Source organism: Levilactobacillus enshiensis (assembly GCF_007115095.1).
Taxonomy (GTDB): domain Bacteria; phylum Bacillota; class Bacilli; order Lactobacillales; family Lactobacillaceae; genus Levilactobacillus; species Levilactobacillus enshiensis.
Window position 1 is genome coordinate 1 of record NZ_SULH01000003.1, and the last position, 57,671, is coordinate 57,671.

The window sequence follows — 57,671 nt, forward strand, 5'->3', positions numbered from 1 at the left end:
AAGCGGCTTTACCGCGGTAGAATACCGTGGCAAAGCCGCTTAGACAGGACTCGAAAAATTATATTATTTTACCTGTCAACTTGACAGGGACTAGTACACAGAAGAATATTGGCTTCTGAAACAGCTGATTTCATTTTTTACCATTATCGTGTCGAAACGTGCGCCACCAGGCAGTTTGTTGCGCTTAACCCGAGCACAGAAATTATGCCAAGGCCAGGCATAATCCCTGTTCTCACGTTAATGCTCGCAAACTAACCGCCTGATGGCCCACTTCCCTTTTCCTATACCTGATTAATCGATCACAAACGTATTAAATGAATTTGGCGCCAAAGTTGCTGCGACGCTCTTGGAAGCATCCTCTGGGTCAGCAAACGTGAATGGTAAGGCGCGTTCCAGTGCATTTTGAACGACCACGACTAACTGCCCATCTGGGTTGCGGAAGGCCTTGCCCATCGAGTTGAAGTGGCCAGTCGTTTCTAAGACTTGGGCCCCTGGCTTAACGTAGTGCGCGTAATGCCGCATCACGTAATATTCAGGGTTACGCGTCACAGACTGGGTCTTAGAATCAATGGAGAACATTGAGTTTTGGTGCCAGCCCCACGTACTGATAGAATCCCCTAAAATGATGTTCCAGTACGTGTAAGCCGTAGCGCCAGCCGTCAAGTAATGGTTGACCAAGTGGAAAATATATTCCGCATAGGACCAACTGTTGTCACCATAACCACATTCCGATTCCGTTTGAACCAGCTCAATTTCTGGCCACGAGCTGTGCGTCCGCTCAATCGCATTTTGACCAGCCCACTGGTAACCAATCCCCTTGATGTACTTCCGAGCTTCATCGTCGAATAGGATGTTGTCAACGTAACGGTTATAGTTGTCCAACTTGATTCCCGAAGCGTTGAACGACATATCCTCGGGACCGTTCAGCGTTCCCAAGAAGATTTCCGTGTCGATGCCTTCCTTTTCAAAGGTTGGCCCCAGGTAGTCGCGAATGAAGACCTTTAAGTCATCACTGTTCCAGAGACAAGACGGGAACTTTTGATCCGCGAAAACTTCATTTTGTGGACAAACACGCGCGATGTGGATTCCCTGCTTTTCGTAAGCGCGAATGTACTTAACGAAGTAATTGGCGTAGGCCTGCAGGTTTTCTGGGGTCATCACGATGCGACCAAAATTATAGACCTTAGGAAACTTCATCCAGGTCGGTGGCGTCCAAGGGCTGGCAAATAATTGTAGATTGGGTTGATACTTCTTTGCATTATTGATGTATGGAATCAACGTTTGTTTGTCATGATCAACGGAGAAGTCCTTCAAGTCATAATCGCCGTCAGTCTCATCGTAGCTGTACCACGTTTCGGCAAAATCATTAGCGCCAATTGGTGTCCGGTTAAAGGTAAAGTTCAGTTCTTCCGGTGAGAATAAATCCTTGTAGATCTCTTGTTGCTGGTCATCGGCCAACTTACTTAATGGCAGGTAGCCCAACTCGTTAAAGCACCCACCGAAGCCGCGTAACTTCTGCAACCCCTTCCCGGTCAATTGTAAATCTGTGGAAGCCGTCACTTTAGTAGTGGTTGGTGTTTTTTCTTGTAAATAGTTATCTGGTGTACTTTCAATCCAGGTGGTCATCAGTCTTTTCCTCCTTAGAAATCAGTTCAAGTTATCTTTAATCTTTATTTTGTCGAACGAATCATTTGAATGAAGATGCAGGCGAGCAAGACGAAGACGATGGCAATTGGGAAGACCAGCTTGTAGCCCCCCATCACGACCACGATACTCGTCACGATAGGACCGACCGTTTGGCCTAAAGTCGTCGCAATGTTCAAAATCCCTAAATCCTTACCAGCCTCTTCTTTGTTTGGCAAAACGTCAATGTTCAGTGCCTGGTCAACGGCACCGTAAACAGCGTAGCCTAAGCCGGCAAACCCGGCAAATAGAATCATGGAGAATGGCGAGCGCATGACCCATGGTAACAAGTACCCAATTGCCAGCAATACGGCTGAAACAATGACGGGCAACTTCCGGCGACCAATGGCATCAGAAATCGCACCTGAAGCCAAGGAACCGACTAAGCCGACGATCATGGTCACCACGGACATGATTGAAATCGTTGCAGCGGCATCTGCCTTGCCTTGGCCAATATAACTTTCCAAAATATATAATTGATAATTCAAGATCATGTAATAACTGAAAATCAACAAGGTCCGGCCCAAGAAGGCTAACCAGAAATCACGTGCGCCCTTTAATGGCGGACGGAATGAAGCCAACAATTCGCCAAACCCACCTTCAACAGCGGGAAGATCTTTCGCTGACTTTTCACTAGGCCAAACGATAACGGTACAGATGCCGGCAATTCCCATAAGAATTCCGGCGATAATGAAGCCGGGAATTTGAATCGAGATGAATCGGGCACCAATCAAGGTCCCCACTGAAGTCCCAGTCGTCGTCCCCGCAGACATGAAGGCTGACATTGTCGCCCGCATATCATCGGAAACACGATCAGATAACGTCGCAATCACTGGCGCAATCATCATGTTCAACCCCACCATACTCAGGCAGTAGGCAATGCCAATAGCCCAAGCGTTGCTTAAGATACCGATTGAGAACAGTGATAAGCCCCCAACAATCCCACCGGCAACGACCCACGGTGTCCGCCGACCAAAGCGAGAACGCGTCCGGTCAGAAAGGTTCCCGAACAACAGGTTGGCCACTAATGACGTGATCGCCGTTGCCGCATTCAAAACACCGAAAATCGCAGTTGATGTACTAGGTCCAACCAAGTCTTTCAAATGTTGTGGCAGTAGCACGGCTGAAACAATCCCCAAACCACCCATCCATAATAACGCGAAGATAAAGAAACTAGCCGAGAAACGAATCTTATTCGATTTACTCATCGTGATCTTAACTTTTTCATTTTCCATGGTGTTTTCTCCTCAAATGTTTGCGCTTTCATTTATGACCCGAAGAAGCGGTTTATTCCCCTTCAACGATGGCAACGCCCCAAGGCGCAAGTTGCAGTGATCGTTGCGTTGGTTGGTTGCTGAGCAGTTCATTGCCAGCAACTGGCTGTTTAACTGTCTGTTCCGTGCCTGAATAATTGAAATAGTAAGTCAATGTCTTACCCAAGTCATTTTGTCCCTGCTTAACAATTACCGGGAAGTTCTCGGCAAAGGTACTCAGGTTAATTTCCCGCACGTAGTCACGAACCAAGTCCGTAATGACTTCAGCAGAGGGGTAGCAGCCCATGTAGATGACTGATCCCTTGCCAAATTGATTCTTCGTGATGGCAGCATAGTCAGACCAGTTCGGGTCGTCGTAAGTCGCCAGCACCTCAGCCGTATCTGGAATCAAGAGTTCCATCCAGTCCTTTAATTCGGTATCCTGAACGTGCTGTAAAGTTGGTGTCTGCCCAACTAATTGCGTGCCATCAGGATCAACGAACATTTCGTAATGAACGCCACTAGCTGCAGAAATGATGCCGGGCTGGCGGTCGGTACGGACCTTAACGTGTTCATCGGTAAAGCCGGATTTGAAGGTGTAGATGACGTGACCACCGCGTTTAACGTAATCGTTCAATGCCTGTAAGAACTCATCGCTGACACTGTAGAGCGCCGGCACAACGATCAACTTGTAGTCATCCAGGTTGATATGATGTTCATCGGTAATATCCGTTCGCACATTCAACCGGTAAAACTGATCGTACAGGGAGCGGAAAAGGTCGTTGTAGTTCCGCTCGTCGGAGAATGGAAAGGCATTGACGGCTGTCAAACTTTGATTGCTGACCAAGAAGGCAACTTCCGACTTAATCTTGAAGTTTACCAAATGGGCCGACAGTTTTTTCAATTCAGCACCGGTTTGCTTAACTTCGTTGTAGACCGGGTTGGGCTGGAAATCGTGACTCAAGATTCCCTTCCAGTAGGTTTCAGCTGAATTGTGAATGGAATGCCAGTGCCAGTACTCCACCATGTTGGCCCCAGACGCCAAGTGACTGTATGCTAGCTGGCGCAATTGTCCCGGATAGGGCACTTGTTGCTTAAAGGCTTGTGCTTGCGTTTCCATTACGAGATAATTATCATGTTTAAGGGTTCTCAATTCATCACCCGCAAAGGAAACTTCTGTCCCGGTGAGGTGCTTACGAGAAGGATGATAAATGTCGCCCCCGGCGTAATCTAAGGGCTCGCTCGCATCGAAATGGTTCACATCTGGCTGAATTCCGTATGAATAGCCACGCCATTCGAAGTCAAAGTTGTGCGTGATAAACTGATCCGGTTGCCGATATTCCTTAACGAGATCAACTTGCCACTTGAGATAATCCGTAACGAGCTGTTGGCGGTACTTATCGAATTCCGCTTTCAAGCTCCCATTGATGGTGCCGTCCATGGAAGGAAAATCCTCCCAGGCGTTGATTCGATTGCTCCAGTAATCCAGACCAAATTCGTGATTAAAACGGTCCAAATCGTTATTAAATTCTTGCTTGATAAATTGAACGAACCCTTTTTGAACATTTTCACTGGACGTCCCATAGTGCTTCGTTTCGTTGTCTACCTGAAAGCCAATGACGGCTGGGTGGTTGGCAACGTGCGCCATCATTCTCCGAATAATTCTTTCTGAATATCGTAAGAATGTTGGGTTACTAATATCAAAAATCTGCCGGGCACCATAGGGTTGACGTTGCCCATTGCGTTGAACCATGACCTCTGGATACTTTTTAGCTAACCAGGTTGGAATCGCGTAAGTGGGAGTTCCAACGATTACTTTAATCCCAGCATCATGCATGGCATCAAGCACTTTGTCCAATGGCGAGAAGTCAAAAACGCCATCTTGCTTTTCGTAAGTCCCCCAGGTACTCTCCCCAATACGGACAACGTTGATGTTGGCTGCGGTCATCATTTCGATATCTTTATCGAGTCGGTCGACTGGTAAATATTCGTAATAGTAGGCTGTTCCGTATAAAATATTTTTCATTATTTATCCCTCATTTATTTCTTGTAAACGCTTACTGTGCTTATTATTACCGATTTAGTAAAGCTTGTACATGGCTATTTTCGGCCAAAAAAGACCCAAATCAAACCTTTTAGGAGGGAAAAATCCCATGGATATCCTTAAAAATGCCCACCGGCTCCCGGTTCTCGATTGGAACCTAAACTTCTTTGGCGGCCATTATCAAAAAGTAGCGAATAATTGGGAGGCCCCCTTAGACAAACACCAAGCCTTTGAGCTCATCTTTGTTATCGAAGGACAGGAAGGCCTCTCCATTGAACACGAATCCTATACCCTCAATCAGGGCGACTTCGTTTTGATTCCGCCAGGTTTTCGCCACGTTGCTCACGCAATTGACCACCTCACCTACTTCTGTTTTCACTTTGACTTGGACGAACCCAACTTCATCGTCCAGTTGATTCAGAATTCACCAATCTATTTTCCGAAAGGTGCGGAGCTGAATCGTGACATCTGCCCTATTTTGCGGGAATTGATTGCGCTGGTCTCCTTATCTGCCGACTACTCCTTCAAGGACAAGATGCAGATTCAAATTTACCTGTCACAGATTCTGATGATCTTTAGCACGCTTATTCCGGAAAAATCGGCTGCGACCAATGCTAATCAATCCCGTTACGCCAAAATCATTGCGGAATCGTTGAAGTCCACGCTAAACGAAATGATTCTGCACCCCGTTGACGGCGATACCGAACAGATTTCAATTGCCGACCTCATGGCCTCAATTGGTATCAGTGAGGGGTACGGCAACCGCGTCTTTAAGGAGGCTTATGGCTTTTCACCACAGAAATACCTGTCTGAATTGAAATTGAAATGGGCGAAGAAGATGCTCCTGAAGCCGCAATTCAGTGTTGCTGAGATTGCCACCACTCTGGGGTACCAGAATGCCTCACACTTCAGCCGGCAATTCAAACGGTGGACGAAAATGTCACCAAAGACTTATCGGCAGATTGTGGCGAAGACTTAACTTTTCTAAATTCAGGTTCAACCCTAATTTTCTTTAAAGTAGGAAGGCTAACTGATGATCCGGCTTTGGCAACTTGCGGATGATGGCGATATTGTGCAATTTAAATTCCAAGTGGAATCCGATGAGAAAACAGGGACTGTCCTATACAGTCGTCAACGACAAGCAACAAAATTTGAAACGCTACTCATTGACAACTATCCTGAAAACTATAGACAACATATCAGAAGAACCTTGTTCAATATGGGAGCTATCAATAAATTCTCTAAACAGTATACAATCGCTTGGTACTAAGCGATTATTCATCTTACTAAATATGCCATTTAGACCGAGACGCCATGTATTTTAGTAATCCAGTATCCTCAAAATAGTATTTATTCAGAGTGAACGCTATAATCCAAGCGGAGGCGAGATAGATGAACAAGCGACAGGAATTACAAACGGAACGCGTCAGTACTCGTATCAGTAAGTCAGTTAAGGTAAAGGCTCAAGCAAACCTCGAGAAAAGGGGCCTCACAATTGCCGAATATATGAGAATTGTCCTTTCTAGCGTCGCCGAAAACGGGCTACCAACCAATTTTGGCCAACCGAATCAAGAGGTGCTCGATTCTATCCATGAAATGATTGACGCCAAAGCAAATGATAACCTACTACCAGGTGGGACTGTTGAAGAATTCGAGCGAAAACTCAACTCGTAACCCATTCCATTTACGACACAGGTAACCCGACAAAAGCCCACAATGGTGCGAACATATCCTGGAATTATGCTTTGATGGTTACCATAACAGAAGTTTCTAAAAACCCTCTCTAGCCTTTTAACATCAAGGTTAGAGAGGGTTTCTTATGGATCAACAATAAGTAGAGCGTATCCCTTTCATCACAGAGAACATGGAAAGATAGTTCGCTCTGATAAATGTCGCAAAGGATTACTCCCATATGAACTTTTATTTTTTATTTATATTTAACAATCAATTTTTTCTAGTAATTGAACGAACACTACACTCAAAATTGCTACGATAACATAAAGAATCGTTATTTTTCTTTCTCTGCTCATTTCACACCTCCCGCATCGGTTGACACAATTATACATGAAGTAACCCCCGTATGCACGAGAAACACCCTAAACAATTCTTAATATAACATTGTTTTTAATTTAATAAACGTTCTAATTTCTCTAAATTATCTTCTAATACACACATCAGTGACTAGCGGTTAACAATGTGATTGCTCGCCAATTATTTTCCCCGTTTAGGTCAGCTTTGGGTCTTTTCAGGTCTGATTAACCGCTTTCATTCGGTTGGTTGTCCTGTTAAACTAGTAGCGAAAGCGTTTCACTACATAACTGAAAAGGAGCTTTTTTATGACATCACCAATTAGCAATGATTTCATTCAACAGTTGACGCTGACCGAAAAAGCCAGTCTCGTTTCAGGTAAAGACTTCTGGTTCACTGCCGGCATCGACCGGTTGAACCTTGAAAAGATTATGATGACCGATGGCCCGTCCGGTTTACGGAAACAGGCCAACAGTGCCGACGCCTTGGGCTTGAACCAAAGTGTTAAGGCGATTACCTTCCCTGCCTCAGCTTTGACGGCCGCTTCATTTGACCGGAAGGCCCTGACCACGTTGGGTGAAAATCTAGGTGAAGCTGCCAAGAATGAAGGCGTTAGTGTTCTTCTCGGCCCCGGCGTCAACATGAAGCGCAGTCCGCTCGCCGGCCGGAACTTCGAGTACTTCTCCGAAGATCCCCTCGTCGCTGGTGAACTCGGTGCCGCTTACGTTAACGGTGTCCAGAGCCAAGGCGTTGGTGTTAGTGTGAAGCACTTTGCCGCCAACAACCGTGAAAACCAACGCTTCACGTCTTCATCCAACATGAGTGAACGTGCATTGCGTGAAATTTACTTGGCCGCCTTCGAACGGATCGTGGTCAACGCCCACCCCGCAACGTTGATGTGTTCCTACAACGCCATCAACGGCACGTTAAACTCACAAAACTTTAAGCTGCTCACCAAGATTCTCCGTGACGAATGGGGCTTCGATGGTGTCGTCATGTCCGACTGGGGTGCCGTCGCCGACCACGTGGCCGCACTACGGGCTGGATTGGATTTGGAAATGCCTGGTAAGGGCCCACAATCAACTACGGAAATCGTTGATGCCGTTCAACATGGTGACTTGACCGAAGCCACACTGGATATTGCGGTTAAACGCGTGCTCAAAATGGTCCACGATTGGCACGTTGACAGTCAGCCTAAAGCCTACGACAAAGACGCACAACACGAATTTGCCCGTCAATTAGCCGCCAACAGCATGGTTCTGTTGAAGAATGACAACCACACTTTGCCACTAGCTAACGCCAAGGACGTGGCCATTCTCGGTGAACTCGCCGACAAACCACGGTACCAGGGGGGCGGAAGTTCTCACGTGAACGCCTACCGTATCACGACCCCACTGGAAGTTGCCGAAGCCGCTGGCAACACTAACTACCAGGCCGCTTACAGCTTAGACGCAACGAAACTGGACGCCAATCAAATCGCCGAGGCCGTTGCCGCCGCTAAACAAGCCGACCGGGTCGTTATTTTCGCCGGTGTCCCCGAAGCCTTAGAATCTGAAGGCTTTGACAAGACGTCGATGGCCTTGCCTGACAACCAAAACGAACTGATCAAACAAGTTGCTGCCGTTAACGCCCACACCATCGTGGTCCTGCAAAACGGGTCCGCCGTTGAAATGCCATGGGCCGATGACGTTGTTGCCATCCTCGAAACCTATTTGGCTGGTGAAGCTGTGGGTGAAGCCACTTGGGACGTCTTGACCGGCGCCGTTAATCCTAGTGGAAAATTGGCCGAAACCTTCCCCCTGAAGCTCGCTGACAATCCTACTTTTGGGACCTTTAACGCCAGTCCACTGACCGAAACCTACCATGACGATATTTTTGTCGGCTACCGGTACTACGATCTGAAGCAACGTGCCGTTCGTTTCCCATTTGGCTACGGATTAAGCTACACACACTTCAGTTACCATGACCTCACCGTTACGGATCAGGACCAAAGCGTTGAAATCAGCTATCAAATCACCAACGATGGTGCCGTAGCTGGTCAGGAAACGTCACAGATTTACGTGGCCAATCACGCTAGCCTAGTCGAAATGCCAGTCAAGGAACTTCGCGACTTTGCCAAGACCGAACTAGCCGCTGGCGAAACCAAGACGATTACCCGAACGTTGCCACGACGGGCCTTCAGTTGGTACAACGCCGAGACCAGCAACTGGCAAATGGATGACGGTGACTACACGATCTTTGTGGGTCGGTCATCCCGCGACCTGGACTTACACCAGGACATCACGTTAGCTTGGAACCCACAAACTGGTGAACCCGTAACGCCTAACACTTACATTGGGGCTATCATGGCCCGTGCCGACCTCCGTCCCGCATTGGAAGAAACCGACATTGCCAAGAGTTTTGACGCCTTAGCCGGCAATGACACCAACAGTGAAATGATGAAGAACATGCCACTCCGTTCCGCCATCATGGTTGGAGTCAGTGTTGATCAGTTGAATGCCTTTTTGAAGCTTGCTAATCAACCGAAATAAACGTTAAGTATGAGCTAAACAACAATGCCAAAATAGACTAATTCCGTTTACTAATCACAAACAGGCTTACCTTGATTAGATTATCTTCAAGGTAAGCCTGTTTTTTTTAGCCAAACTTAGGCAACCAAAAAGCCCAGCCGCTCCCTGGAATCGGGGGAACAGCTAGGCTCATGTTACCTAATTTAAGTGTGAACACAATACTACTTGGTCACCACCGCATCAAAGTTAAACGCCTTCAATGCCGTATATCCCGCCTGCGTTAACAGGGGTTGCACATTAGCAATGGCTTGGTCGACCGACATTGGTGTGACCGTTGACGAGAGCACTAGATCAACGCCCGCGTTGTACACGGCTTGAATATTGTCACCAATGCTCCCGGCAATCAAGATGACCGGCAACTGATGTTTCTTCGCTAACCGGGCGATACCGATTGGTGCTTTGCCCATTAGAGACTGACCATCGATTTGGCCTTCCCCGGTAATGACCAGGTCTGCCTGTGCGATTCGGTCATCGAGTTTGGTCAACCGCATAATCTGTTCGATCCCGGGTTCGAGACGACCACCCAAGAAGCTTAGAATCCCAAATCCGGTCCCACCAGCAGCACCGGCTCCTGGTAGATCACCACAACTACGCTTTTGATAGTCCTTGAGCACTTGATTTAAGTGATCAAGGCCCTGATCAAGCGCCTGAATAGTCTCTTTAGTCGCACCCTTTTGTGGCCCAAAGACGGCTGAAGCGCCCTGCGGTCCGGTCAGTGGATTGGCCACATCTGTCAGTCCCACGATGGACACTGACTGTAGCCGCTGGTCAAGACCTGACAGATCAACGTGGTCCAATTGCAGCATCCCGTTGCCGCCATAAGCCAGTTCTTGGCCCTCAGCGTCATAGAAGTGGCCCCCTAGAGCCTGGGCCATCCCAATACCACCGTCGTTAGTGGCACTGCCACCAAGGCCAATGTAGATTTTTTTTGCACCCTGGTCGAGCGCGGCTTTGACCAGTTGGCCAACCCCGTACGTGGTGGTCAACATCGGATCCAGGTCGTTTTTGGCCAAGTTCAATCCAGCTGCTTCGGCAACTTCAATGATAGCTGTGGTGGCATCAATCATCCCCCACTGTGCCCGAACCGATTGGCCGAGGGGACCAACAACGGTCTCTTCGCGCATCTCGCCGCCAACCGCCGCGAGAACACTGGCTACGGTTCCTTCACCACCGTCCGCAATGGGAACGGTCGTCACCTGAATCGTTGGATCTGCTTGATGGGCCCCCGTCGCAATGTAGTTGGCGACTTCGACCGATGTTGCACTTCCTTTAAACGAGTCTGATGCAATTAGTACCCTTGTCATAGCAAAAACCTCAATTCGCGGCTTTAGTCCCCAACAACTTATCCATTTCCGTCTTCATTCCGGCCAAAACGTCACCACTGGAAGGTTGACTTGGTAAGATTGGCTTACCAACGTTCATCCCCAGCAAGTTCGCCATGTCCTTCGTGGCAACTGGGAAGCTAGCCTTGTTTTGAACCAGACGGGCCGGGTTAAAGGCGTATTGGGCCTCACGAGAACCCTTGTAATCGCCCGCTTCAAATTTATTGTAAATATCAACAACTTGTTCTGCTAACCCGTTGGCTGTAGAGCAAACGCTCCCATAAGAACCTGCACATAAGCCTAAGAAGATCAGCGTATCTTTGCCAGTAAACGGCCGAAATTCGATATCACTGGTCAGCCGCACAACCTCTTCAAAGTAGGTCAAGTCACCACTGGAATCCTTGACCCCGACAATGTTTTTGACATCGTGGGCCAGGTTGCTGACCAACTCCGCATTCAGCTTGTAACCAACCCGTGGGTTATTGTACAGCAACATTGGCAGGTCCGGAACCGTATCGGCAATCGTCTTAAAGTGATCGTACAATTCTTTATCAGTTGGCTTTAAGAACATGGGTTGCAGAACGGAAATACCGAAAGCACCTAAACGTTGCGCCATCTTGGCTAACTTAACACCGTGACTCGTCCGGATAGGTCCCATGCCGAAGAAGACAGGCACCCGATCAGCCGTTTCATCGACAATGATCTTAAAGATGGTTTCCATCTCATCATCAGTCAACATGTAGAATTCAGAGTTACTCCCAAAGGCTAGAATGCCTTGGACACCGCCGTCAATCACACGATCAACAACTTCACGTAGCTTCGGTTCATTAACAGTTTCATCATCATTTACAGGAATCAGTAATGGCACGATAATACCTTTGATCCGACTAATATCCATGAGTTATTTCGACCTTTCTTTAACGAACTAATGCGGGTTGCTTCGGGTTAAATTTCCAGTTTGGAACTAAGTACTGCATGGTCTTGGCATCATCACGCGCACCCAGGTTGTTTTCGATGTAAACGCGGTTAGCTGCCTTGATAGCATCGAGATCAATTTCAACGCCCAAGCCTTCATTAGAAGTAGGAACCGTCAATTGACCATCTTTGATTTGATAAGGGTTCTTGGTCAGGTTTTGACCATCTTGCCAGATCCAATGCGTATCAATTGCATAAATGTTACCAGGAGCGGCGGCCGCCGTATTGGCAACCATAGCTAAGGAAATGTCAAAGTGGTTGTTGGAATGGATCCCCCAGTTAAGACCAAATTCATGGCACATCTGCGCAACGCGAACGGAACCTTCCATCGTCCAGAAGTGTGGGTCAGCTAATGGAACGGAGACACTGTCCAAACGAACGGCGTGAGACATTTGACGCCAGTCGGTATCAACCATGTTCGTCGCAGTTGGCAGGAATGTTGCCTTTCGGAATTCAGCTAAAATTTCACGACCTGAGAAACCATCTTCAGCACCACAAGGATCTTCGGCGTAAGTCAAGATGCCTTTAAGTTCTTCGGCGTAGTGAATGGCATCCTTCAAGGACCAAGCACCGTTTGGATCTAAGTCTAATTTAGCTTCTGGGAAGGCTTCATGCAAGGCCTTGATAGCGGCAACTTCTTGTTCGCCATCAAATACCCCACCTTTCAACTTGAAGGTCTTGAAGCCATACCGCTTATAAGCGGCTTGTGCCTGCTTAACAATAGCTTCCGGTGTCAAAGCCGGTTCGCGACGAATGCGGCCCCAATCATCGGAATCATCATCGTCACTGATGTAATCAAGGTCGGTCTTGGTCTTGTCACCGACATAGAAGAGGTAACCTAAAACGTCGACCTTTTCGCGAACCTGACCATCGCCTAACAAAGCGGCAACTGGAACGTGAAGATGTTTCCCCAGCAAATCAAGGAAAGCCGTTTCCACGGCCGTTACGGCATGGATAGTCGTCCGTTGATCAAAGGTTTGTTGTCCCCGGCCACCAGCGTCTAAGTAGGAGAACTTATCACGCATGGTTTGCAGCACGCCTTTATACTCACCCAGTGTTTTGCCAACGACTAACTCTTTGGAATGAAGGAGAATATCTGTGATTTTTTCACCACCGGGGACTTCACCGACCCCAATTTGGTCATTATCAGCAGTTAAAATCACAATATTACGGGTAAAGTAAGGGCCATGTGCCCCACTTAAGTTCAGCAACATACTGTCTTTCCCGGCAACCGGGTAGACATCCATTTTCACAATTTTAGGAATCGTCATGTTTTGTTCATCCTTTCACTTTAAGGGTAAAAGAAAAAGGGATAGCAATTTAATCCCAATTTCTTTGAATTTCAACTCGACGCGTTAATCAATCGTTAAGTCGTTGATCTTTTCGTAGAACTTAGCAATAGCAGAGTGGTCATCACTACCGTTACCATCGTTCTTAACCACCTGCAAGATCTCCATGACTTCAGCGGTCAAAGGTAAGCCAACATGTAAAGCATGTGACGTATCCAGCGCATTTTGTAAGTCCTTGATGTGTAAGTCAACCCGGAATCCTGGCTTGAAGTTGCGGTCAATCATCATTGGTACCTTCGCATCCATAACGGTGCTACCAGCTAAACCAGTGTGAATGGCGTCAAAGACCATCTTAGGATCCAAACCAGCCTTCTTAGCTAAGGCGAACCCTTCACTAACCGCAGCGATGTTCAAAGCAACAATAACCTGGTTGGCTAACTTCGTCGTGTTCCCGGCACCAACGGCACCAACATAGGTCACAGAACCACCCATGATTTCAAGTAAGTCTTTGTTCTTTTCGTAAAGGTCCTTGTCACCACCAACCATGATGGCAATGGAACCATCGATAGCCTTAGGTTCACCACCAGAAACGGGGGCATCCAAGAAGCCAACGTTGAGTTTAGCCAAACGCTTAGCAAAGCCTTGACTAGCTAATGGGTTGATGGAACTCATATCGATCACTGTCTTACCGGCAGTCAATCCTTCAGCAACTCCGCCTTCGTTAAACAGTGCGGCTTCAACGTTTGGAGAATTAGGAACCATCGTGAAGATAACATCGGCGTTTTCAGCAACTTCTTTACCTGACTTGGCTTCAGTAGCGCCATCTGCAACTAATTCTTTAATAGCGTCTTCCTTAAAGTCAAAGACCGTTAAGTCGTGACCTGCTTTAACCAAGTTCTTTGCCATTGGTTTACCCATGATACCTAATCCAATAAATCCGAGTTTCATAATAAATGTGCCCCTTTCAATTTCTATCTTTCTACAGTTAAAAGTATAAGTGACTTACCACACAAAGTGTATGGCGCAACTCTCGAAGTTCTGCCACGTTATTTAGTCATTTGCACAAATTGGCAACGGTTACACTTTTTAACGGAATGCACCGGTAAGTAGCCCTAAGCCAATCCAGACAAGGCTCATGCCCCAAATCGGGATAAATGCGTATTTGACATATTGTGACAAATCAACTGCACCATGAGTTAAGTCGACACCAATGTAAATCTGTGGTTGGGCAATTGGTGTTAACAAAGCCCCCATGTTCATAAACAGTGTGATGATAACGATATCGGATGGTACACCGTAAGCCTTCATCAAGGAAACCACGATTGGCATCAAGACGTAGTACCAAGTATCGTTGGTGAAGATGAACATCAATGGCGTACTGAAGACAGCAATAATGATGTAAACCCAAGGTCCCATGGAACTTGGAATGATCTTAACCAAGGTATTAACCATGGCCTTCATCATGCCACTGTATTGCATAACCCCAACAACAACCCCAGACAACAGGATAGCTGGCATAATTGGTAACAATGAAGCGGCATATTTCTTCAGTAACTTGTTTTGTTGTTTCAAATCAGGGAAGTTGTAAGCCAACGCGATAACTAACCCAAAAGCAAAAACGTAGTATGAAGGTACGGAAGGCATTAAGCACAATGCCAAGATAACTAAAACCGTCAAGGCCACGTTGATCCAGAAGAACTTTGGCCGTGCCAACTCGGGATCATCGACGATATCACTAATGTCGACTTTTCCGGCGGTCATTTCAGTCGTTGCACATTCCTTCTTGATCCGCTTTTGTTCACGGAAACCTAAGAAGGCCGCCATCGCGAACAGAAGAACCGTGAAGATAATCTGTGTTGGGAACATCATGCTAAACAGGTGATTGGCACCACCAGGAACATTAGGAATCAGAGACGCACTCCGCAACATCCGCGCACTCCAAGGCACATCGAATGTATTGATAGCACCAACCGTGGTCAGGAAGACCAGAATGATTGGTTTCATGTGCAATTTCTGATAGAACGGTAACAGAAGTGGAATCGTAATTAAGTAAATAGACGTGATACTAACATCAAACCCAGTAATCATGGCAACCAGCAACGTTAAGCAGGTTAAGACCACTGGACTCAAATTAATATGTTTCAGGATTCTCCGGACAATGCCGTTGAAGAATCCCGTATCTGCCATGAGTAAGAAGTATGGCAGCGAGAATAACATGATCAAGGCAACGGGGGTCGTCATCCCCAACCCTTTTGTGAGGTAATCACCAATTTGTGTCGGTGACGCACCTACCAAGATTGCACCGATGATTGGAATTACCGTAAAGGCAAACATCGTACTGGTCTTTTGTTTCAACAAGACCCAGACAATGACGATCATCATAACGAAACCAATAATTGCCGGATAACTCATTCGAACTCGCCAACTTTCTCAAAACTATTTTTAAGTAAAATGTTATTTAGTGAGCAATGAAACGAAGTAAGCATGCCTTACGCTCTTTATACTATTCGGAATACCAGAACCGAACAACTGACATAATGCCCAAAATCCAGTTTGAATTTTTGTGATTTTGGTTGCGCTTCCTATATAGCGACAAAAGCAATTACGTGGGAGTTGAAAAAAAGAATTATCTGCGGTTAAATAGATGACAGACGCTTTCACTATTAGTCGAATGAGCCTTGTATCCACCGTGAAAATGTCTTGAAACGTCTTGATATCAACATCACAATCGGTTGCAAAGAACGCAAAAGTCGTGCTAATCATCAGTTATGATAGCGCTATCATTTCGTAATTTAGACGATGTTGCTCACTGAATTTCAATCAAATTTGATTGAATTTAGCCCAAGCTCATGGCTAATCTTTTTTCTAATGGGTTGGTCATTTGCCTAGATCTTAGATATGTAGTTTAAGTTTTACCCATTAACCCAAAACTGGTGTTAATTAGTTGCTGACTTATGCGCATTTAATACGTACACTTGCCTAAGGCGCCCCTTGTTCTGCCTCTCTACATAGTGCTTAACCTGGCACATTTTTTGTATTTTCTCTATATGACGGGATTCGCTCACAATTATTTTTTATTTCAGCATGGATTCGCTTCGCCTTTACCACGACTGATTATTATTGAGAAAGTAGGTAATTTACTTATGAAAATTGATCCCGTATTAGCACAATCCATCGTCAACAAAATGATGGCTCAGATTCCATACAACGTTAACATGATGGATGAACACGGTTACGTCATTGCTAGCGGTGACGAGACCCGCATCAATACCCTGCATGTCGGGGCTCTTGATGCAATCGAGCAAAAGAAAACGCTCCCAATGGCCAAATCCTTTGGGCAACATGGCCAACCGGGGATCAACATGCCCATCTTCTTTGATAAGGAGATTGTGGGTGTGATTGGTATCACGGGTGATCCCGAAAAGGTTACCCCACTCGCCTCCCTGCTCCGTGTTGCCACAGAACTCCTACTAAGCCAGAACCAGAACAACTTGCGCGAAAAGAAGAAGGAAACTGCGCTCAATCGTTTCCTTTACCAGTGGTCACAAGTCACTGACCATATTGAGAATAAAACGGACCTGTTGTTAGAGGCCAGTCAATTGGGAATCGATATTCTCAAAGAACGCACAGCGATTGCAGTACAATTAAAGACTCTGCCCATGAATCTACTGGATCCAACCGATTTCCAAATCTCCCTGTCCGCTAGCACGGTCATCGTTCTCACCCGCCAGGCCGTTACTATCGACCGTTTCACGAATTACTGTCAGAAAAAAAAGATTGGCTTAGGCATCGGTTTGCCCAATACCAACATTGGCCTCTCTGTCAACCAAGCGCTGCAAACGCTCCGCATCAGTAATGTTTTCAATCGACCAGATCAGATTAACTACAGTCAGGTCGCCTTTATTGACACGTTGCTCAGCAGTCACCTTTCACTAACTCCCATCGTCGAAAAGTTTCAAGACGCCAATGGTAGCGAATCCGGGAGTGACTTAATCCAAACGTTGGGCATGTACATTCGCCACAGTGGCAATATGGTTCAGACCGCCAAGGCCATGCACATTCACCGCAACACATTAGGCTACCGGCTCAGCAAAATTAAAGAAGACTTTGACCTCGATCCGCACAATACGATTGAGCTCTTCGAACTTTACTTGGGTTACCTGTACTTCAAAGATGCTAGTTACCATCATAACTTGAAGAAACCCGCTGCATCGGGCGTTAATTAATAATTCGACCAGGTTGCACAAGGAATAACTGTCAATCCTGTTAATTTGACTGATCATTCTTGATAATTAAGCGCTTACAATGGAATTAAACTTTGTGAGGAGCTGTTCAAAATGGTCGTTATTCCAAAAGTTACTGATGTCCAAGTCATTCCCGTCGCTGGTTACGATAGCATGTTGCTGACCCTTAGTGGCGCTCACTATCCTTATTTCACTAGAAATATCGTGATTATTACTGATGATTCTGGAAACCGTGGTATCGGTGAAATTCACGGTGGTGATGTCATTACCAAGTCTCTGAATTCGTTCAAATCAATTATCATTGGTCGACCAATTACGGAATACCGCGCCATTTTGAACGACATGAAGCGTCAGGTCGCTCATCCGGATGCCGACAAAGGGGCTGGTATTCAGCAACTAAATATCAGCAATCTCCAATATGTTGTGCACGCCGAAGCCGCCGTTGAGTGTGCGTTACTCGATCTGTACGGCAAGTTTGTCAATCTTCCCATGTGTGATGTCATCGGTTCCGGTCGTCAACGCGATGCGGTCGAAATGTTAGGGTATCTCTTCTACATTGGAGATTACACCCAGACAGACCTACCTTACATTCAAAATGACGACAACTCTGACGCTTGGGGCAAATTACGGCGTAAACCAACGCTAACTGTCGCGGGAATCGTTGAACAAGCCAAAGCCATGCAGGATCGTTATGGCTTCCGGTGTTTCAAACTCAAGGGTGGCGTCTTAGATGGTGCTGAAGAAATGAAGGCCGTCAAAGCCTTGCATGAAGCCTTTCCTGACGCACGAATCAACCTTGATCCAAACGGTGCTTGGACGCTTGATGAAGCCGTCAAACTCACTAAAGAGTACGGTGACGCCTTAACTTACGCCGAAGATCCTTGTGGGCCAGAAAACGGGTTCTCTGGTCGTGAAGTCCTTAGCTTTTATCAAAATGCGACCCATAAGCCAGTGGCCACTAACATGATTGCCACCGACTGGAAACAACTTTACCCAACGCTCCTCATGAAGTCTGTCGACATTGTCTTGGCCGACCCGCACTTCTGGGGCATCGAAGGTAGTCTCCGAGTTGCCAGCATCTTAAATGATTGGGGATTAACCTGGGGGTCTCATTCCAATAACCACTTCGATATTACGTTAGCGTTGTATGCACAGGTCGCCGCAGCTGCGCCTGGCAATATCACCCCAATTGACACCCACTTCGTTTGGCAAGATGGGCAACAATTGTGTGACAACGCCTTGAACATTAGAAACGGTGAAATTGCAATCCCTAAGCGTCCCGGCCTGGGTATCGACATCAATGATACGAAATTAGCCGCAGCTCATGAACTTTACGAACGACTCAGTTTCCATGGTCGTGATGACGCCAAGGCCATGCAGTACCTGATTCCACACTGGACCTTTGATCCAAAGACCCCAACGCTATTACACTAAGATTACACACAAAACCGTCTCAACTGCTTACATGTGGTTGGGACGGCTTTTTTAGTGCTGACTATTTCTCCGTAAACACGATTGGCGTCACCCATTAGTTTCTCCCATCTATTAGTCCTAATTAAAATCACCAGACACATCTCACCATAATTGCTCACGAGATTAGGTCGTTAATATTCTTATTTATCATATGATATAATCCAAAATTATATCGTGATTCATACCAAACTACCTGATTTCTTCGCCACCTGAATCCTTTGATGCTCGGCCCCAAAATACCGATCAACTAGTCACATCCACCTGCTCGTCACCCAATCAAGCACTTTAAAATAACCCGCAGCTTATCGTTTCATTCCTTGATTTCACAATTTCATCACATTCTTTTCGTTAAAATATCGAAATTTGTTAACATAACTAATTTATATGAAGTGTATATTGTAGCTGTTACATACTTTTGGGGCGTACTGGGACTTAGGACCAGTGCCCCCTTTTTTACTATTTTTGAAGGAGATGGCTCATTTGCAATTCAAACACCCCCGGTTGATTACGCTTGCCGTAGCCTTCCTCGCAATTCTGACGGTTGGACTCGCTGGTTGTTCCTCGAGTAAGGCGTCATCGTCAAGTTACAAGGTCAAGAACAACAAGGTCGCGCTCAGTACCGCCCAGATCAAGAAAAACCTGGACACCAAGATCATCACAACGCGGCAAGACACGCAGAAGAGTTTGACAGCCACCTATAAATCTGCCGCCCAAAACGACAGCTACACGCTGAGCAATCCCTACGTCAAGGTCAACCCATACAAGTCTTCCCCACTATCCGCATTAGTTATCTTCAAAACTAGTGAAGCGGTTAAAGTTACCTACACCGTCGTCGGCAAGACAGACAAGACGTCCATCACCAACACCGTCAACGGCGGCTACACCAAGACCCATCAAGTCCCCGTCGTTGGCTTGTACGCTGACTACAGCAATCAGGTCAAGATTACCGCCACCACCAAGAACGGCAAGACGACCACGCAGACGCTGACCCTAAAGACCAGTGCCCTGCCAAAATACATCAAGGACGCCACCATCACCACGAAAAATGTCAAGAAGTCTAAAATGAACATTGGCAAGAACAAATTAACCATCGTCAATCGGACCACGAAGCAGCCCTTTGCCATCGACGCTGACGGTGCCGTTCGTTGGTACGACACGAACTATTCCCAACACACCATCGAACAGTGGTCCAACGGGCACATCATGATTCTTTCTAAGAAAAATGTCGACTCCGACGTGTATAACGATTTAATTGAAACCGACTACCTCGGCCGCGTTTACCAAGAATACGGGTTCGCCAACAAGACCAGCAGTACCGATGGTGGGGTCGAGACCACCGTCATTCACCATGACCTGGTCGAACTTCCCAACCACAACCTGTTAGCAACCGTTTCTGACGGCTCGAAATACAAGGAAGACACGCTGATCGAAGTGTCTCATAAGACTGGAAAAATCGTCAAAGTCATCGACATGAAGAAGATTTTGCCAAAATCCATGTGGGCGAAATACCAAAAGGGATCCGATGGCAAGATCGACTGGCTGCATAACAATGCTGTGGATTATGACAAGAACGACAATTTCATCGTCCTTTCCAACCGCAACCAAGATTTAACGTTGAAGCTAGATTACAAGACCAACCACATCAAATGGCTCTACAGTGGCAAGAAGAAATCCAGCTGGCCTAAGGCTTACCGCAAGTACGTGCTGACGCCAACCAAGGGCACCATTACGACCGGTGGCCAACACGGGTTGTACCTCCTGAACAATGGTGGTCACAACACCGCCAGCAGCGAAGATTTCATTCTCTACGACAACAACATTGACGTGACCAACGGTGATAAAGCCACGTCTGGCAAGTATTCCCAAGCCGTTAAATACCACGTCAACACCAAGAACATGACCATCACCTCAACCTGGTCTTACGGCAAGACACTCGGCAAGGCCAACTTCACCAGTGTCATTGGTTACGCCGAGCAACAGAGTAATGGCAACGTGCTGATCGACTTTGGCTTCAAGGCCGGTGGCCAACAGAGTAACATCATTGAAGTCACGAAGAGCGGCGAACAGGTCTTCAACGCGACCATGAAAAACGCAGCGGCTAAAGCCTACGCTTACCGTGCATACCGGGTACCGTTCTACGCTTCTAGTTACGTCTTTGACGCGACGAAATAGGCCGCCTTACTGCTCACCAAGTTTGATCTAAAACATAACGCAATCGGCTTTTTCAGAATCTTAGCGGTTCTGGAAAAGCCGATTTTGTTTTTGTCGAAACTTGAGCCACCAAACAGTTTATTGCGCTTAACTCGAGAACAGAAATTATGCCAAGACCAGGCATCCCCCAGTTTTCACGTTAATGTTCGCAAACTAGCCACCTGCTGCCCCACTCTTTTGATATCCGATTGGTAAGCGCTGTCATTTTCAGGTAAACTGAAGCTAGTAAGTTGGCATCTTGGCCGCGTCTTCGTTGATATCCTGATCAATTATTGACTGGCTAAATGTCGACCCAATCCATTCCAGAGGAGTGTTTGACTTGAAAAAAATTATTTTAGACTGTGATCCTGGCCATGACGATGCCATCGCGTTGATGCTGGCGCTCGCCAATCCCGAAATCGACCTACTCGCGGTGACCACCTCGGCTGGGAACCAGACGCCGGAGAAGACGCTGAACAACGCGATGCGCCTCCTGACACTGATGCACCATCAGGAGATTCCAGTCGCCGGTGGGAACCGGACGCCACTGTTAAAGCCGCTCGAAACGGCTGGGAATGTTCATGGCAAGTCCGGCCTCGATGGTGCCGAGTTACCCGATCCCGATTTTGCCGTCCAGGATATGACTGCCATCGAACTCATCGCCAAGACCTTGCGGGAGAGCACCGACCCCGTCACACTGGTCGTCACTGGCCCCATGACCAACGCCGCCCTCTTTTTACGCGTGTATCCTGAACTCAAGACCAAGATCGACCGTATCGTCTACATGGGCGGTGCCATGGGCTTAGGCAACTGGACACCGTCCGTTGAGTTCAACATTTACGTCGACCCCGAGGCCGCGAAAATTGTAATGAACGCCGGCATTCCCCTCACGATGGCTCCGCTAAACGTGACGCACAAGGCCCAGATCCTCAAACCAGAGATCGAAGCCATCGGTCAGATTGACAATCCCGTCGCGCACGCCTTTTACGGTCTCCTGAACTTCTTTGAGCTCTACCATGAAAATCCCAAATGGGGCTTCAAAGGCGCACCACTTCACGATCCTTGTACGATTGCTTGGCTCCTGCATCCCGAGATGTTCAAGAGTGATCTGATGAACGTTGACGTGGAGACCCAAGGCGAGTTGGTTCGCGGTGAAACCGTCTGCGACTACTATGAACTCACCGGCAAACCCAAGAACACCGATGTCCTCCTCGATATCGACCGTCCCGCCTTTATTCAGTTGATCACGGATTCTTTAAAGACATTTAATTAACGCTAGAAACTGCGTCACCACTACGGTTAACCCCGTTCAGTGGTGGCGTTTTTTAGTAACGTGGTTTCCCGCAATATAAATTACGCTATACTAAATGGACAAAATATGTCGCCGAGGTGAACAAAATTGAGACAGCAAGCTTACCCCGCCCACGAACAACTTTTGTTCGGCAGCGGACTTACTATGGTGGCCGGTGCACTAGATGCCTACTCCTACTTGGAGCACGGTGAAGTCTTTGCCGGCCTGCAAACGGGGAACCTCATCCTCTTGGGAATCAACTTAGGAAAATTACAAGTGGCCGTCGTCGGTCGCTATCTGACGGCGATGATTGCCTTCATGGTGGGCACCATGATGATTCGTGGCCTGCAACATTTACTAGAAAAGAAAGTGGGCCATCTGCAGACTACGGTGCTCTGGATCGAGTTAGTCTTGCTGATCAGTGTTGCCATCACAACCAGCATCTTACCGGACATCGCCATAACGGCCCTCTTATCTTTAACGGCAGCCGCAGAACTCCAGGCCTTTCGTCAATTAAAGGGCACGCCCTTCACGCCACTCATGATGACGGGCAACTTCCGCACACTCGCCGAATCTCTGTTCGACGGCATCCGGTACCGCGACCGGGCCGCCCGCACCAAGGCGACCGATACGCTAACCGTTATGGGCAGCTTCGCGTTAGGCGCCGCCATCGTGGGTATGCTTTCCAAAACGTTACGCGGGTTCACCGTCATAATTCCAATTATTATTGTAATCGCCCTAATCGTTTGGCTCCGCCAGCAGACGCAACAGCGCCGGTGGAAACATTAAGAAATTAGTTTAAAATAGAGTGGTTAGTTTGCGAGCATTAACGTGAGAACCGGCGTTATGCCTGGTCTTGGCATAAGTTCTGTTTTCGGGTTAAGCGCAGCAAACTGCCTGGTGGCGCACGTTTCAACACGATAATGGTAAAAATAAAATCAGTTTTTTCAGAAGAAAATGGCGGCGTCTAGCCACTCTTCTGAAAAAGCTGATTTTTGAGTTATGTCACAGATTCTTCTTGTGTTCTTGGGCACTACTCCGCCTAGAATCGATTACCACCCTTTATCGCAATCGCTTTAACGGCAACAAAAAAGGAACGAGACCAGCTCGTTCCTTCCTGTAAACCTCTGATTGGGCTAGCTGGGTTCGAACCAGCGCATCACGGGATCAAAACCCGTTGCCTTACCACTTGGCTATAGCCCAAGAATTCGGTCATTACTGACCCAACAGGATATAATTTTAGCATTACCCTCTAGGTGAATGCAAGTCCTTTTTGGGCAATTTTTCGGAAAAATATTTTACGACTAGCGTTAATAGTTGACGTTACCCGTATAAAAACGCTACCATAAAATCTGTAAAACGTTTTAAAAAATTGTGAGGTGAGTCCCTTTGTCCCAAAAACCAACGATCAAAGACGTGGCAAAAGCAGCCGGCGTCTCGGAAGCAACCGTTTCAAGGGCACTGAGTCACAGTCCCCGCGTCAAACGTGCCACCCGCCAGAAAGTTCAGGCAGTCGCTGACCAATTGGACTACCGACCAAACAGTCTCGCTCGCGGCATCCGGGTCAAGCAGACCCACACGCTCGGGATGATTATTCCAGACATTCTCAACGATTATTTCACCCAGTTAACCCGGGAAATAGAGGACGCTGCGGCCCATTCCGGCTACGATGTCCTCATCATGAATACGGACGAAAGCCTCGCCAAGGAAGCCCACGCCCTGAATTTAATGCTTGAAAAACAGGTCGATGGCATCATCATCGCCAGTGCTGGCGGTCAAACCGATTACGCCAAAATTTTGGGCACTACGCCTGCGATCTTCGTTGACCGAATGCCCCCTGCTAACATTCGGACCCCCTATGATCGCGTCATCGTCGACAACGTCAAGGCCACCTGCCACATCGTTTCCCAGCTGTTAGCACAAGGGGCTACGCGTATCGGCATCATCAACAGTGCCGTCTCCTTTACCGCGACCGAACGGCTAGCTGGCTACCACCAAGCGCTGCACGACGGAGGGATCACCCCGGACAGCGCCATCGAGGTCGCCGCACGAACTGACAATAGCAACGTTCAACAGATGACCCGCCAGTTGGTGATCAATCAGAAATGTGATGGCCTCTTTGTTGGCGACAATACGATTATGCAAGAAGTCCTCCGAAAATTGACTGCACTCAATCTACCAACTCTCCAGCTGGGCGGCTTCGACGATCAATTGTGGTTCGATTTTTTGCCACACCCCATCGTCACGGCTCGACAACCGATCAAACAACTCGGCCAAACCGTGGTTACCCGTTTATTGGCGCACCTTGCTGACCCGCAACTCGCACCACAAGAGATTCGGCTGGACGCACAAATCATTACGCGACAGTAATCCCCAGAAACTGGCTGGCAAAGTAAGCCGCTTGCGTTTCGTTCAGCGTGCACCCCACCAAGTCAAATGTGGTGGCCCGCAACTCATCGAACTGACAGGTGCTCAGGTCAACCTTCTTCAAGCTGGTCTCAGAAAAATCGGCCTGGTTTAGCTGACACTGGCGAAAGACCAGTTTACTCAGTTGACTGGCCAGGCAGTTGAATTCCGTCAGGTCGCTCTGATCCACCATGATTTGGGTCAGTTTGGCCTCATTCATATTGGCTAGGGCCAAGCTGCAGTCCGTAAAAGTCACGTCCTTTAACGTGGCGTGGTCAAACGTACTCCCCATCAATTTGCAGTCGATAAAGTGAACCCGGTAGAGGCTTGCCGCCTCTAACTGACAATTGGCCAGGGTACAATTTTTTAGGATCACGTCGGTCATCTCCAACCGGTGAAAGTCAGCGTTTAAAAAGGTCATTCCCTCTAGCAAACACTGATCAAACGTGGGGTGTTCCAACTGATCATTTTCCACAACTTCCTGCTTCAACTGTCCCAACTGCAAGATATGGTCTTCCGCGGCGTAGATGTCAGCAAAGGCCACTGGCTGTAGCGTGGCTTCACTTAGTTTAGGGTCATTCATAAGGGGAACATCCTTTCGCTTTTTAGTAGGGCTAGTATAGCACGATTCCGGCGGTTGCTACAATCACTCGTGGTCAGCTTGCCGGCCCCGTCTATAACAGTGTGTGCTCAGAGACGTTTGGCGTTCTCGTGTACACACTGTTTATTTTGGCCCAAAATTCACCAACCAAATTAACCTCTAGCCCGCTAGATACGACTCTTCTGGGCATTTCAGCGTAGAACCCGTATACTCAGAGTTGGGGCGCAGTTCCCCCGTGCAACTGGTTTTAGTGACACCGATTGATTGACGATTTTCACTAGCAACTTAGAAGTCAAAATAACTTTTGAACGACTAGGAGGGCTTTCAATGGATCACAGTCAACTTTCTCACAAGCCACAACACCGCGCACACGCAACTCTGATGGTGACACCCCCACAGGGGACTATCCTGACGATGCCGGCCCTGACGCCCATTAGTCAGGTAGAAACCACCCTGGCCCGTCGCACGGAACCCCCTTGTGGTAGCTCCGGTCAGGCTGATTTGGCCCAAGTCCTGTGCGACATTCGCCAGTGTCTCTTACTGGAGGCCGCCTATGACTGAGACCATTGCGGCACTATTTGCAGAACAAACTGCGGCCAACTTTCTCACCACAACGCCCACTAATGGCGGCTTCATTGGCGCCGATATCGAACGCTTGCTTGCCGAGCGCGCCACCGTGATCTACCGCGATGTGGCCGATACCAGTTACTATGGCGCCTTGATTCAATTAAAACAGCAAAACTTTGCGATTCTTAATACGGCACCCCCTCTGCGACAACGTTATTACCACGCGGCGCATACCCTGTGGGATCTCGTTGCCACGAGTTACCAACAGAACGTGACCGCCAGCGATGCCTTCACTGCGGCCATCATGCTTCCCGCACGCCAGACAACGGTGACCTGGCAACGACTTCAGCGCAAAGCTGACTCGCCGGCATTCGCCCTGTTGCAATTAGCCGATCAAACTGCCATGCCTTACCACGTGGTCGCCCACCGCCTAGCCGACTTACAGCTGCTCGCGATTGACGACCTATTGTCCCGCACAGAAGCAGAGTGGTTGGCATGGCGAACCGCTCACCATCCTTTTCCCAGCGCACTCGACCGGCCGCTCCACATGGTTCATTTCGACCGGCTAACGACCGACGTCATGCGCTATCTGGACCACGACCAGTTGACGACTAGCGATGCGGCCCAACTGTTGCGTAACGCCAACCCAGACTTGGCGCAACGCTATTCGACGCATCGCTCACGCTCTAACTAAATTCGACATAGGTCTCACAAAAACCGCTAGAAATCCCAATTCGATTTCTAGCGGTTTTTTCAATATTTTTTAACAATTACTTAGCCAATTCATAGACTGCTCGTGGCCCACCGACATACTTCGGCCGGGACCGCAATGCCGTCACGTGGGCCCCACCCAATTCGCTGATGCTCGGTCGCACGGGAACTTGAACAAATTTGATGTGCATCCCGATCGCCGTATCACCAATGTCTAAACCAGCCTGGGCCACCACATGTTCCACTTCAACGGGATCCGTGAATTGCTGGAAAGCTGCCATGGAGCAAGCCCCGCCGGCATGCAGTGCTGGGACGACCGACACAATTTCAAAATCGTGTTGCCGCGCAACGGCCCGTTCAACGACCAGACTGCGGTTAATATGCTCACAGCCCTGCACGGCCAGTTGGATGCCTAAGGGGTCCAACTTAGCCCGCAACGTTTCGATGATGCGGGTGCCCACATCCATGCTAGAAGCCTTGCCAATGTGGCCACCCACGACCTCACTCGTCGTGCATCCCAAAACGAACAGGTCACCGGGCTGTAACTTCGCCGCCTCCAGGACATCTTCAAGAATCACGTTTAACTCTGCTGTCATTTTTTCCAAATCAATTGTCATGTGAACACTCCTCAAACCAGGTCAGGCTTGAATTTCACGAGGCTCTCGACAATGGAAAGCGTCACGACCATCCCAAACCCAACCTGAACTAAATTACCAACGATCGATGCTAGCCCCGCCGGCCAGCCAAATAAAAGCGCGGTAGCAAAATAATAACCAATCACCATGATAGCGCTTCCAACTGCAAGTGGTAGCAGCATCGTTTTAAACGACTTGGTATGTTCCGGCGTCAAATACCCGACCGCCAGTCCTTGCAAGCCGTGAATCACCAGTGAAAACAGGCACCACTCCGGATACCCCGATAGAATATCGATCAAAAAGCCGCTTCCGGCGCCAACCATGCCGCCCACCGGTCCACCAAATAAAATGGCACTGGTATAAATACCAACCTCACAGAGCGTGACCATCCCCTTGGTCGCCGGCACGGGAATCACGAACATAATCGACAAGCCGACCGTCATCGCAATCAAAACGGCCGCCAACATGGTTTGTTTCAACTTCTCATTTCGCATTTTCTCTACTCCTGTCGACGACACGCACCCTGCCAGACACTCCCCAGGTGCTCACTGATGGCAACGCCGTGGTCGATTCCCGCGCGGACAAACTGCTTCGCTTGGTCGACCGCTTGCGGCAATGCCTCCCCAGTCGCTAACAGAGCCGTAATGGCCGCGGAAAAGGTGCACCCGGCGCCATCCGTCGTCTTCTTTTGAATTTTAGGCGTCTCAAACCAATATGACTCGTCACCAAATTGTAAATAGTCCACGGCGACCGTTCCAGCCAACCGAGTCCCCCCTTTAACCACCACATTCGGGCACCCCAACGCTTGAATACGCGCCGCCGCTGTCCGCATTTGCGCCCGCGTGGTAATGGGTCCTAATCCACTGAGTTGTGCCGCCTCATCCAGATTGGGGGTAGTGACATATGCCAGCGGCAATAAGCGTTGACGCAATGCTGCTATGTAGTCCGTAGCCAAATCCGTGGCCCCTTCTTTGAACACCAGAACGGGGTCCACCACCAGCCGCACGGGCTGTCGCCGGAGGTGGTCAACCACGCGGTCTAAAGTTGCCACGTCCCCCAACAAGCCCGTTTTAGCGAAATGAACCGGTAGCTGTGACAGAATCGATGTCAGCTGCTGGTCCACCACCGCAGGGGCCAACTGCGTTAATACCACCTGCTCGGGTAGGATGCTGGCCACACTGGTGAGCGCGCTGACGCCAAACACATCGAGTTCCTCAAACGTTTTTAAATCGGCCTGAATGCCACCCCCGGCAAGACTATCCGCCCCCGCAATGGTCAAAACATTTTCCATTTACTCGCCTCCCCTCACTCTTAAGTATCGCGCACTTGGCGCCGACAACAACCGCCAATTGGCTTGTTTTTAATCCAGCCAATTATTATACTGAAAAGGACTTCAGCCACCCAGTCACAAGTGAACGCTGAAATTCAAATTTCGACCCAATAGGACACACTTCAGCTGCCAAAAATTTCGCCTACCACGGGGAAGTTGCCGGCTGGAAGAACACCAGTCGGCTCACTCGACTTGAAGCTACGAAAATCCCGTGCTAATCATAATGTTGTGGTTAGCACGAGCATGAACCGTGTTTTGACCACTTCAACCTTAAGTTAATCGTCAAAATAGCCGTGAGTGAGCCAAATTTGGACCCAGCCGTGGGATTTTTCAAGGCTCCTCCTTGAAAAATGGCGTCTTTGAGACAGTGCTCTTCTGGCTCAAAGCGAGGTCAAAGACCGCTTCTCAGGCTTTGACCGTCCTCCCCACCGCGTTCCGGTCCAAATTTGGCGAACGGTAAGGCGGCAATTGCGCCACCATTGAAACACCTGTGATACATCCAATAAGAAAGAAGGCCCTCCTATGCCCAATTGGTACGCGGATCTCCCAGATATTAAACCCAAATACTTAGCCATCAGCCAACTGATCACCAGTCTGATTCAAGAAGACCGGCTGTTGCCCAGCCAACGACTCCCCGCCGAACGCGAACTCGCTAAACTACTTAAAGTTGACCGTTCCACCGTGAGCCGCGCTTTTCAAGAGCTCACGGCCAACGGTCTGCTCGTCAAAAAGGGCGGCAGTGGCACCTTTGTCGCTCCCGTTCCCACCATTAACACACTTCCCGATAAGATCAATTGGGGCCAATACTTACGAAACACCACGACCAGTCACTCCCTCATTCAGCGTAAGCTCACTCAGGCTCGGGCCCTCAACCCCCATCTGATTGACGGCGCCGCCAACGAACTGCCAATGAACCTGATTCCACAACTCGGAGACCTCCAATTGAACTGGCAAGACTTTCTCCTCGCCCAGCGGCAAGAACAGGATGCCGGCTATCTGCCACTGATTCAGACGCTGGAGCGCCACCACACACAGCGCCATCAATTCCGAACCGACCGGCAAACACTGCTCATCACTGGCGGCGCGCAACAGGCCCTGCTCCTGATTCTGAGCAGCCTGCTTAAAATTGGGGACGCCGTGGCCTTCACCAAGCCCTCCTACTTTGCGACCAGCGCGGTCTTCAAAACGCTCGGTATCCGGCCGTTTACCATTCCTCTAACCCCGACTGGCCTAAACCTCGCCGTTTTAGAGAAATTGATTCGTCAGCACCGCATCAAACTACTCTTGCTCAACCCGACCTTTCAAAATCCAACCGGACTGCTACTTTCGCTTGAACAGCGTCAGCGTCTGATCAAGCTCTGCCAGAAATATCAGGTCGCCATCGTGGAAGACGACGTGTTCGGCTGGCTCAGTACCCGCCAAGACGCCCTTCCGACACTAAAGGCGCTCGCTCCCCAGAACGTTATTTACATCAGTTCCCTGTCCAAATTATTGGGATCGAGCACCCGCCTCGGCTGGATCGTTGCGCCGGACGCCATCGGTCAACGGCTGCTGCAGGTTCAAAAACGCCTCGACATCGTCCCCAGCATGCTCGCCCAAGTCATGGCCAACCTGGCACTCACGACGGCCACGTTTGACCCCGGCATCGCGCAACTGACGGCCGAGCTCGCCCAGCGCCGACAAGCTACGGTCGCCATTTTTCGTGAGCTGCGTCCCGACTGGCAATTCATCACGCCACAAGGCGGTTTCTACCTCTGGGTCACCCAAAATAATCCGGCCATTTTCGACCACCTCCTAGAACGCCAGATTCTGGTCAAACCCGGCACGCTCTATGGTGCCCCCAAAACAGCCTTCCGTTTCAACTTCGCCGGCATCGACCTGGATCAACAACGACAACTGCGGGAACTACTGCAATAACATGCGTTCAAATCAGTTGGCATCGTCGATTGCGTCACCCCCCACGTTCCGATCCAAACTTGGTGACCAACAAAAAAACAGCTTGCCGGTGAGTGGCAAACTGCTTTTTGCTGATTATCTAGGTTCATTGGGACTGTAGCCCCAAGTCGCACCCTACTTTAAGATTTGGCAGAACTCAATGGTTTCGTGGTTCGGCCCGAGGATGTTGAAGAAGCGAATACCCTTTTCCCAGAAGGTTGGAATGGATTGAACCTCGTCATTGACCAGGTCTAAGCCCTGTTCTTTGGCGGCGGCAAAGGCAGCATCGACGTCGGTGGTGTTCAACGAAATATGGTTGATGGCACCGGCCGTGGGATTGGTTGGATCGCCCTCCCAGGTTTCAATCGTCAAGTTGCCGAGCCGCATGAAGGCACAACGGTTCTTGCCGTTAGGGAACAGACCGGCCCGTTCAAAGCCTAAAGATTCATAAAAGGCCATCGTCTTGTCTAAATCTGCCGTGGGAATCCCCACGTGTTGAATTCCAGTAATAAAATCATGAACTGACATGTTTAACTGACTCCTTTTCTTAAACGCAATCGGTATCGTCATTCATCTGTGACTGGTAAAGTTTTCGAAATAAGCGCTTTCAAACCGTTGGCCCAAGACTTGCTTACTTGACAACTTAGACCCCATTAGCGAAAATACTATTTTCCAACGTCGACGGCTTGATGCTTCAGGTTCGGGAAAACCACCTTGTCGGCAATCCCAGTAATCCCGCCTTGGGCCAGGAAGGCAAACACCGTTCCCAACCCAAAGTTCGTGAATTGATGGGTAATTACCAACGCTATGATGGCCATGATGGTCGGCGGAATGTAAGACGCCCACATCGCCTTAGCAGCTTGCCCCTTAAAGTAACGGAAGCGCAAGATCTGCATCAAGTCATCAGCCGGATGCAGCACCAGGTTGACCCGTTGATAGATGGAGATCGCCACGGCGATAAACGTTACCCCCAAGAAGTTCAGCGCCACGTAGAAGATAACCATTCCCGTGCTCCGCGCTTCCGGCAGGCCCGCAAAGATTGCCGGGTACTTGCCATCAAAGAAATTTTCAAACACTTGAATCAAAGCGGAGAACGGCACCATGAAGACCATGTTACCGGCGATTCGCTTCCAATCCCAGTGGTGAATCAAGATGGCATTTAGGACCGCCGTTAAGAAGCCCATAATCAGAAATATCCAGAATAAGTTCCAGTGAAACGCGGTCCCTAAGTTGGCTTCGGCGGCGGACCAGTACGCTGCCCCTAAGAATGAGGGGTGAATCTTGGCACTCGTCACCAGCGTTAACACGTTACCAGCCGAATTGATGACCAGCGATAGGACGAAAAACGCGATTGCTTTTGACATTGAAAGGGTTCGTCCATTCGTCGCTTCCATCGGTGCTGCTCCTTCATTGAAATTGCTTGCTGCTTCAGCTCTCACATTTATCCCTTACCTTTTTTGTTTAGTCGCTAACCTTAACGACTGCCTTGCTGACGCCCTTAACCTTACCGTTTAAGACGTCTTCAACTTGTTCCAACGGTACTTCATGGCTGATCAGAGATTCAACGTCCAATTCGCCACTAGCTAATAAGGCAATGGCATCCTTGAAGGCGTATGGGTTGATGAAGGCCCCTTGAATCTTCAATTGCTTTTGGTAAACTTCGTAAGTGTTCATTGAGAAGGTTTGGTTAGGCTTCCCCACACCAAACATCAAGACTTGGGCACCCTTCTTAGTGGCTTCAACGGCTTGTTCTTGCGTTTGTGGTAACCCAACGGCTTCAATCACAACGTCGTAATCGGCAGGAATACTGTCACGAGTGGTGTTGTAGGTGTTGGTAACGCCAAACTTTTCCTTGTTGAAGGCTAACTTTTCATCGATGATACCGGCAAAGTCGACTTGGTGAACGCCGTAAGCTTGGAGTAATTGAACGAACAATTGACCCATGAAGCCATCGCCGATAACCAAGGCCTTTTGATAAGGCTTAACGTCCAACAAGCTCATGCCGTGAACCGCGCAAGATACAGGTTCCGTGGTGGCAGCGGCCTTTAAGGACAAGCTGTCAGGAATTGGGTAGACAACGGATGAAGGTGCCGTGAAGGACTTTTCCAATCCACCATCGCGGGTTACCCCAACGGCAGATAAGTTGTCACACAGTTCCGGACGGTCAGTTCTGCAGTAGTCACATTGGCCACAGTAGATGTTCGGGTCAACGGTGACTCGGTCGCCAACTTTAACGTTAGTCACGTTCTTACCAATAGCGGCAACGATCCCAGAGTTTTCATGCCCCAAGACGATTGGTGGCACAGCGTTAGCGGAACCAGGAAGACCAGCGTACAAGGCGCGGTCAGTCCCACAGATACCCGCATAAGCAGTATTGACTAAGACTTCATCCGGCTTAACTTCTGGTTCTGGAAAATCTTTAATCTCCATCTTTTTGGTTCCAGTTAAAACTAAGGCTTTCATAAAATAAGCACTCCTTTTTATTATTTGTTGTATTCATTTAAGGCTAAGGCGAAATCCCCTAGCGTAGCTGAGCCGTTATGCTCAACCGATGGCATCACGATGTAGTCGGTCAGCTTGCCAACGTCCACGTAATGGTTCAACAGCTTGTCGAACTCGGCACGAACCTTGACTAAGAAGGCCTCACTGACGACCCCCCCACCGAAGATGATCTTATCGGGCCGTAACATCAGCGTTTCTTGCAAGGCGGCTTGCGCCACGTAGTACGCCATGATGTCCCAGACGTGATTGGTCAACGGCACGTCCTTACCAGGTTTCCCCAGTCGCGCTTCAAACGTTGGCCCGCTGACCAGACCTTCCAAGCAGTCACCGTGAAATGGGCAAATACCAGGGAAGTCAAGGTCGTCGGGATGGCGCTTCAACCGAACGTGACCAACTTCAGGATGGCCCAGACTGCCGACGAAGTGACCGTTGATGACCGCCCCGGCACCAACACCAGTCCCAATGGTGAAGTAGACCAATGAGTCAACCTTTTCGTTGAACAGCGTTGACATGACGTACTCGCCGTAAGCCGATCCGTTGACATCGGACGTCCAGTACATCGGCAGGTCTAAATCCTGCTTCAACCGACCAATAAAATCGGTGTTCGCCCACCCCTTCTTTGGGGTATCGGTAATGTAGCCGTACTTCGGTGAATTGTGCCGCAGTTCAATCGGTCCAAAGGATGAGACCGCGATGGCCTTGATCTCCGGAAATTTTTTAAAGTAAGCGATTGATTTGCTTAATGTTTCTTCCGGGGTGGTCGTGGGAATCACAACCTTGTCCAGCGTGCGGTAATCTTCGTTACCCACCGCACAAACGAACTTTGTGCCCCCGGCTTCTATACTGCCAAGTTGCATACTTGTTACCTCCATGTTTCGCCGGGGATCAGACCCGCGGCACAGTTTTTAAATGATGCTCTTGCTGACCGGTACAGTCATTCTTAAATCGCTTACAGTATATCAAGCTCAGGCAACCCAATTAAAGGGATTTTCAGTCATTACATTTTCAGAAAAGCCACTTTAAACACGAATTGTCGGAAATGTAATCGATTGTATTTTTCGTGATATAAGCCACTTTGAGGGGCTGATTGGTCATTTTAGAAAACGCTTACATTTTCTTTCAATTTGGTTCAGTTTAAATTTGATGACATCTATATCTGAATCGAGCAATAAATTTACGATTTTCCTCGAAAAGGTATCATCATTGGCTATAATTTTGATATTCCTAAATAAGCCAATATATTCAAAGACTATCTGAAAGACTGACTTTAAGTTCATTCTTAAACAAACATCTGCCATTATTTGATGCACGTTCTTCATATCGCTCACCTTGACCAACCCACAACACCTGTGCTAAGCTAGCGCTATCGAAATAACCGAATACTTTTGTTCTCTAGGGTTCCGCCGCAAGGGTCTGGTCCGAGAGGGAACCTGTGGTGGTAGCCACAGACACGGAAGGGAAAAAGCCTGGGAGATTTTGTCGTTAGCGACAGAATTTCTCAGGCTCTTTTTTGAACATTTCGGTTACTGAAGGAGGAACTTTTGATGTGGAAACATTGGCTCACCGTTGTTCTCGGCGCCGTCTTTGAAGTCAGCTGGGTCGTTGGGTTCAAGCACGCCAGTACCCTACTTGAGTGGGGCGCGACCGCCGTTGCCGTTTACCTCAGCTTTTACTTTTTGATTCGGGCTAGTCGCCACATTCCGGCCGGGACCGCCTACGCCGTTTTCGTTGGCTTGGGTACCCTGGGCACAACCACGCTGGGCATGTTCGCGTTTGGTGAACCCATTAGTTGGGCTAAGATTGCCCTGATCATACTCCTCTTAATTGGTATTGGCGGCCTGCAAACGGTCACCCAGAAAGGAGCTGACTAACCATGGCTTGGATCTACTTAGTCTTAGCCGGCCTCAGTGAAATGCTGGGCGTCACGTTCATGAACTGGGCCCTCCATCAACGCAAATGGTGGTTGTGGGGCTTGATGATTCTAGCATTTACCCTCAGTTTTGGTGGCCTCGAATTGGCCTTACAGACCTTACCAATGGGCACGGCCTACGCCATCTGGACCGGTATCGGCGCGGCTGGTGGTGTGCTCACTGGTATGTTGTTCTTCGGCGAATCCAAAGATTGGCGAAAGCTAGTCTGGGTCGTCGTTATCTTGACCGCTGTGATGGGCTTGAAATTAATCAGTTAAGCGGCCGCACCAGATTATACCAGGTTTCACCGGCGTGGGTTGAGGCTGAAACGCCCTCATTGACATAGCCATGCCGCTCGTAAAACGGCACCAATTTTTGCAGACAGGTCAGCGTAATCGCTTCTCGATGCTGGTCAAAGGCGACCACAGCCAAGGCCTCTAGCAACTGACCGGCCACCCCTTCATGCCGATGTAGCGGGCTAACCGCCAGACTCAAGACGGTCTGGTAAGCCTCCCCGGTTGCATTCGGTGTCGTCTTTTCAAAGAGGGCATCCGTTAAATAACGTTGATCAAACGCTGGCCCAACGATGTAGCCAACGACTGATTTGCCTTGTTTAGCCACCAAAAAGGTATCGGGAATCGCCTGAATACGTTCGGCCATGCTGGCTTCGGTTGCCGCTTCGGCAGGCGAGAAGCCAGCATTTTCAATGGTCATAATTTGTGATAAATCTTGTGGTTGTGCGGGTTGAATAAGTGTCACGGGTAAGTTACCTCCTGAAAAATAATCTCAGAATTAGTATACTCTGAAAGTGGTCAACTGACTGAAAAAGTTAAGGTCGTATTCTAAAAATCGATATGGGCCAAGTAGCCGTTGCCTTGCGGTTGCACCCTAGTCATGGCGGGCTTAGACGCGTATACTTTTTTTTAATGATTACCCGTTAGGAGGGCCCCACCATCACCGCATTAGCACACAATCTCAAGATTGCACGCCTCGCTTGTCATCTCTCCCAGACTGAGGTCGCCGAGCAACTCAACATTACCCGCCAGTCCATTTCCAAATGGGAAAATGGCCACAGTGACCCCGACCTCGATACCCTGGTCAAACTCAGCCACATCTACAGCATCACCCTAGACACGTTGCTCACCCAACCGGCTACCGCCACGCCACACGACCAGCCAGAAAAAAAGATCAACCGGCATCCCCGTCGAACCACCGACGAGGGACTCCTGTTGATCATCTTGGCCATTATTTCCGGCCTGATTCCACCCGTTGGCATTATTTTGCCAGGGCTCATCATGTGGCGTAATCAGCGGTCAAATAGCCTCTACCACACCATTTTTGTCATCTGTATCATCGTCATTTGCGTAAGTCTACTCGGCACCTACGTCATCATCAGTGATAACTGGCTCCACCCGTCGAGCACGACCGTTTACACGGTCCATTGACCTACGCTTGCAGCGTCAACCACTGTTCCCGGGTCAGCAAATAGAGAGCCAGTTGGACCTCACCCACTGAAATGGGCTGCTTAAAGGTAAAACCTAACTTTTCAGCGACGCGTTGCCCCCGCTCATTATCGGGACTAATCCCCGCAGCTAACTTGGGTAACTGCAAGTCTTGAAACGCATACTGAGTGACTGCCTGCGCGGCCTCGGTCGCAATCCCATGGCCCCAGTAATCTCGGCGGAGTCGCCAGCCAATTTTGACTAACGCCCCATTTTCCTCAGTCGGTGTCAGTAGCACCCAGCCGAGAAAACGCGCCGGATCAGCCTGAGAATAAATCGACCAGTAGCCAAGCCCCTGACCGTATTGCCGTTCGATCTGCCGCTTCACATTGGTCACGTGACGGGGAGAACCATCCCAGGCCTCGTGGATGAATTCAGTAGCCGCCTGGTCTTGGTCCATCTCTACATTGGCGACTAAATCGGCTAACGTCCGCTCGCGTAAAATCAGCCGCGCCGTGGTTAAGTTAGGTAATGTCACTATTTCTTCTGTCATGGGTCGTGCTCCTCTCCTACTGATCGTCTCACTGCGTTGTGGGACCGGTGAAAATCTACAGTTCGTTTGTCTATGTGATTAGTATAGCCTTTTTTTCGTTGTTTCGTTAAGAAGCTGAACTTACGAAGTTGGGGGCGTGGTGGACAGGTTGGGGGACGTATGCCGCAGGACCGAGTTCACCTTTAACCGACTATTGTCTTAGCCCGTTAAGCTTGGTTTTTATCTGTTTATGTTGTGATCCTGGCGGCTTCCGAAACGTGCGCCGCAGGGCAACTCCCTCCGCTTAACGTCAATAAGCACCGGACCGAGTTCGCCTTTAACCATCTATTGTGTTAGACCATTAAACTTGGTTCTTAACTGCTTATATTGTGGTCCTGGCGGCTTCCGAAACGTGCTCCACGAGGCAGGTTCCTGCGCTTAACCCCGTCTCAGCAATGACCCAGAATCGGGGTCATCACTGAGACGACGTTAATGCTCAGAACCTAAGCGCCTCGTTCCGCACTCTACAACAAAAGCCCCCACCAGTTGCATGATCACTGGTGAGAGCTCTATTTTAAACATCACGTGCGGGCAAGCCATCTTCATCTTTCCCTAGCAACAGTGACGGTTAAGACCTAATTATTTAGCAAGCTTAGCGCCCTTGTCCACGTAGTACATGGAACCGATCAGGCCCTTAACTTGGAGTTTGCCGTTCTTGTAAGTTAAACGAGTAACAGCAGCGTTCTTCAATGGGGCACCCGTGTACTTAGCACCCTTCAACGTTGACAGGTATTCGTTGATGGACATACCAGAGCTAACGACTAATGCGTTACCGCCGCCTTGCTTCTTGGTTGCTTTGGCAATGGTCAGCAGTTCCTTAGCCATCCGCTTTTCAACTTGTTGTGAGCTTTCAGCACGGTCACCGGCAACCAACTTCGTCTTTTGACTGTTTTGTTGGTCCAAGGTGTAGTAAGCATCTTGCAACTTCGTCCAGTAATCCTTACCTTGAGCAGCCATCATTTCGTCACCGCTCTTGTAGCCGTAAACGCCGGCAATCAAGGCATTGTCAGTCGCGATACTGTCCCCTTCAAAGCTACCGTAGCCGCCTTCACGCAAGTATTTTGACGTGTTGACCTTAACCTTTGCGTTACCTGAGTACTTGAGGGCTTGCTTAGCCGTTACTTGTTGCCGGGTTAAGTTCCCTGCGTAAGCAACTTTGAAAGTCTTGCCCTTCAAGCCACGGCCCAGGTTGTTGGCAACGGCAACCCCGTTACTGGTCAATGGGAAGTCGCTCCAGCCTTGAACACGACCCATGACGTTCCCCGTCGTTTCACCATGCCGAGTTAAGTAAATCGTAACTGGCTTAGCAGCTGCTTTCTTCTTAGCGGCTTGGGCGGATGTTGGTGCACCCACCATTGCGACTGCCCCTGCAGTGACTGCTAAAATGCCAAGTACCTTACTGAACTTCATCATAAATCTCCTCCGATTATGTATGTAGTTGTGGACGATCAGTTCTGGTCAACCGTTTTACTTGTGACAACAGTCCGCCAGAACGTAACCGCTTACATATAACAATTTATCACAGACCCTCACTTTTCTCAAGGTGATTTTTAAATTAACCGTTTAAATCAACCACCAACTGGTCAATCAACCGCACTATCAGCCCCTTTAGCCCATAAAAAAAGTTGACCATGACTGCTCACTTGATCAACTTTTTTTGTCTAGATTTTCAATGTCTCACCCAACGTCAATTTCACAGGTGGTCGGCCCATTAATCCTTACTGGTACTCTTGACCAACGAGATGCGTTCCCCGTTGACACTGACACCGTACGTTGGAATTGGCCCACTGATGACCGTCACGGAGGTCTGATCCGCGCTCATATCGATCTCCAACACGCTGGCTGCAATCTTCATGCGATACGTCAACCGTGAGATTTCCTTTGGCAGGTGATTGGTGAAGTGGACGACCTCATCTTGCACGTAGAAGCCAGAGAAACCAGCGACTAACGCTAGCCAACTGCCACCTAGATTGGCCAGGTGGAGCCCATCTGCCGTGTTCTTTTGCAGATTGACCAAGTCCATCCGGGCCGTGTCCATGAAGTACTTGTAGGCCTTTTCCGTATCACCCATGCGGGCCGCCAAGATACTAAAGATCGACCGGGATAGTGAAGAGTCATGGGTGGTGACCCCTTCGTAGTAGTCGTATTCCCGCTTCAACTGGTCAACCGACAGGTCCTCTGGGAACAAGTAATCGGCCAACAGCGTGTCAGCCTGCTTCGCCACCTGGTAACGGTAAATGGTCAATGGGTGGTAATGCAGTAGCAGTGGGAAATTGTCCGGCGTTGATTTGTCTGCGGGCCAGCGTGGCTTACTCAAGAAACTGTCATCCTGCTCGTTGATCTTGAGATCCGCACTGTATGGCAGATAAACGTGATCGGCCAACTTCTGAAAGGTCTCAAGGTCGGCTTCGCCAATGCCAAAGTCCGCTAACTTGTTCGGGTACCGCTGCTTAATTTCATTTGCCAGATAACCGACCAGCTCGAAGTTGTGCTTCGCCAACCGGTTCGTGTAGTAGTTATTATTGACCAACGCCGTGTACTCGTCCGGCCCGGTAACGGTGTGAAATTCGAATCGCGAAGACGCGCCGATTTGGTGCCAGGAGCCGAAGTTTTCCCAGAAACGCGCCGTTTCCAAGACCATCTCAAACCCACACTGCAACACGAAGTCGAGATCACGCGTGATTTCGTAGTATTTGCCGACCGCATAGGCAATGTCGGCATCGATGTGGTACTGTGCGGTCCCCGCTGGGAAGTACGCGGACGCCTCCTCGCCGTTGATGGTCCGCCAAGCAAACAGGGCGCCCTTCGTGACTCCCATGTCGCGGGCACGTTGTCGGGCCTTAGGTAGCGTTTGGTACCGGTAGTACAGCAACTGCCGCGCCATCTGCTGGTTCGTGTAGGTGAAGTATGGCAGCATGTACATCTCCGTATCCCAGAAGTAATGGCCTTCGTAGCCAGATCCACTGAGCCCCTTAGCCGCAATGTTGGTTCGTCCGTCACGACCAGCTGCTTGATTCAACTGGAAAATATTGTAGTGAATGGCCAAGTTCAACTCTTCATTGCCCCCGACCATGACCTCACTACGCTGCCAAACGCCCTGCCAAAAGTCACGGCTATCGGCCATCAAAGCGGCAAGTGAACTGATCATGAACTGCGCTGCTGGGTCGATCGTATTTTGTTCACCGGTCTCCCCCACGTAGGCTTCGTATTCCAATGTGTGCGCCTGTCGATCGCCCAGGTCAAGCGGTTGTTGCAACAGCTTAGACTGCGGGGTCACACTACCCAAGAATAACGTGACGGCCTGCTTAGTGGTCCGGGTCTTGACGTGATACCGCTGTAAGCCGGGGTTGATAAATTCCGTTTCACAGATTGGCAATCCCGCCATCCGGGTCTTCCGGGGATCGGCGGATGGAATTGCTTCGGCCTCAGCGGGCACCGCAATCGCCTTACTGATCAGCAACCCGCCAGCATAATTTTCCGCTGTAAAACTGTAACTGATGCCCCAGAAGTTCGTTTGATTCTGCCCGATAACGGACTTGACGGCCATCTGGACGGTCTCCCCCTGATGCGTCTTCAACTGATACTGCTCATCAAGAGTCCCTGTCGTTAGATCCAAGTCGACTGCCAAGCGCTTACTTTCGCTAAACCGGTGTCCCGTGGTCGTGGCCACGTTAAGGTGCCGCAAGTCTGGCAAGTTTAAAATCGTTTGGTGTTTTTGTGCGTAGCCGATACCGCCTTCCCCATAGGTGATGGGGGCGGTTTCATAAAACCCGTTGATCAGCGTTCCCGTAATCGGATTGCCGCCAATCGGATCGTTGGCCCGCACGCCAAAGTGACCATTAGCCAGTGAAAATACGGTCTCCAAATACTCCGGTTGTTGGTCAGAGACATCCTGCAACGTTAAATGATAATCCCGTAAAATCAATATAATCTCCCCCGTTTTTTCTAACCATCTGGACTGCCACCCTTCAGCTGATTGCCAGGATGACAGTACCAACATTCTAGTCAACTCGCCTCTGACTAGCGAGTCGTTTCATAAATCACGCATACTTAAGTCTGCCAACTAAACAAACCATTTTCAGCTAATCTAGTGACTACCCTCAATACTAATCCCATTTACGGTTAATGCACGCATCTAGTAGTCAAGACTACCGGGAAGTTCTCCGACATTAAGTCAATCGTCCACCATTACCAGACGTTCCCTTAATTTCTCAGATAACTTCCCGGTCGTTTAAATCGGATTCATTTCTTCTATTCTGCGCGTTGACCACCCACGGCTTACAGTAAGCGGGCTGCTGTCGCAAGTGCATCCTCGACAGCGGGAACGTTACCGGTAAAGTTCAAGAAAGCATGGCTGATGCCACCGTAACAGAAATAATTGGCATCGTCGTTGGCCTGACCAACCTGCTTGATGAAGGCTTCATCCTGTAAGCGGAACGGATCGTATTCCCCGACCAACAACGTGGTATTTCTGAAGCACTTCGGGTTCGCCAGCAACGGTGACAGGAGTGGTGCCGTCACGTCGACGGGTTGGTCCGCCACGTAGTAACCACTCATGATCGTATCGAGTTGCTCGAACAGCTGGTAACTTCGATGCAGTGCCGCCCGCTGTTCCGGCACAATTTCAATGCTGCCATCATCCCACAGGGGACCATTTAAATCGGACCCCTGAATCAAAGTTGGGTAGAACAGCAGATGACTGTCGATTGCGCAGATTCCCATGGACCGGCACAGTTGGCTGACCGCCAGCGCAATGGATCCGCCCGCAGAATCGCCACCAACGGAGATGTGCCGGTAATCCTTGACCATGGCCGCCACAACCGCTAACCCATCGAGAATTCCTGCCGGGTAAGGTTGTTCGGGAGCCAACGCGTAGTCCACGTTATAGACCACGCAGTTCGCTTGTTCGGCGACGAATTTCAAGGCCAGTAAAACGTCTTCTGGTGTGCCCCCGTAGTAAGCCCCGCCGTGGAAATAGATCAAGGCTTTGTCGGCGGTCAAATGATCCATCCGCGCAATTCGGATGACCCGCACCCGGCGATTCATTGCCACGATCTGTTGCATCTCGATCTTCATCTCAACGTGGGTGAGGTCCTTTTGTCCGGACGTTTCGGTCCCTTGCCGGAGACTAAAGAGATCCGTTGGCAGTTGTGGATTTTCTTCGATCTCCGCAACCGTTTCCCAAACGAGTGGTTCGAACGTGTGGGCTGGTTCCCGATCCTTGATCCAACTGGTCACACCGTTTTCAACGCTGGTGACGCGCAGGTGTTGCAACCGTTTCAACTCGTCCGCATACCCCAATGATTGCTTCGTTGTCGTATCATTCAACATTTTGATTACCCCTCTCAAGTTTTATTGCTGGCGCCAAAAGTTGTCTAGGTGCCACAACTTGTCCAACCACTGTAACTGTTGGTCGAACCAGCCTGCGACGTCCGGTCGAATGAATTGCTCCCCAAAGGCCGGATCAGTCGCATCAAATTTAATTGGAAAAGCCGTCACGGCACGAGCAAGACTCAACCCGTGACGACCATGTGGATAAATTAATTTCGTAACGGGAACGCCAGCAGCTACGAGGGCTGCCGCGTACTGCTCAGCATTCACGACCGGAACCAGTTCATCATCCGCCGTTGCCCACAGAAAGGTCGGTGGATTCTGCGGCGTGACCAACAAGTCGGCCTCGTGGTCCGCCCAACCGGCCGTAATTGCGGCCAGTGCTGCTCGGTCGGCTGGCCACCCTAGTCGTAAGCCAATCACCGGGTAGGCCAGAGTCAGTGCCGCCACCTTTAAACGCTTCGCCGGTAGTTGCAGGGTCGCGGCCAATTGTGGCCACAGATCCGCGTACAATGCCGCCAAATGTCCGCCAGCGGAAAACCCGACCAGTAAGATGTGGTCAGCGGCGATGCCGTAGAACGATGCGCGCCGGTGAAAGTCAGCAACGACGTGCCCTAATTGATACAGTGCCGTTGGCAACACGGGCGGCTGATCGCGCAACCGATAAGCCACGACCGCTACCGCAAACCCCTGTGCCAAATACTGCATCGCCACGATCTCATTTTCCCGGTCGGAGCGAAATTCATAGCCCCCGCCCGGCAGGAGAATCACCAACGGTCGCCGCACCGACGAATGAAAGTCAGCGATGGCGGCCGGTTGATAGAACGTGACGGGGACCGGATCAGCCGGCGACCCCAACGTCAGGTTAAGCGTCCTCATGTTTCAAATGACCATCGTCATCATGGTGATTCTCAACCACGATGCCCTCTTTAGCATCTTGTAAAGCTTTCGCTGAAGCCAATTCGTCTTCATCCAGCTTGTACATCTGAAGAATCACAACGATCACAATAGCAATGATGATCGGCAGCCAAATGAAGTTAGAACTGATGGCGCCTAATGCCTTGGCAGATTGCACTTTAGCGGTTGCTTCGAAGCCCCCAAAGGTCAAGATCCAACCGGACAACGCGCCCCCGATACCCATGCCTAACTTAGCGCCGACCATTGGGACAGAAGATAAGAACCCGGGTTCGTCAATGTGTAATTCGGAACGGGCGTATTCGATGGTGTCGGCAATCATCACAAAGGCAATGGAGAAGGCAGCTCCCATGGCGATCAAAGCGATAATGTTACCCGCGAAGAGCAGTGGCACGGAGTTGATCCGCATCCCCAGTGGCATCAAGACTTCCCCAACGGCGAACAGCACCATCGCTAAGGCCAAGACGTTCTTGTGTTTCATGAACTTACTCAAGAATGGTACGGAAATGTTCCCCAGGACAGCGACGATCACAATCCCGTTGAAGGCCCCGACCAATCCTGGACGCCGGTAAACGTAGGTCAAGTAGTAGACCGCCGTTCCCATCCGCATAACCCAGAAAGTTTGTAACAGGATGAAACTGATACTCAGGAGCACCCATGGCTTGTTCTTAAAGGCCCCTTTTAAGGATTCCTTGACGGATAGATGTTCCTTAATCTCTGACTTCTGCTTCCCTTCAGTCTCAGCCGCCGCATCCGCTTCGGGTGCCGCGCTTTCACGTAAGTTCAGGAAGGCACCGATAAACAGCACGATAATCAAAATACCAATGATAGCACCCCAGATCGACCAACCTTGACGTGCGTTACCATTCCCTAATTTGGCAACCATCGGCAAGGAAATCCACCCAATAATGGCCGTCCCAATGTTGGTCATGACCATCCGGGCACTGGCTAAGTTCGTCCGTTCGTCGGGATCACTAGTCAGGCTTGGCAAAATGGCGGTAATTGGCGTGTTCGCCCCAGAATAAACCAGGCTAAACAGGGTGTAGATGACGGATACCCAAGCCATCTGAATCCCCTTATTGCCACCGAATGTTGGGTTGAAGAACAGTAACATGGTCAAAATCCCTAAAGGAATCCCGAACCACAAGAAGTATGGCCGTGACTTCCCATACTTGGAATGGGTGTGATCGATCAGGTAGCCGTAGAATAAGGCATCAAACGCATCAATGAACCGAACGACCAAGAATAATGTCCCGACAAAGGCTGGTGACAGCCCCAAAACTGTCGAGTAGTAGAACAACAGATACAGACCAACAATTTGCCAGATTAAATTTCCGGCCATATCAGTGGAGCCATAGAACATTCGCTGTTTCCATAGTTTCCAGTTACTCATGATAAAAACCTCCCCCAAAATTTTGAATAGCTTATCTTGTAACCGCTTACATGTATAGCATACCGGACCAACTGCCTTTGGATAATCCCCCTTTTTTACCAGCAGTTTACCTTTTCTAACATCTTTCCCATCTAGCGCGATTTGTTACCAAAAATTGACAAACTAACCTTCGCTATCGACACTATCATAACCGATAACTTTGGGGATAACTGGTGTCGACCCTTAATTTGTAATTCCAACTAACTCATTAAACTCGTCTAAAGTGGTTGCACTCCAGCTGCCAAAGATTCCGTTGGCTGTGGGAATGCTTCAGACTGGCAGAACACCAGCCTTCTCGCTTGCTTTGAAGCTTTCAGCCCTTAATTGTATACCAAAAAAAGGCGCAAACTGACTATCGTTTACACCTTTAAAATATAAGTCGATTATTCTAACACTACCGATCCAAACGCACTTAATTTTGATGCCGCTGATGGTGCCAAACTAAAGTGCCCAGCACACCCACTGCTAACAACGCAAGCGCAAGTGGATGGGGAGTTACCGTGACTTCAACGTGTGGCGTGTCGATTAATTTCATAATCCTCACGAATCCTTTCGGGGTGTCAAATACCGTTCCAGCCACTGAACGTAGTGTTGTTCCCGCTCGATGGCGTGGTCCAAAATCAAGTAGTGGCCGTACGCCTGGTCGATTGCTGCTTGGTTGGTAAAGACCGTCTCTTGGCGATGTTGGAGGTGACGGAGCTGGCGTTGATGGAGCAGAATCTGTTCCTGCAACATCGGCTGTAACCGCGGATCATCAACCGTCTTAATGAAGTACAACTTTAAAATGAATTCATCCTTCAGCGCCGTCAATTCCGGTGACGGTTCGCCGATCCACGCGACCAATTTTTCGTGCCCGGCCGGGGTCAACTGGTACTGCTTTTTGGCAAGCTTCTCACCAGTCACCGTCACCTCATGGGTGATGTCGCCGGTCTCCTCCAACCGCTTCAACAGCGGGTAGATCTGGCTGTGCTGTGCCTGCCAGAACTCCCCGATCTCGTTGTCAAACGCCTTGGTTAGGTCGTAACCGGTCTGTGGCCGCTGATCCAGCAAGCCTAAAATAATGTACTGCAGTCGATTTCGCTGACCGATGGTAACCGCCTCCTTCTCAAATCCCGTTGTCTTCATTGAACCAGTTCCCATCACAAACATCAAGAAAATTCTTGACAGTTAGTCAGTGAGCGGCTAAACTAATCGAGTAAATAAAAACATGTAATTAATTACATGTTCGAGCCGATAGAATCGTTCATTTTAATTTAAAAGGAGATTTTCTAATGACTAAAACATTCAAGACCCTCGATGACTTTTTGGGCACCCACTTCATCTACACCTACGACAACGGCTGGGAATACGAATGGTACGCTAAGAACGACCACACCGTTGATTACCGGATTCACGGTGGGATGGTCGCTGGCCGCTGGGTCACTGATCAGCCCGCCAACATCGTCATGTTGGTGCCCGGCATCTACAAGGTGGCTTGGACCGAACCAACTGGAACCGACGTTGCCCTGGACTTCGTGCCAAATGAGGGCAAGCTAAACGGGACGATTTTCTTCCCCAAGTGGGTCCAAGACCATCCCGAAATCACGGTCACTTATCAAAATGAACACATTGATGTGATGGAGGCCGCCCGGGAAAAATATGACACGTATCCCAAGCTGGTCGTCCCTGAATTCGCCAAGATTACCTACATGGGTGATGCCGGTCAAAATAACGAAGACGTTATCAGTGAGGCTCCTTACGCCAGCCTACCCGACGACATCCGCGCCGGCAAGTACTTCGATGCTAACTACAAGCGGCTCAACAAGTAGGCTTTGACTGTAGGACTAGCGTAAACTGGTTGCACTGCGGCTGCAATTGTGCGCGGCCTCAGCCAGGTTACGTCTTAGAAATGCTTGAACTCAGTTAGCAATCCGGTTGGCTGGTGGACAACAGATATAACAGCTTCAACTAAAATAACGCCACGAGTCCGGGACAAAACTCCCGGACTCTTTTTGCGCGCCGAACGTCTATGACTGAAACGTGGAACCAAAGGCAGTCAACTCCGCTTAACCCCGATAGACAAACAATCCAAGCCCGGGATTATTCGTCTATCGAAGTTAATGCTCATTGACTAACCGCCTTTTGTTCCACTCTGATTGTTTACTCTTGCCAGTCCGTCACTATCTGTCGGAAAACGTCCGCCATCAATTTGGGCTCGTCTCTAATACTAGCCGTCATGTACGCGTCCTGAAGCTCTTGCGTGAAGACCAGCGCTAGTCCCTTCTGCCAGGCCAAAACTTCAGTGAACGCCCGAAGCGACCGGCCATTACCCTCACGGAAGGGGTGAAACATGTTCATTTCAGTGACCAAATTGCCCAACGCATCCGCTACCACATCGCGGTCGGCAGGGAGTTGGGCAAAATCTGTCAGTTGCCGTTGAATATCCCACTCTGCGTTACCAAACAACATGACCGGATGAAAATGGGTCACCACGCCATTGGCCGTCTTGTTGAAATCGACTTCACGGTACTCGCCCGCCCAGTCGTAGATTTCTCCGAGAAGGAACTGATTGATGCGTTTCAGCTCGGTGACGTCTTTACCAGTGAGTTGGTAGCCATCTGGTAACAAAAAATTATTTTGTTCAAGGAACTTTAACCGCTGCGTGGAAAACTCGTACTCGACCGCTTCTAGCTTTTTCTCATCAGTGATACCTAATTTATTCCTTAAAACGCCATTTGGTTGTAAGTAATCCGCCCATTGTTTCACTCTGTTCGTACCGAATTGCTTGCGTTGATCCGTTCCAGAATCTCCTTCGCCGTCATCGGCCGTCCCAAATCGTCCGCATCACGTGCCATCTGAATGTCAGCCAGTGTCGGCTCAAACCCCTCGTACATGTTGCTGACCACTGCATTCATCGTTGCCCGGTATTCCTTTTTGTTGCGAAACTGGACGCCCATAATCGTCAGTGCTTGATCGTCATGTTCAAGATACATAATGCCCTCATCCGCCTTCATTAAAGTTAACTCCGTAAAAATAGCGTCATTTTTTGCCAAAAGTTGAATTAATTTGACGGCGGTCCCACTGGGCTCGTAATCGCCCTGTTCCCAGTGTTGGATCGTCCGTACTGACGCATTCAACAGCTTCGCCAGTTCACCTTGACTCACATCGTAGTGCCGGCGAATGGATTTCATCGTGGTTGCTGTGTCAGCCATCCTCATCACCTCAATAACCAGTATACCCTTTAAGGGTAGTTTCACCTAACAAACGGCTTGCTTTCAACGCCCCCTAAACGTGTATACTGAGGGTAAATTCATCAGAAGGGCGGTTACTGACACATGGCAAATTACATTAAAGAAGTCCGCGCACTGGTCGGTCACAAACCGATGATCCTCAACGCTTCGGCTGGGGTCATCGCCAACGACCAGCACCAGGTTCTGCTCAACCTGCGAACCGACACGCACAACTGGAGTCTCCCCGGCGGTTACTTGGAGTACGGTGAAACGTTCGCCACCGCTATGGTTCGTGAATACAAGGAGGACGCTGGCCTCGATGTGGAATTGGTCAAATCGTTGGGCATCTTCGACCAAGGATTTACGGAATATCCCAATGGCGACGTTACCCAGGTCATTTCTCAACTCTACTTGGTGAAACCCGTTGGTGGGCACACACTAGAACAGGCGACCGACGAAACACTTGATTTGAAATATTGGCCACTAGATGCCCTGCCACCGTTGTTGAACCAGCAGACGGCGGACATGTTGGCGGCAGTAAAGGCTTACTTTGACCAGCAGAATTGAATGACAGAGTCTAGGACATAACTCAAAAATCATTTTTTCCATTATAGTGTCGAAACGTGCGCCACCAGGCAGTTTGTTGCGCTTAACCCGAGAACAGGAATTATGTCAAGATCAGGCATAACTCCTGTTCTCACGTTAATGCTCGCAAACTAACCGCCTGATGGCCCACTCTCGTTGATTTCTCACTTTCCCTGCGGTTTGGACACAAAACTCATGACGATCAAAAACAGGCCAGTGCCCAGTCCCAACATGCGGGCCGAGAAACTGTCAAAATGCCAAATGTAGATTTCCGCGACAATGCTGAGCACGCCGAGCCAAAAAAGGATGGTTCGATAAAACTTAGGATTGAACTTTGACCACACATCATCACCCCCCATTCCTCGTTTTATGGACATAAGCTACCACGACATGTGTACCGAAAACCAGTGGCGGCCAATTGTTCGTTCGCAGACAGAGCCAACCCAGTCAAACCTCGAGGATTGTCGTTGTTTCGTTCCAATTTATCATATAGTCCTCCAATAAGTTGGATAGCCTGCTATATTCTCGACATGCTATTTTAGGGGAAACCATGGCCTGAAACTTGCGAATTCTTCGCCTGCCATCCACAATCAAAAGCACAACCCGACTGCTAACTTTTGCTGAACCTAATTGTCAGCTCGAGTGACCCCGTGTGCTTCTTTCATTTGGCAACGCATTGCCATCACCTACAACCCTGTGGATTTCTCGAGGTAAAAATTTCTGTCAGTCCTAACCGTTCAAAGTGGTATTCTAGAAGTAAAGAACATCGTACCCTGACTGGCCTTATTTCTCGGTAAATCACGCGATCCACCACCGCTTCCAGTCAGTGTGCGATCAGCAATTGGGAGGACACTTATGAGTTTAATTTATATCAGACGGGCGACCCGGGCCGACTTACCGGCCATCATGCCCATTATCGCAAACGCCAAGGCTTTGTTGAAAGCTGATGGCAGTCCCCAGTGGCAGGACGGTTACCCGGATGAAGCCGGTATTACGCGAGACATTGACGCCCAGCAAAGCTGGTTGTTAATGATCGACGGCCACGTAGCGGGCACGGCGGCACAGGTGATTGCGGATGACCCGAACTACCACGAAATTGCCGGTGACGGTTGGGCCAACACCACGGATCCCTATGCCACGATTCACCGTATCGCCCTGAGCGCGGACTACGCGGGCCAACATCTTAGCCACTACTTCTTCTCCAACCTGATCAGCATGGCGTACCACGATGGCATCCGGAATTTCCGTATCGATACGCACAACATGAACCAGCGGATGCAGGCCATCGCCACCAGTCTGGGCTATCAGTTCCGGGGAATCGTCCACGTCGACGAGCCCGGTGACAATGCCCGGCGCGCCTACGAATTACATTTGGACTAATCCGGCTTTCACGATTACTACGATTGTGAAAAAAGCAAGACCCTGCTGCAGGAAGTCTTGCTTTTTAGTATTACTATTTTTCATAATCTTTCAAAAGTCACTGTATTGGCGAAAACTGGTTTCTTTTATTTTCACTAATCAGGTGAACGGGTAACAACTCCCGAACATTGAGGGGCAAAACCCCGAAGGACTAGACGATTATCGCTGTAAATAAATTTGACAATGATGTATAATAATCACTAGTGTTGGTGAAGTTAACTGACATGGGAAGGGGATCTTATTCTAAATGTATCGTTTCTTTGTTCAACCGCAGATCAACGCGGTAACTCAAAAACTGGCTGGCTATGAACTACTTTTACGTTCCTATCGCCATGATTACTGGGTAACCCCGACCGACTTTACCGCGGTACCAATGGATCAACAGGTATCGTTGTCCTACCAAGAGATTACGAATATCTTGAAGGATCACCAGAACAATCCTGAGATTTCCTTTAACCTAAACCGAGAACAATTCACGAATCGGACGACCATTGGCCACCTGATTCACTTGAAAAAATCCATCAAAGATTTAAATTTAATCGTCGAGCTGACCGAAGCACCCACGCTAGAAGAATTACACCGCTACGTGGCGCTCTACAAGGCTTTCGACATTAAACTGAGTTTGGACGACGTGGGCACTGACAATGCCTGGTCCCCGGCGATTCAAGATGTGCTGCCCTTCATGGACAACATCAAGTTCGCGATGCAAAACTTTCGCCTCCAACATCGGCAAGCCGACTTACTCGGCAGCCTGAACACTTGGCGCAAGATTGCGGACATGTATCAACTCGGCTTCACCATTGAAGGTATCGAGGATCAAGACGACGTCAAGCTTGCCCAGAAATACAATGCCCAAATGACGCAAGGATACTATTACAGTAAGCCAGTCCCTTATTGCGGCTAGATTTGTGGTTATATGAAAAGAAGACGGTTTATTCCTAGTGTGTTTAATTTAGGAGTAAATCGTCTTTTTTGATTACTAACAATAGTCTACTTAGTGACCAGTTAGGATCTATATTGAAACAGTGGGATGCTATTTGGTAGATTGGTCTTTGTGCTTTATTGATTTGCTACTAACCTAAAGCGGATTGGGTAGGCTAGCCATTACCATAGTTGTTCTTGACCTTATTGATTTGCTACTAACCTAAAGCGTTCGTCTAGCAGTTCACGTAGCTCTTTGAGTTCTTGACCTTATTGATTTGCTACTAACCTAAAGCAGCTATCGACCTTCGCTGTCAAACCAGCGTGTTCTTGACCTTATTGATTTGCTACTAACCTAAAGCTGACAGCACTGCAAAGACGACTAAGCAAGGGTTCTTGACCTTATTGATTTGCTACTAACCTAAAGCTCATGACTCTCCTTTTGGTGTAACTCAGCAGTTCTTGACCTTATTGATTTGCTACTAACCTAAAGCTTCCAGTGCGGTATTTCGAGTCCTGATATTGTTCTTGACCTTATTGATTTGCTACTAACCTAAAGCAACGGCATGGATAACAGCTTCTCTTACTAGGTTCTTGACCTTATTGATTTGCTACTAACCTAAAGCGGCTTCCGCAAAGCCATTCAAATCTTTATGGTTCTTGACCTTATTGATTTGCTACTAACCTAAAGCCCACGCAGCGCATGATAGGTGCGTGCCTTAGTTCTTGACCTTATTGATTTGCTACTAACCTAAAGCTCCAAGCCATCGATAATCGCACCTTTCTCGGTTCTTGACCTTATTGATTTGCTACTAACCTAAAGCGCGTCCAAATATCAATTGTCGGTTCAATAAGTTCTTGACCTTATTGATTTGCTACTAACCTAAAGCCACCGCTGTCATTGGTAACGTTACCTTTGAGTTCTTGACCTTATTGATTTGCTACTAACCTAAAGCATGAACAGATTTCGACGTGGGCCGCACTAAGTTCTTGACCTTATTGATTTGCTACTAACCTAAAGCTGACAATGACGTGAAGATGACAGAAGCTCAGTTCTTGACCTTATTGATTTGCTACTAACCTAAAGCAACTTATAGAGGTGAGGAAATACATTATTTGTTCTTGACCTTATTGATTTGCTACTAACCTAAAGCTATCATGGTTCAATTACAACATGGTCTATGGTTCTTGACCTTATTGATTTGCTACTAACCTAAAGCCTATGAGGTACGTGTAGAGGATGAGGACGCGTTCTTGACCTTATTGATTTGCTACTAACCTAAAGCAAGATAACCGGTTAACAGGCGCAATAGTTTGTTCTTGACCTTATTGATTTGCTACTAACCTAAAGCCATCTCCTTATTTGAAGTGTTCACCAATGTGTTCTTGACCTTATTGATTTGCTACTAACCTAAAGCATTGTGTGGAAGCAGAAGTTCCGTTCCATTGTTCTTGACCTTATTGATTTGCTACTAACCTAAAGCATTGACTTTGAAAACGAACTTTACAAGGATGTTCTTGACCTTATTGATTTGCTACTAACCTAAAGCAATAACTCCCAAAAGAGTTTTATCACTATCGTTCTTGACCTTATTGATTTGCTACTAACCTAAAGCAGTTCTTTAAGGCTAGCTAAGAAAAGAGGTGTTCTTGACCTTATTGATTTGCTACTAACCTAAAGCCTTCGGCCGGCGTCATTTCACCGGGGAAAAGTTCTTGACCTTATTGATTTGCTACTAACCTAAAGCGCATCGTCTGCATAGCCGTGGATTCCGTAGGTTCTTGACCTTATTGATTTGCTACTAACCTAAAGCATCGTAGCTGGCCGGTAACTTGCATCCAGTGTTCTTGACCTTATTGATTTGCTACTAACCTAAAGCGAAGCAGCAGACGTTCTCCGCTGGTGCGGTGTTCTTGACCTTATTGATTTGCTACTAACCTAAAGCTAGAGGCACCGATGTGGACATGGGTGCCGGGTTCTTGACCTTATTGATTTGCTACTAACCTAAAGCCAACCATCAATTGCAAACATGTTAAATCTAGTTCTTGACCTTATTGATTTGCTACTAACCTAAAGCGGTTGCCATCAGGCAAGACCTCCTTCGCCAGTTCTTGACCTTATTGATTTGCTACTAACCTAAAGCTGAAAAAACTACCCGTGTGGTGCCAACTTGGTTCTTGACCTTATTGATTTGCTACTAACCTAAAGCTCAAGAGTAGGAGGTAAACAGTTATGACTATGTTCTTGACCTTATTGATTTGCTACTAACCTAAAGCACTAATAGTGAGTGGGTGTCCGCACCAATAGTTCTTGACCTTATTGATTTGCTACTAACCTAAAGCGGTCTGCCCCGCCAGTTGCCGGCTCAGGATGTTCTTGACCTTATTGATTTGCTACTAACCTAAAGCTTCTCTTTGAGAGGGATGCCCCGAGTTTTCGTTCTTGACCTTATTGATTTGCTACTAACCTAAAGCCGACATTTTCACACTAATATCTCATACCGATTTTTCTACCACAGAACAAAATCGTCATCAATGAAGTGATAATCACATTCCTTGAAGTATGATGTTCGCTTAGTAGGTGAAAATTCAATTAGAAGAAGTGGCAAATCAGCGTTCGCCATAAATCTCACCAACATTTGAAGTTGGCTGCTACTGAGATAATGACTAACATTGGTCAAAACAATTAGCTTATGATCATTTAACTCTAAAAGGACCTTGATTAATGTCTCAATTATAGCATAAGCGTCATCGTTTAATTCGGACGTTAACTGGATATTACTGAACTTGATTAACTTTGCCAATCCCGGTATTTCTGGCAACTCCAGCGGAACATCCATCAAATAACTATCAGCCAACAATTGAGATAGTAGCCTTCTTAAATCATCTGCCATTTGAACAACTTGATCTTCTGCTAACAACGTTGTCAACTTTGCCTGCAACTTTTTTTGGAAAAGAACATTCAAGTCCAATGTCAACATCGGATCCCCATACCATTTTGAACCCTTACTGAGTTCAATTGTCTCAAAACTATCATTACTTAAATAAACGGTATCTGCTCGATCTTGCAATCCCAAAGTCAAGTCACGATAAACCCGCTGGGTCGCCGTATCAATAACTGTGACTCGATTCTTATCGATAGCAAACGGTGGAAAACTATAATAAGTTAAATTCATATCATAATCGTCCTCTCGGCAGAATTCAGAATATCTTTATTCGGTTCACCAGAGATGAAGTGCATCGCTTGATATTGTTTTTCGGTCAGCATAACTGACTGTACCAATCCTTTTTTAGGTGTAATCGCGGCTATCCGTTGCTCAATTGCTCGCGCATTCTGCGAGCTTGGACAAACCCGGACGTAAACTGAGAACTGCATCATAAAAAATCCTTCTTGAATCAACGATTTACGAAATCGACGATAGTTACGTCGATCCGTACTGCTTACCATTGGTAAATCAAACATAATCATTAGTCGCATCACTCGATACCTCATTTGGAAACTCAACCTCGATTCTAACTTGATCTGTTTCACAGTTAAGATAGTGCAAGCACGCCGCAACATAACTATCCATAGCATTTCTAACAATTTCTTTTTTGCCATTAAAGATAACCTTCAGGTCCAATAATCGTGCCAAGCCTAGCTTCACATCTGGTGTTAAATCCAGTAGCTTTTGCCGTGCCACCCACTGATCAACAACTGGTCGAAAGGGTTCCATTAAATCTGAACCCAAGTTAAAAGCATTCCCAGCATTATCATGATGAATCCCAAAACAAGTCATATAACCACGGCTCACAATCGAGCGGTCAACTAGCGATAACAATAATGAATAACCATAATTAAGTGCCGCATTTTCTGGAACTAAATCGGAACGAGAAAAATCATCCCCAAATAGCAATGGAAAATATTGCCGCGCCACCACCGCTTCTCGATTCGACTCATCATTCAACTCCAGCTTATCCAATTCATCCTTCAGCGTACTGGTTTCAGCCCCTACTAGCTGAGCAACCGCAATCTGATTAGTCATTTTACTAGCAACTATTCGCGTCCATAAGTTAGCTTTACGACTTGGGTCCCAATTAACCTGCGAGGTCACCAACGCCGCCGTTCGTGACCTCGGATAGCACCCGGTCGTTTCACAGATTGGTTGACCATCCCTTCCCGTAAATAAAATCTTAGCATGAACTTCTGCCAATGCTGCCACCGCAGCAGTAGTGACCACTGCCTGTAGCGCTTGAATTAGAAGAACATCCATGTCTTTAACTGGCACATGTAACCGATCAGAATCTGTCTGAATCACTAAATTTCCCGCTGTCAGAGATACTTTTGCGTGCTGGCTGACCATAATTGTTCGCCACCCCATCAGTTTTCCTCCTTGCGTTGTTCGTTCCAACATGTTACTCTGTAGTTGTCAAATTGCTACGTTTGACCTTATTGATTTGCTACTAACTAGTTAAAGTCAAACAAGATGGGCAACACCATCAAGTTTTACATTTTGAGCTCGTTATCGGGCCATACATATCTTTTCCGAGGTACCTCACTGAAGCCATCAGTAGGGTACCTTTTTATTATTCTAATGAACTAAATTTCATAAACTCTTTTGAATAAGCCAGTAGGTGATTCGAAAACGATTTTTGCCCTTTCTGTCAGCTTAAGACCATTTGGAACTTGCAGTTTTCCAAATGGTGTTTTCAATCCTAAGGGCTTTAAATCACTCATTGTTGCATTTGCATGTAATCCTACTAAAATTCGCTGGATCACCATTTGCTTGTCAATTTGAACCATTTTTCCATGCTCATCAAAACCTGCAGATAACGGTAACTTTGCAAATTCTTCTCGACTAGCCACCAATTTTTCTCTAAATTTGTTGACATCATACAGTGGGAAGTATGCCATAACTTGCTCACAAATTTGATCAAATACCAGCATCAAGTCATCATCAGTTGCGTCATAGTTCATTAATTTACGCTGTGTCTCAACTGGTAAGTACAATTGCTGTAAGTTACGGTAGTACGTGTTCGTTCCCAAAGCAAATCCATGCGCCTGCCCTGCCACAGTGTCTTTTATCTTCTGGTGCAAATAAACGTGCGACAACACAATGTCAAAATCCGTTGTCTTCCCTGACTTTGTAATGAATTCTGGAAGATAGTGTTGTTTAAGCACAGCCTTTTCTTGTTCTATTCCTTGTTCACGAGCAACCCGTAGTTTCGTCAATAAACTAATCGGAACGCCCATAACCTTCAAGTAATCTTGCTTCTTACTATGAACTCGAATAATTGCCAAGTAAGCAATGTTCTGTCCAGAATAACCACCATAAATAGCAGTCGGTCGATTCTGCTTCGTTGCAATCAGTCGTCTACTTTGATTATCCTTGGCTTTGTAAATAGTTTGGTTAAACAGTGCCCCATGGTTTTCAACAACTTCTTGCGTTACTAACAGATGCTTCCAATTCAAAATCTTTAAGAAGTAGCCCACCTCATCATCCCGGTTCCACAAAACTTCGCCGGTTGCTTGATCATAAATAATTTGGTTTTCTGACGCCAGATTACCTATCTTTTTCTGGCCAATTAAATCACGAACAAAATTAAAACGCCGTAAATTCACTTTTGAAATCTGGAATTTTCCGTAGACGAAAAAGCTTTCCAGATTCGAATAACGTTTAAGCAAATATGTTCCAATTCGAGCAGCTAGGAAAGCATCGAACGCGTGGTGATAATCGTTTAAATCACGCAACTTGGGTAAGTCCAGTTCCTCTCGCAATTGATGAGAGAGGCCTGCTTTAACTGAAACCAGTTTTGTCTGCTGAGGATCGTACTGACTACTCAGAATGTCCGTCACTAGCTTGATAATCTGCCGGGTTTCAACCAATTGTCGGTTAATGAAGCCAGTTGTATGCTTACTGATTTCACTTGGCCGCATGAGCAAGTGCTTTAACTTACGATCACTAACCAAACCTGCTGCGTGCCACATCTCCCACTTGCCACGCATTTTTTCAGCAAACTTTTCAGAAGCAAACGCATCATTCTTATCTCGATTAATTTTCTGATGAACCAACACCCGATTATCCAGCGAGTCATCTTTGACCAGAGATTGCGGCAAAATGTGATCAATATCATAACCCGATAAATTATCAATATTTAACTTTTCTCCGGTATACATATCACGGCCGTTCTGAAGAAAGTACAGCATGTATCGGTCTGTCATTCGTTTCTTAGACTTAATCTGCGTCTGAAGCTCACCAGCTACAGCCGAATCCACAATTTCCTTGGCACGATCTGCATAAAGATTTTCCAGCTGACGTTGTCGCTGTTGCGTCCGTCGTGGATTCTGTTCGGCACCACGAGCTGCTTCCAAATAGATCCAGCTGGGAACAACACCGTGATTGGCTGCCTGAATATCCTTAACCACAGCCAACACTTGTCGAATCGCTTTCTTATTTTGCGGCGATGTATACAAGTCATTAATCGTGTCAAACACATTTTGCTTGGTCATTCCTATAGCATTAATTTTTTCAATCTGTTCTGAAATATCTGACTGATTAACAATTTGCATGAAGTTATTTTGAGATTCCCAGAGTTGTTTCATAACTGACTTCCCCTGTTCACCCTTAACCCCGTTTAATAACCGAGCTGATAGTCGACCCCAACCACGATACCGCTTGTGACTTAATCGTTCACGCTGAACGTCAGTTAACCAATCAATTGCACCTAGCTTTTCGCGGAAGATTTTCTGATCTTCAAAAACGGTCGACCAATTAATGATTTTTTCAAGATCTGCTCGTCTATTGAGATCATCAATTTCATCAGGCAAAATGCTCTTGAGATCTTGATAAGTCGTTAACCCACTATTGAATTTTTTAGGATCAGCC

General features: G+C 48.2%; 52 protein-coding genes, 1 tRNA gene, 1 pseudogene, 1 CRISPR repeat array and 1 riboswitch (1 of these 56 running past the window's edge). Of the genes and pseudogenes, 21 read left to right on the forward strand and 33 right to left on the reverse strand.

The window, feature by feature from the left end; all coding sequences use genetic code 11:
* Nucleotides 1–291 precede the first annotated feature (291 nt).
* From FAY32_RS03845 to FAY32_RS03855, 3 genes are read right to left on the reverse strand one after another with little or no spacing between them, the layout of a single operon-like run.
* Nucleotides 292–1,626: a glycoside hydrolase family 30 protein gene (locus FAY32_RS03845; protein ID WP_143462144.1), complete on the reverse strand. Its 1,335-nt coding sequence runs from the start codon at nt 1,624–1,626 to the stop codon at nt 292–294.
* 44 nt (nt 1,627–1,670) lie between these two features.
* A complete protein-coding gene (locus FAY32_RS03850; protein WP_143462145.1) occupies nt 1,671–2,918 on the reverse strand; it encodes an MFS transporter in 1,248 nt (415 codons plus the stop codon).
* Between the two features lie 52 nt (nt 2,919–2,970).
* Nucleotides 2,971–4,962: a beta-galactosidase gene (locus FAY32_RS03855; protein WP_143462146.1), complete on the reverse strand. Its 1,992-nt coding sequence runs from the start codon at nt 4,960–4,962 to the stop codon at nt 2,971–2,973.
* A gap of 127 nt (nt 4,963–5,089) precedes the next feature.
* Here FAY32_RS03855 and FAY32_RS03860 point away from each other — a divergent pair, with 127 nt between their 5' ends.
* The 4 genes from FAY32_RS03860 (at nt 5,090) to FAY32_RS03875 (ending at nt 9,539) form a co-directional block, all read left to right on the forward strand.
* Nucleotides 5,090–5,959: a helix-turn-helix domain-containing protein gene (locus tag FAY32_RS03860; RefSeq protein ID WP_143462147.1), complete on the forward strand. Its 870-nt coding sequence runs from the start codon at nt 5,090–5,092 to the stop codon at nt 5,957–5,959.
* Nucleotides 5,960–6,013: 54 nt separating this feature from the next.
* A complete protein-coding gene (locus FAY32_RS03865; protein WP_143462148.1) occupies nt 6,014–6,250 on the forward strand; it encodes a hypothetical protein in 237 nt (78 codons plus the stop codon).
* 122 nt (nt 6,251–6,372) lie between these two features.
* A complete protein-coding gene (locus tag FAY32_RS03870) occupies nt 6,373–6,654 on the forward strand; it encodes a type II toxin-antitoxin system RelB/DinJ family antitoxin (protein ID WP_143462149.1) in 282 nt (93 codons plus the stop codon).
* A gap of 662 nt (nt 6,655–7,316) precedes the next feature.
* Nucleotides 7,317–9,539, forward strand: a complete 2,223-nt coding sequence (locus FAY32_RS03875) for a glycoside hydrolase family 3 C-terminal domain-containing protein (RefSeq protein WP_143462150.1) — start codon at nt 7,317–7,319, stop codon at nt 9,537–9,539.
* Nucleotides 9,540–9,739: 200 nt separating this feature from the next.
* Here FAY32_RS03875 and FAY32_RS03880 read toward each other — a convergent pair whose 3' ends face one another.
* From FAY32_RS03880 to FAY32_RS03900, 5 genes are all read right to left on the reverse strand, one after another.
* Nucleotides 9,740–10,882, reverse strand: a complete 1,143-nt coding sequence (locus FAY32_RS03880) for a glycerate kinase (RefSeq protein ID WP_143462151.1) — start codon at nt 10,880–10,882, stop codon at nt 9,740–9,742.
* 10 nt (nt 10,883–10,892) lie between these two features.
* Nucleotides 10,893–11,798, reverse strand: a complete 906-nt coding sequence (locus FAY32_RS03885; RefSeq protein ID WP_143462152.1) for a dihydrodipicolinate synthase family protein — start codon at nt 11,796–11,798, stop codon at nt 10,893–10,895.
* Nucleotides 11,799–11,817: 19 nt separating this feature from the next.
* A complete protein-coding gene (locus FAY32_RS03890; protein WP_143462153.1) occupies nt 11,818–13,146 on the reverse strand; it encodes an enolase C-terminal domain-like protein in 1,329 nt (442 codons plus the stop codon).
* An 84-nt stretch (nt 13,147–13,230) separates the two neighbouring features.
* The gene (gene garR / locus FAY32_RS03895) at nt 13,231–14,112 is read right to left on the reverse strand and encodes a 2-hydroxy-3-oxopropionate reductase (protein ID WP_143462154.1); all 882 of its coding nucleotides are present in this window, start codon (nt 14,110–14,112) and stop codon (nt 13,231–13,233) included.
* 138 nt (nt 14,113–14,250) lie between these two features.
* A complete protein-coding gene (locus tag FAY32_RS03900) occupies nt 14,251–15,576 on the reverse strand; it encodes a Na+/H+ antiporter NhaC family protein (RefSeq protein ID WP_143462155.1) in 1,326 nt (441 codons plus the stop codon).
* Between the two features lie 731 nt (nt 15,577–16,307).
* On the opposite strand from FAY32_RS03900, the gene FAY32_RS03905 reads away from it, so the two are divergent.
* The 5 genes from FAY32_RS03905 (at nt 16,308) to FAY32_RS03925 (ending at nt 23,151) form a co-directional block, all read left to right on the forward strand.
* Nucleotides 16,308–17,390: a CdaR family transcriptional regulator gene (locus FAY32_RS03905; protein ID WP_143462156.1), complete on the forward strand. Its 1,083-nt coding sequence runs from the start codon at nt 16,308–16,310 to the stop codon at nt 17,388–17,390.
* 111 nt (nt 17,391–17,501) lie between these two features.
* Nucleotides 17,502–18,842, forward strand: coding sequence for an enolase C-terminal domain-like protein (locus FAY32_RS03910; protein ID WP_143462157.1), 1,341 nt, complete (start codon nt 17,502–17,504; stop codon nt 18,840–18,842).
* Between the two features lie 510 nt (nt 18,843–19,352).
* A complete protein-coding gene (locus FAY32_RS03915) occupies nt 19,353–21,053 on the forward strand; it encodes an aryl-sulfate sulfotransferase (protein WP_143462158.1) in 1,701 nt (566 codons plus the stop codon).
* 358 nt (nt 21,054–21,411) lie between these two features.
* The gene (gene rihA / locus FAY32_RS03920; protein ID WP_143462159.1) at nt 21,412–22,344 is read left to right on the forward strand and encodes a pyrimidine-specific ribonucleoside hydrolase RihA; all 933 of its coding nucleotides are present in this window, start codon (nt 21,412–21,414) and stop codon (nt 22,342–22,344) included.
* 126 nt (nt 22,345–22,470) lie between these two features.
* A complete protein-coding gene (locus FAY32_RS03925; protein ID WP_143462160.1) occupies nt 22,471–23,151 on the forward strand; it encodes a YoaK family protein in 681 nt (226 codons plus the stop codon).
* 342 nt (nt 23,152–23,493) lie between these two features.
* On the opposite strand, the gene FAY32_RS03930 is transcribed toward FAY32_RS03925, so the two are convergent.
* Nucleotides 23,494–23,565, reverse strand: a tRNA-Gln gene (locus tag FAY32_RS03930).
* A gap of 186 nt (nt 23,566–23,751) precedes the next feature.
* Between FAY32_RS03930 and FAY32_RS03935 the strand changes: the two genes are divergently transcribed.
* The gene (locus FAY32_RS03935; protein ID WP_143462161.1) at nt 23,752–24,732 is read left to right on the forward strand and encodes a LacI family DNA-binding transcriptional regulator; all 981 of its coding nucleotides are present in this window, start codon (nt 23,752–23,754) and stop codon (nt 24,730–24,732) included.
* On the opposite strand, the gene FAY32_RS03940 is transcribed toward FAY32_RS03935, so the two are convergent.
* Nucleotides 24,719–25,351 (reverse strand): pentapeptide repeat-containing protein, encoded by a 633-nt coding sequence (locus tag FAY32_RS03940; RefSeq protein WP_143462162.1) that lies wholly within the window; start codon nt 25,349–25,351, stop codon nt 24,719–24,721. The two genes, FAY32_RS03935 and FAY32_RS03940, sit on opposite strands and share 14 nt — an antisense overlap.
* 345 nt (nt 25,352–25,696) lie before the next feature.
* Between FAY32_RS03940 and FAY32_RS03945 the strand changes: the two genes are divergently transcribed.
* Both FAY32_RS03945 and FAY32_RS03950 read left to right on the forward strand, forming a co-directional pair.
* Entirely contained in the window at nt 25,697–25,930 is a 234-nt protein-coding gene (locus FAY32_RS03945; RefSeq protein WP_143462163.1) for a hypothetical protein, read from the forward strand.
* Nucleotides 25,923–26,630 carry a hypothetical protein gene (locus FAY32_RS03950; protein ID WP_143462164.1) on the forward strand — a complete coding sequence of 236 codons (708 nt, stop codon included), beginning with the start codon at nt 25,923–25,925 and terminating at the stop codon, nt 26,628–26,630. Before FAY32_RS03945 ends, FAY32_RS03950 begins: the two co-directional genes overlap by 8 nt.
* Before the next feature lie 76 nt (nt 26,631–26,706).
* On the opposite strand, the gene FAY32_RS03955 is transcribed toward FAY32_RS03950, so the two are convergent.
* The 3 genes from FAY32_RS03955 to thiD are packed head-to-tail and all read right to left on the reverse strand — an operon-like array spanning nt 26,707 to nt 28,573.
* The gene (locus FAY32_RS03955; protein WP_143462165.1) at nt 26,707–27,264 is read right to left on the reverse strand and encodes a TIGR01440 family protein; all 558 of its coding nucleotides are present in this window, start codon (nt 27,262–27,264) and stop codon (nt 26,707–26,709) included.
* A gap of 11 nt (nt 27,265–27,275) precedes the next feature.
* Entirely contained in the window at nt 27,276–27,776 is a 501-nt protein-coding gene (locus FAY32_RS03960; RefSeq protein ID WP_143462166.1) for an ECF transporter S component, read from the reverse strand.
* 5 nt (nt 27,777–27,781) lie between these two features.
* On the reverse strand, nt 27,782–28,573 hold the full coding sequence (gene thiD, locus FAY32_RS03965; RefSeq protein ID WP_143462167.1) for a bifunctional hydroxymethylpyrimidine kinase/phosphomethylpyrimidine kinase: 792 nt from the start codon (nt 28,571–28,573) through the stop codon (nt 27,782–27,784).
* Between the two features lie 561 nt (nt 28,574–29,134).
* Between thiD and FAY32_RS03970 the strand changes: the two genes are divergently transcribed.
* A complete protein-coding gene (locus tag FAY32_RS03970) occupies nt 29,135–30,529 on the forward strand; it encodes an aminotransferase-like domain-containing protein (RefSeq protein ID WP_143462168.1) in 1,395 nt (464 codons plus the stop codon).
* Between the two features lie 153 nt (nt 30,530–30,682).
* On the opposite strand, the gene FAY32_RS03975 is transcribed toward FAY32_RS03970, so the two are convergent.
* The 4 genes from FAY32_RS03975 to scrK form a co-directional block, all read right to left on the reverse strand.
* Nucleotides 30,683–31,075 (reverse strand): VOC family protein, encoded by a 393-nt coding sequence (locus tag FAY32_RS03975; protein WP_143462169.1) that lies wholly within the window; start codon nt 31,073–31,075, stop codon nt 30,683–30,685.
* A gap of 137 nt (nt 31,076–31,212) precedes the next feature.
* A complete protein-coding gene (locus FAY32_RS03980) occupies nt 31,213–31,941 on the reverse strand; it encodes a fructose permease (protein WP_143462170.1) in 729 nt (242 codons plus the stop codon).
* A 67-nt stretch (nt 31,942–32,008) separates the two neighbouring features.
* Entirely contained in the window at nt 32,009–33,010 is a 1,002-nt protein-coding gene (locus FAY32_RS03985; RefSeq protein ID WP_143462171.1) for a zinc-dependent alcohol dehydrogenase family protein, read from the reverse strand.
* A 20-nt stretch (nt 33,011–33,030) separates the two neighbouring features.
* Nucleotides 33,031–33,906 (reverse strand): fructokinase ScrK, encoded by an 876-nt coding sequence (gene scrK / locus FAY32_RS03990; RefSeq protein ID WP_143462172.1) that lies wholly within the window; start codon nt 33,904–33,906, stop codon nt 33,031–33,033.
* 524 nt (nt 33,907–34,430) lie between these two features.
* Nucleotides 34,431–34,524, forward strand: a riboswitch (guanidine-I (ykkC/yxkD leader).
* 69 nt (nt 34,525–34,593) lie between these two features.
* On the opposite strand from scrK, the gene FAY32_RS03995 reads away from it, so the two are divergent.
* On the forward strand, nt 34,594–34,920 hold the full coding sequence (locus tag FAY32_RS03995) for a DMT family transporter (protein ID WP_143462173.1): 327 nt from the start codon (nt 34,594–34,596) through the stop codon (nt 34,918–34,920).
* Nucleotides 34,921–34,922: 2 nt separating this feature from the next.
* Nucleotides 34,923–35,237 carry a DMT family transporter gene (locus FAY32_RS04000; protein WP_143462174.1) on the forward strand — a complete coding sequence of 105 codons (315 nt, stop codon included), beginning with the start codon at nt 34,923–34,925 and terminating at the stop codon, nt 35,235–35,237.
* On the opposite strand, the gene FAY32_RS04005 is transcribed toward FAY32_RS04000, so the two are convergent.
* Complete coding sequence (locus FAY32_RS04005) at nt 35,230–35,673, reverse strand: GNAT family N-acetyltransferase (RefSeq protein WP_143462361.1); 444 nt, start codon at nt 35,671–35,673, stop codon at nt 35,230–35,232. The genes FAY32_RS04000 and FAY32_RS04005 overlap by 8 nt on opposite strands.
* Nucleotides 35,674–35,939: 266 nt before the next feature.
* Here FAY32_RS04005 and FAY32_RS15050 point away from each other — a divergent pair.
* Both FAY32_RS15050 and FAY32_RS15055 read left to right on the forward strand, forming a co-directional pair.
* Nucleotides 35,940–36,047: pseudogene (locus tag FAY32_RS15050) on the forward strand (helix-turn-helix transcriptional regulator); the annotation flags it as partial.
* Between the two features lie 48 nt (nt 36,048–36,095).
* Nucleotides 36,096–36,404, forward strand: a complete 309-nt coding sequence (locus FAY32_RS15055) for a hypothetical protein (RefSeq protein ID WP_404820118.1) — start codon at nt 36,096–36,098, stop codon at nt 36,402–36,404.
* 1 nt (nt 36,405) lies between these two features.
* Here the strand turns inward: FAY32_RS15055 and FAY32_RS04015 are convergent, their stop codons facing one another.
* The 8 genes from FAY32_RS04015 to FAY32_RS04045 form a co-directional block, all read right to left on the reverse strand.
* Nucleotides 36,406–36,954, reverse strand: coding sequence for a GNAT family N-acetyltransferase (locus FAY32_RS04015; RefSeq protein ID WP_143462176.1), 549 nt, complete (start codon nt 36,952–36,954; stop codon nt 36,406–36,408).
* Between the two features lie 618 nt (nt 36,955–37,572).
* Entirely contained in the window at nt 37,573–38,406 is an 834-nt protein-coding gene (locus tag FAY32_RS04020) for a histidine phosphatase family protein (RefSeq protein ID WP_225428280.1), read from the reverse strand.
* Between the two features lie 298 nt (nt 38,407–38,704).
* Nucleotides 38,705–40,918, reverse strand: a complete 2,214-nt coding sequence (locus FAY32_RS04025; protein WP_143462177.1) for a glycoside hydrolase family 65 protein — start codon at nt 40,916–40,918, stop codon at nt 38,705–38,707.
* A 353-nt stretch (nt 40,919–41,271) separates the two neighbouring features.
* Nucleotides 41,272–42,324: an alpha/beta hydrolase fold domain-containing protein gene (locus tag FAY32_RS04030; RefSeq protein WP_143462178.1), complete on the reverse strand. Its 1,053-nt coding sequence runs from the start codon at nt 42,322–42,324 to the stop codon at nt 41,272–41,274.
* A 21-nt stretch (nt 42,325–42,345) separates the two neighbouring features.
* Nucleotides 42,346–43,203, reverse strand: a complete 858-nt coding sequence (locus tag FAY32_RS04035) for an alpha/beta hydrolase (RefSeq protein WP_143462179.1) — start codon at nt 43,201–43,203, stop codon at nt 42,346–42,348.
* Nucleotides 43,190–44,632 (reverse strand): MFS transporter, encoded by a 1,443-nt coding sequence (locus FAY32_RS04040; RefSeq protein ID WP_143462180.1) that lies wholly within the window; start codon nt 44,630–44,632, stop codon nt 43,190–43,192. Before FAY32_RS04040 ends, FAY32_RS04035 begins: the two co-directional genes overlap by 14 nt.
* A 451-nt stretch (nt 44,633–45,083) precedes the next feature.
* Nucleotides 45,084–45,206 carry a hypothetical protein gene (locus tag FAY32_RS14965; RefSeq protein ID WP_263862538.1) on the reverse strand — a complete coding sequence of 41 codons (123 nt, stop codon included), beginning with the start codon at nt 45,204–45,206 and terminating at the stop codon, nt 45,084–45,086.
* Nucleotides 45,207–45,211: 5 nt separating this feature from the next.
* Entirely contained in the window at nt 45,212–45,760 is a 549-nt protein-coding gene (locus FAY32_RS04045; RefSeq protein ID WP_191988144.1) for a PadR family transcriptional regulator, read from the reverse strand.
* 182 nt (nt 45,761–45,942) lie between these two features.
* Between FAY32_RS04045 and FAY32_RS04050 the strand changes: the two genes are divergently transcribed.
* Nucleotides 45,943–46,479 carry a phenolic acid decarboxylase gene (locus tag FAY32_RS04050; protein ID WP_143462182.1) on the forward strand — a complete coding sequence of 179 codons (537 nt, stop codon included), beginning with the start codon at nt 45,943–45,945 and terminating at the stop codon, nt 46,477–46,479.
* 331 nt (nt 46,480–46,810) lie between these two features.
* On the opposite strand, the gene FAY32_RS04055 is transcribed toward FAY32_RS04050, so the two are convergent.
* Both FAY32_RS04055 and FAY32_RS04060 read right to left on the reverse strand, forming a co-directional pair.
* Nucleotides 46,811–47,416 (reverse strand): Fic/DOC family protein, encoded by a 606-nt coding sequence (locus FAY32_RS04055; protein WP_143462183.1) that lies wholly within the window; start codon nt 47,414–47,416, stop codon nt 46,811–46,813.
* Nucleotides 47,413–47,862 (reverse strand): helix-turn-helix domain-containing protein, encoded by a 450-nt coding sequence (locus tag FAY32_RS04060; RefSeq protein WP_143462184.1) that lies wholly within the window; start codon nt 47,860–47,862, stop codon nt 47,413–47,415. Before FAY32_RS04060 ends, FAY32_RS04055 begins: the two co-directional genes overlap by 4 nt.
* A 123-nt stretch (nt 47,863–47,985) precedes the next feature.
* On the opposite strand from FAY32_RS04060, the gene FAY32_RS04065 reads away from it, so the two are divergent.
* Complete coding sequence (locus FAY32_RS04065; protein WP_143462185.1) at nt 47,986–48,447, forward strand: NUDIX hydrolase; 462 nt, start codon at nt 47,986–47,988, stop codon at nt 48,445–48,447.
* A 182-nt stretch (nt 48,448–48,629) separates the two neighbouring features.
* On the opposite strand, the gene FAY32_RS04070 is transcribed toward FAY32_RS04065, so the two are convergent.
* On the reverse strand, nt 48,630–48,809 hold the full coding sequence (locus FAY32_RS04070) for a hypothetical protein (RefSeq protein WP_143462186.1): 180 nt from the start codon (nt 48,807–48,809) through the stop codon (nt 48,630–48,632).
* A gap of 511 nt (nt 48,810–49,320) precedes the next feature.
* On the opposite strand from FAY32_RS04070, the gene FAY32_RS04075 reads away from it, so the two are divergent.
* Together FAY32_RS04075 and FAY32_RS04080 are read left to right on the forward strand one after the other, a co-directional pair.
* Nucleotides 49,321–49,845 (forward strand): GNAT family N-acetyltransferase, encoded by a 525-nt coding sequence (locus tag FAY32_RS04075; protein ID WP_143462187.1) that lies wholly within the window; start codon nt 49,321–49,323, stop codon nt 49,843–49,845.
* 286 nt (nt 49,846–50,131) lie between these two features.
* Nucleotides 50,132–50,788 (forward strand): EAL domain-containing protein, encoded by a 657-nt coding sequence (locus FAY32_RS04080; RefSeq protein ID WP_143462188.1) that lies wholly within the window; start codon nt 50,132–50,134, stop codon nt 50,786–50,788.
* Between the two features lie 145 nt (nt 50,789–50,933).
* Nucleotides 50,934–53,280: a CRISPR direct-repeat array (repeat unit 36 nt; unit sequence GTTCTTGACCTTATTGATTTGCTACTAACCTAAAGC).
* A 35-nt stretch (nt 53,281–53,315) separates the two neighbouring features.
* Here FAY32_RS04080 and csn2 read toward each other — a convergent pair.
* The 4 genes from csn2 to cas9 form a co-directional block, all read right to left on the reverse strand.
* Nucleotides 53,316–53,981 (reverse strand): type II-A CRISPR-associated protein Csn2, encoded by a 666-nt coding sequence (csn2, locus tag FAY32_RS04085; RefSeq protein WP_143462189.1) that lies wholly within the window; start codon nt 53,979–53,981, stop codon nt 53,316–53,318.
* Nucleotides 53,978–54,283 carry a CRISPR-associated endonuclease Cas2 gene (gene cas2, locus FAY32_RS04090; protein ID WP_143462190.1) on the reverse strand — a complete coding sequence of 102 codons (306 nt, stop codon included), beginning with the start codon at nt 54,281–54,283 and terminating at the stop codon, nt 53,978–53,980. The genes csn2 and cas2 overlap by 4 nt, the downstream gene beginning before the upstream one ends.
* A complete protein-coding gene (gene cas1 / locus FAY32_RS04095; RefSeq protein ID WP_143462191.1) occupies nt 54,261–55,166 on the reverse strand; it encodes a type II CRISPR-associated endonuclease Cas1 in 906 nt (301 codons plus the stop codon). Before cas1 ends, cas2 begins: the two co-directional genes overlap by 23 nt.
* 218 nt (nt 55,167–55,384) lie before the next feature.
* On the reverse strand, nt 55,385–57,671 hold the 3' portion of the coding sequence (cas9, locus tag FAY32_RS04100) for a type II CRISPR RNA-guided endonuclease Cas9 (protein WP_143462192.1). It continues 1,796 nt past the right edge of the window; the window shows 2,287 of its 4,083 coding nt (coding positions 1,797–4,083); its start codon lies off the right edge, out of view — the gene reads right to left on this strand; its stop codon occupies nt 55,385–55,387.

Bases quoted from the DNA above. Each gene is read 5' to 3' on its own strand.
- FAY32_RS03845 (WP_143462144.1), bottom strand. From the start codon at position 1,626: ATGACCACCTGGATTGAAAGTACACCAGATAACTATTTACAAGAAAAA.
- FAY32_RS03850 (WP_143462145.1), bottom strand. From the start codon at position 2,918: ATGGAAAATGAAAAAGTTAAGATCACGATGAGTAAATCGAATAAGATT.
- FAY32_RS03855 (WP_143462146.1), bottom strand. From the start codon at position 4,962: ATGAAAAATATTTTATACGGAACAGCCTACTATTACGAATATTTACCA.
- FAY32_RS03860 (WP_143462147.1), top strand. From the start codon at position 5,090: ATGGATATCCTTAAAAATGCCCACCGGCTCCCGGTTCTCGATTGGAAC.
- FAY32_RS03865 (WP_143462148.1), top strand. From the start codon at position 6,014: ATGATCCGGCTTTGGCAACTTGCGGATGATGGCGATATTGTGCAATTT.
- FAY32_RS03870 (WP_143462149.1), top strand. From the start codon at position 6,373: ATGAACAAGCGACAGGAATTACAAACGGAACGCGTCAGTACTCGTATC.
- FAY32_RS03875 (WP_143462150.1), top strand. From the start codon at position 7,317: ATGACATCACCAATTAGCAATGATTTCATTCAACAGTTGACGCTGACC.
- FAY32_RS03880 (WP_143462151.1), bottom strand. From the start codon at position 10,882: ATGACAAGGGTACTAATTGCATCAGACTCGTTTAAAGGAAGTGCAACA.
- FAY32_RS03885 (WP_143462152.1), bottom strand. From the start codon at position 11,798: ATGGATATTAGTCGGATCAAAGGTATTATCGTGCCATTACTGATTCCT.
- FAY32_RS03890 (WP_143462153.1), bottom strand. From the start codon at position 13,146: ATGACGATTCCTAAAATTGTGAAAATGGATGTCTACCCGGTTGCCGGG.
- garR (WP_143462154.1), bottom strand. From the start codon at position 14,112: ATGAAACTCGGATTTATTGGATTAGGTATCATGGGTAAACCAATGGCA.
- FAY32_RS03900 (WP_143462155.1), bottom strand. From the start codon at position 15,576: ATGAGTTATCCGGCAATTATTGGTTTCGTTATGATGATCGTCATTGTC.
- FAY32_RS03905 (WP_143462156.1), top strand. From the start codon at position 16,308: ATGAAAATTGATCCCGTATTAGCACAATCCATCGTCAACAAAATGATG.
- FAY32_RS03910 (WP_143462157.1), top strand. From the start codon at position 17,502: ATGGTCGTTATTCCAAAAGTTACTGATGTCCAAGTCATTCCCGTCGCT.
- FAY32_RS03915 (WP_143462158.1), top strand. From the start codon at position 19,353: ATGGCTCATTTGCAATTCAAACACCCCCGGTTGATTACGCTTGCCGTA.
- FAY32_RS03940 (WP_143462162.1), bottom strand. From the start codon at position 25,351: ATGAATGACCCTAAACTAAGTGAAGCCACGCTACAGCCAGTGGCCTTT.
- FAY32_RS03945 (WP_143462163.1), top strand. From the start codon at position 25,697: ATGGATCACAGTCAACTTTCTCACAAGCCACAACACCGCGCACACGCA.
- FAY32_RS03950 (WP_143462164.1), top strand. From the start codon at position 25,923: ATGACTGAGACCATTGCGGCACTATTTGCAGAACAAACTGCGGCCAAC.
- FAY32_RS03955 (WP_143462165.1), bottom strand. From the start codon at position 27,264: ATGACAATTGATTTGGAAAAAATGACAGCAGAGTTAAACGTGATTCTT.
- FAY32_RS03960 (WP_143462166.1), bottom strand. From the start codon at position 27,776: ATGCGAAATGAGAAGTTGAAACAAACCATGTTGGCGGCCGTTTTGATT.
- thiD (WP_143462167.1), bottom strand. From the start codon at position 28,573: ATGGAAAATGTTTTGACCATTGCGGGGGCGGATAGTCTTGCCGGGGGT.
- FAY32_RS03970 (WP_143462168.1), top strand. From the start codon at position 29,135: ATGCCCAATTGGTACGCGGATCTCCCAGATATTAAACCCAAATACTTA.
- FAY32_RS03975 (WP_143462169.1), bottom strand. From the start codon at position 31,075: ATGTCAGTTCATGATTTTATTACTGGAATTCAACACGTGGGGATTCCC.
- FAY32_RS03980 (WP_143462170.1), bottom strand. From the start codon at position 31,941: ATGGAAGCGACGAATGGACGAACCCTTTCAATGTCAAAAGCAATCGCG.
- FAY32_RS03985 (WP_143462171.1), bottom strand. From the start codon at position 33,010: ATGAAAGCCTTAGTTTTAACTGGAACCAAAAAGATGGAGATTAAAGAT.
- scrK (WP_143462172.1), bottom strand. From the start codon at position 33,906: ATGCAACTTGGCAGTATAGAAGCCGGGGGCACAAAGTTCGTTTGTGCG.
- FAY32_RS03995 (WP_143462173.1), top strand. From the start codon at position 34,594: ATGTGGAAACATTGGCTCACCGTTGTTCTCGGCGCCGTCTTTGAAGTC.
- FAY32_RS04000 (WP_143462174.1), top strand. From the start codon at position 34,923: ATGGCTTGGATCTACTTAGTCTTAGCCGGCCTCAGTGAAATGCTGGGC.
- FAY32_RS04005 (WP_143462361.1), bottom strand. From the start codon at position 35,673: ATGACCATTGAAAATGCTGGCTTCTCGCCTGCCGAAGCGGCAACCGAA.
- FAY32_RS04015 (WP_143462176.1), bottom strand. From the start codon at position 36,954: ATGACAGAAGAAATAGTGACATTACCTAACTTAACCACGGCGCGGCTG.
- FAY32_RS04020 (WP_225428280.1), bottom strand. From the start codon at position 38,406: ATGATGAAGTTCAGTAAGGTACTTGGCATTTTAGCAGTCACTGCAGGG.
- FAY32_RS04030 (WP_143462178.1), bottom strand. From the start codon at position 42,324: ATGTTGAATGATACGACAACGAAGCAATCATTGGGGTATGCGGACGAG.
- FAY32_RS04035 (WP_143462179.1), bottom strand. From the start codon at position 43,203: ATGAGGACGCTTAACCTGACGTTGGGGTCGCCGGCTGATCCGGTCCCC.
- FAY32_RS04040 (WP_143462180.1), bottom strand. From the start codon at position 44,632: ATGAGTAACTGGAAACTATGGAAACAGCGAATGTTCTATGGCTCCACT.
- FAY32_RS14965 (WP_263862538.1), bottom strand. From the start codon at position 45,206: ATGAAATTAATCGACACGCCACACGTTGAAGTCACGGTAACTCCCCAT.
- FAY32_RS04050 (WP_143462182.1), top strand. From the start codon at position 45,943: ATGACTAAAACATTCAAGACCCTCGATGACTTTTTGGGCACCCACTTC.
- FAY32_RS04060 (WP_143462184.1), bottom strand. From the start codon at position 47,862: ATGGCTGACACAGCAACCACGATGAAATCCATTCGCCGGCACTACGAT.
- FAY32_RS04065 (WP_143462185.1), top strand. From the start codon at position 47,986: ATGGCAAATTACATTAAAGAAGTCCGCGCACTGGTCGGTCACAAACCG.
- FAY32_RS04075 (WP_143462187.1), top strand. From the start codon at position 49,321: ATGAGTTTAATTTATATCAGACGGGCGACCCGGGCCGACTTACCGGCC.
- FAY32_RS04080 (WP_143462188.1), top strand. From the start codon at position 50,132: ATGTATCGTTTCTTTGTTCAACCGCAGATCAACGCGGTAACTCAAAAA.
- csn2 (WP_143462189.1), bottom strand. From the start codon at position 53,981: ATGAATTTAACTTATTATAGTTTTCCACCGTTTGCTATCGATAAGAAT.
- cas2 (WP_143462190.1), bottom strand. From the start codon at position 54,283: ATGCGACTAATGATTATGTTTGATTTACCAATGGTAAGCAGTACGGAT.
- cas1 (WP_143462191.1), bottom strand. From the start codon at position 55,166: ATGGGGTGGCGAACAATTATGGTCAGCCAGCACGCAAAAGTATCTCTG.